Origin of the sequence: Pseudomonas sp. C2B4, assembly GCF_013359695.1 — a bacterium.
GTDB lineage: Bacteria > Pseudomonadota > Gammaproteobacteria > Pseudomonadales > Pseudomonadaceae > Aquipseudomonas.
Genome location: NZ_JABFMU010000022.1, coordinates 1 through 57,354, shown reverse-complemented (window position 1 = coordinate 57,354; position 57,354 = coordinate 1). Strand labels below are relative to the sequence as shown.

Here is a 57,354-nt window from a genome sequence, read left to right as displayed (position 1 = left end):
GGACTTTGACCTGGGCCTGCAATTGCGTGGTGGCGGTCTGTTGCTCGGTGCCTTGCGCGGTACTCTGAGTGGTGACCTGAGCCAGGCGCTTGTCCAGCTCAGCGGTTTGCGCGGTCATCTGCGCCAGGCGCTTGTCCAGCTCCGAGGCCTGACCGGCGACGCCTTGCTGCTGTTTACTCTGGTCCTGCAGCTTGCTTTCCAACTGCCTGATTTGCAGCTTCAAGGCTTCGCTGTCGCTGGTCACGTTGGTCTGGCTGGCAACCACCTTGCCGGAAATGTCCTGAAGGCGCCCCGCCGCTTCCTCACTGATGCGCGCGAAACTTTCCTGGGTGGCCACCAGTTGCTGCTCCATCAGCGAAATCTGCTGGAAGCTCCACCAGGCCAGGCCCGCGAATGCAAAGAACAATGCGCCCACCAGCGCCCACAATGGCCCGGTGCTCGCACTCTTGACCTTGACCACGGGCGCAGTGCGCGAATGCACCGAGGTCCGCGCGGTGGGTACAAAATCATCGTCGTCGAGGCTGTCGGCACGCAGGCTCGGTACTTCGAAGTCGTCGTTGGCATCGTTACGCATGAGTCAACCTTTGTGAAACGGTGATGGCTTGATGCGGCGAGTATAACCCCCACTGCCGCAGCGATTGACCCTCAACCCCGGACTCGGTTCAGTGTGGACCCGTTCAGCGAATATCCTGGGCCTTCCACCAACTGCAGAACTCATCGAGGGCGGTCCATAGACTGACCTTCGGGTCGTAATCCAGATAGTGCCGGGCGCGGCTGATGTCCAGGGTGAAATTTTTGTTCATGACCTGCATGCCCAGTCGCGACAGGGTCGGTTCGGGGCGACCCGGCCACAACTTGCACACGCCTTCGTTGAGCGCGGCGACGCTGTAAGCCAAACCGTAGGAACGGTAGCGCGTTACCTGTGGGACTTCCATTTTGCGCATGACGTAATTGACCACGTCCCACAAGGGAATCGGCGTTCCGTTGCTGATGTTGTAGACCTTGCCCAACGCCGAACCACTGGCCAGCAAACTGCTGAGCAACGCCTCGTTGAGGTTCTGCACGCTGGTGAAATCGGCCTTGTTCAAACCATTGCCGATGATTGCCAGGCGTCCCTTGCGTTGCATATTCAGCAGGCGCGGGAAAATGCTCATGTCACCGGCCCCCGTCACGAAACGCGGACGCAGCGCGATCGTCTCCAGACCGAACTCCTGGGCGCCGAAAACCTTTTGCTCGGCCAGGTATTTGGTCGCGGCGTAGGGATGCTTGAAGCGCTTGGGTACCTGTTCTTCAGTCAAGCCCAAGTGGTCGCGGCCATCGAAGTAGATCGACGGCGAGGACAAATGCACCAGGCGTCGAACCCGCTGCTTCAGGCAGGCTTCCACCACGTTTTCGGTGACCTGGACATTGCCTTGATGAAAGTCCTGATAGCGCCCCCACAGACCGACGGCACCGGCGCAATGCACCACTGCCTCGACGTCGGAGCACAGGTCGCGGGCGAGTTCCGGATCGCTCAAGTCGCCCTGGACGAATTCGGCGCCACGTCGCACCAGATGTTCCACACCCTCGGCCCGGCGACCGTTGACCCGCACGTCCAGGCCCTGCTCCAGGGCGAAACGCGCAAAGCGCCCGCCGATGAAGCCGCTCGCTCCGGTGACCAGAATCTTCATGTAGTGCTCCGAATATTTCGTTTTGCGGTTTTGCGTATTGCGTGAGGTCTTGACGCTGCCCGTCAATCCAACGGCACCAGCCATTGCTTCGACACGCGCACCAATTGATCCGTCAGCAGACCCAGCAACTGGCCGCCATTGCGCCAATGATGCCAGTACAGCGGCACGTCGATCGGCTTATCTGGCAAAAGCTCCAGCAAAGTGCCGCGTTCCAGTTGTTCGCGAACCTGCAGTTCCGGCACCAACCCCCAGCCAAGCCCGGCTTCAGCGAGGCGAATAAAGCCTTCGGACGATGGGCACAAATGGTGCTCGAATCCGCCATCGACACCGAGCGACGCGAGGTAGCGATGCTGCAGGAAGTCATCCGGGCCGAATACCAGTGCCGGGGTGCGAGCCAACTGGTCAGCGCGCACACCCTGGGGAAAATGCCGGGCGATGAAGGCCGGGCTGGCCAAGGCGCGGTAACGCATGGCCCCGAGCAACACGCTGCGCGCGCCGGCCACTGGTCGTTCGCTGGCACACAGGCAAGCCGCCACTTCCCCTGCGCGCATACGTTTGAGGCCAACGGTCTGGTCTTCCACGATCAGATCCAGCAGCAGATGCTGGTCCGCGCAAAAGTCCCCCACGGCCTGTGCCCACCATGTCGCCAGACTGTCCGCGTTCAGCGCAATACGCAGGCGCTCCGGCAGCCCTTCTTCGTCCAGCGCCGGCACCAGGCTTTGTAAATCACGCTCAAGCAGACGCACCTGCTGCACATGGTTGAGCAGACGCCGGCCGATCTCGGTCGGGGACGGCGGCGTACCCCGAACCAGCACCGGTTGGCCCACCCGTGCTTCGAGCAATTTAATACGCTGGGAAATCGCCGATTGCGACAAACCCAGCACCTGCGCAGCCCGTTCGAACCCTGCCTGCTCGACCACCGCGGCCAGGGCAGAAAGCAATTTATAGTCGAACATCAGTTTTCCTAATGAGCGATCAGCACTATTGGTTTTTCTTATACAGCGTCCTGCCGGAAAATGGCCAGCAAGAACTTTTGAACAGGAAACACCGACATGGCTGGCGAAACTTCATTGGCAACGCTGCTGCGCAGCATGAGCCCGCAACTCAACGCCGGCGAATACGTGTTCTGCACCTTGCGCGACGGGCAGTTGCCTGCGGGATTGGAAATCATCGGCAGCTTTCGCGAACAGGAAGGCCTGACGGTCATTCTCGAGCGCTCCCAGGCCGAACGTGCAGGTTTCAGTTTCGACTACGTCGCGGCCTGGATCACCTTGAACGTGCACTCGGCCCTCGAAGCCGTCGGCCTGACAGCCGCATTCGCCACGGCACTGGGCAAGGCCGGCATCAGCTGCAACGTGATCGCCGGCTATTACCACGACCACTTGTTCGTCGGCCAGGCCGACGCCGACCGCGCCATGCAAGTGCTGCGTGATCTGGCAGCCAACGGGGAGTAATGAACATGTGGCAAAGCTATACAAACGGCCTGTTGGTGGCCTTCGGATTGATCATGGCGATCGGCACCCAGAATGCCTTCGTGCTGGCCCAGAGTCTGCGACGTGAACATCATTTGCCGGTAGCGGCACTGTGCGTGGCCTGTGATGCGCTGCTGGTAGCCGCCGGGGTGTTCGGTTTGGCGACGGTGCTGGCGCAGAATCCGACCCTGCTGGCGGTGGCCCGTTGGGGGGGGGCTGTCTTTCTGATCTGGTATGGCAGCCAGGCGCTGCGCCGGGCCTTTTCGAAGCAGAGCCTGCAACAGGGCGAGAACCAGACCGTACGCTCACTGCGGGCCGTCATGCTCAGCGCCTTGGCCGTGACCCTGCTTAACCCGCATGTGTACCTGGACACCGTTTTACTGATCGGTTCTTTGGGCGCCCAACAAACCGAGCCCGGCGCTTACGTGGTCGGCGCGGCCAGTGCCTCCTTATTGTGGTTTTTCACCCTGGCGTTCGGCGCCGCGTGGCTCGCTCCGTGGCTGGCCCGGCCTGGCACCTGGCGAATTCTTGATCTGTTGGTGGCGGTGATGATGTTCGCGGTAGCGTTGCAGCTGATCATGGCGGGATGATTTATTCCAAACTGCTCTGGAACCTCTATTCCACACAGTTGTTGCGTGGTTATGCCGCACCCCCGGTGCTATGATCCGAGACCTGCGCCGCAAAGAGTACAAAACTCACCGGCGCTTGTCTGGCCGCCCGTGATCGGCCTTGCGCTCACCGCACCTGACCTGATTAGGAGATCCACCATGGCTTTCGAATTGCCGCCACTGCCTTACGCACACGATGCACTGCAGCCGCACATTTCCAAGGAAACTCTGGAATACCACCACGACAAGCACCACAACACCTACGTCGTGAACCTGAACAACCTGGTGCCAGGCACCGAGTTCGAAGGCAAGACCCTGGAAGAAATCGTCAAGACTTCCTCGGGCGGTATCTTCAACAACGCCGCTCAGGTCTGGAACCACACTTTCTACTGGAACTGCCTGGCGCCAAACGCTGGCGGTCAACCTACCGGCGCACTGGCTGAAGCCATCAACGCTGCTTTCGGTTCGTTCGACAAGTTCAAGGAAGAGTTCAGCAAGACGTCCATCGGCACCTTCGGTTCCGGCTGGGGCTGGCTGGTGAAAAAGGCTGACGGTTCCCTGGCCCTGGCCAGCACCATCGGCGCCGGCAACCCGCTGACCAACGGCGACACCCCGCTGCTGACCTGCGACGTTTGGGAACACGCTTACTACATCGACTACCGCAACCTGCGTCCGAAGTACGTAGAAGCGTTCTGGAACCTGGTCAACTGGAAATTCGTGGCTGAGCAGTTCGAAGGCAAAACCTTCACCGCTTAAGCTCGACGCCAGTCAAAAAACCCGGCTTTTAGCCGGGTTTTTTTATGGACGGAAGAAGCAAACAGAACGGCGGTGATGGTCCCGCCGCCTTCGCGAGCAGGCTCGCTCCCACAGTTGGACCGAGTTTATCTGGAAGGTGTTGGTCGGCTGTCAGGCCGCCATCGCGGGCAAGCCCGCTTCCACAGGGGACTGCGTACACCCGCCAAACAGGTCGAGTGTCAGCTCGCCTCGGCTGCTTTTGATCCACCCGCCCCTTCGGAACGAAGGAACCCCGAGCCTCAGCGAGGGGCCGGACGCTGGGGCGAGCGCTTTTGGTTACTTTTAAGGCGTTTGTTAAAAGTGACTCGCCGTAAGGGCGAAACCGCCAGTGGCCGTTACCGCAGCAATGGATATGTCCCCGGTCAACAAAAGACAGGTCGGCTGTCAGGCCGCCTTCGCCGGAACGCCACCCGGACCAAACCCGCTCCCACAGGAAGACCGCGCAAATCCGCAAACACGCCAATTTCCCACGATGAAACCAGCCTTCAACCCTTGCCCCGCCGCCACAGCCGTCTAACATCAATCAAACGGAAAATATCTCCACCTCCCCCTCAAGTTGAAGGACTCGACTACCGACACAGTACTAATCGGACAATTACTCGGACAACAGCATATCGGCCAAGCTGCAGGCAAAATTCCCCATGGATGATTGTCCCTTTGACTGCCATCACGGGATTGCCAATACTCATGGCAACTTGATGCTACCCGCACGGAACAAGGAATAACCCTTTGAAGCTGGAACTCAAGAACAGCTTGTCGGTGAAGTTGCTTCGGGTCGTGCTCCTGTCGGCATTGATCGTCGGCGTGGTCTTGAGCTGCGCGCAGATCGTTTTCGATGCCTATAAAACACGCCAGGCCGTCGCCGGCGATGCCGAACGCATCCTCGACATGTTCCGCGACCCTTCGACCCAGGCCGTCTATAGCCTGGACCGGGAAATGGGCATGCAGGTGATCGAAGGCCTGTTCCAGGACGACGCCGTGCGTCAGGCATCCATTGGCCACCCCAACGAAGCCATGCTCGCGCAAAAATCCCGCGACCTGCAGCACTCCAACAGTCGCTGGCTGACCGACCTGATTCTGGGCAAGGAGCGCACGTTCACCACCCAATTGGTGGGCCGTGGCCCTTACAGCGAATATTACGGTGACTTGAGCATCACCCTCGACACGGCGACCTACGGGCAAGGTTTTATCGTCAGTTCGGTGATCATCTTCATATCCGGCGTGCTGCGCGCCCTGGCAATGGGGCTGGTGCTGTATCTGGTCTACCACTGGCTACTGACCAAACCGCTGTCGCGGATCATCGAGCACCTGACCGAAATCAACCCGGATCGTCCCAGCGAGCACAAGATTCCGCTGCTCAAGGGCCACGAGAAAAACGAGCTGGGGATCTGGATCAACACCGCCAACCAATTGCTGGAGTCCATCGAGCGCAACACTCATCTGCGCCACGAAGCGGAAAACAGCCTGTTGCGCATGGCCCAGTACGACTTCCTCACCGGCCTGCCGAATCGCCAGCAATTGCAAACGCAGCTGGACAAGATCCTGGTCGACGCCGGCAGGCTGCAACGACGGGTGGCGGTGTTGTGTGTCGGTCTCGATGACTTCAAGGGCATCAACGAACAGTTCAGCTACCAGACGGGCGATCAGTTGCTGCTGGCCCTCGCTGACCGCCTGCGAGCACACAGCGGACGCCTGGGCGCCCTCGCCCGTCTCGGCGGCGACCAATTCGCCCTGGTGCAGGCCGATATCGAACAACCCTACGAAGCCGCCGAACTGGCCCAAAGCATTCTCGATGACCTGGAAGCGGCGTTTGCCCTCGATCATCAGGAAATCCGCCTGCGCGCCACCATTGGCATCACCCTGTTCCCCGAAGACGGCGACAGCACCGAGAAGCTGCTGCAAAAAGCCGAGCAGACCATGACCCTGGCCAAGACTCGCTCGCGCAACCGCTATCAGTTCTACATTGCCAGCGTCGACACCGAGATGCGTCGCCGCCGCGAGCTGGAAAAAGACCTGCGCGATGCCCTGGCCCGCGAGCAGTTCTACCTCGTCTACCAGCCGCAGATCAGCTACCGCGACCATCGGGTGGTCGGCGTCGAGGCGTTGATTCGCTGGCAGCACCCGGAACACGGGCTGGTTCCGCCGGACCTGTTCATCCCGCTGGCCGAGCAGAACGGCACCATCATTGCCATTGGCGAGTGGGTACTGGATCAGGCCTGCAAGCAATTGCGCGACTGGCATGACCAGGGCTTCAGCGATTTGCGCATGGCGGTGAACCTGTCCACCGTGCAACTGCACCACGCCGAATTGCCAAGGGTGGTCAACAACCTGCTGCAGATGTATCGCCTGCCGCCACGCAGCCTGGAGCTGGAAGTCACCGAGACCGGCCTGATGGAAGACATCAGCACCGCCGCACAACACCTGCTCAGCCTGCGTCGCTCTGGCGCGCTCATCGCGATCGACGACTTCGGTACCGGTTATTCATCCTTGAGCTACCTGAAAAGCCTGCCGCTGGACAAGATCAAGATCGACAAGAGCTTCGTACAGGACCTGCTCAATGACGACGACGATGCGACCATCGTTCGCGCCATTATCCAGCTGGGCAAGAGCCTGGGCATGCAGGTGATCGCCGAGGGCGTGGAAACCGCGGAACAGGAGGCTTACATCATCTCCGAAGGCTGCCATGAAGGTCAGGGTTATCACTACAGCAAACCGCTGCCGGCCAGGGAATTAGGCGCCTACCTGAAACAAGCCCAGCGCAGTAACGCGGCTATTTTGTAAAAGACTGCCGACTCCTTTCACTTTGTGGGAGCGAGCCTGCTCGCGATGAATTTGAAAGCGACGCATTTTTCCAGATAGCCCGCGTCATCGTTCACTTCCATCGCGAGCAGGTTCGCTCCCGCAGAATGAAAGCGCCACCGTCGTTAATAAGAAATATTTCCAAGTACCCTTTACACATAATGCGAAAGATTTGCATTATGTGGCAGTTTTGCGCGCCGGTCGCGCCATACCACCCCCTCTCGAAGCAGGATGTTCGCCATGATTCGTATGCCTCTGGCTACCGCCAGTCTGTTGGCCATCGCTATTTCCCTCGCCGGCTGTGGCGAAGGTAAAGACAAAGAAAAAGCTGCCGCGCCTGCGCCAGCTGCCAGCACTGCTGCTGCCCCGGCTACCCCAGCCGCCGCACCTGCCGCTGCCGGCAAGGTCGATGAAGCTGCCGCCAAAGCCGTTGTCGCGCACTACGCCGACATCGTTTTCGCTGTCTACAGCGATGCCGAATCCACTGCGAAGACCCTGCAAACCGCCGTTGACGCCTTCCTTGCCAAGCCGAACGCCGACACCCTGAAAGCCGCCAAGGCTGCCTGGATCGCTGCCCGCGTTCCTTACCTGCAGAGCGAAGTGTTCCGCTTCGGCAACACCATCATCGACGACTGGGAAGGTCAGGTGAATGCCTGGCCCCTGGACGAAGGCCTGATCGACTACGTCGACAAATCCTACGAGCACGCGCTGGGTAACCCGGGCGCCACCGCCAACATCATCGCCAATACACAAATTCAGGTCGGCGAAGACAAGGTCGACGTGAAAGACATCACCCCGGAAAAACTCGCCAGCCTGAACGAGCTGGGCGGTTCCGAGGCCAACGTCGCCACTGGCTACCACGCCATCGAATTCCTGCTCTGGGGCCAGGATCTGAACGGCACCGGCCCTGGCGCCGGCAACCGCCCGGCTTCCGACTACCTGGAAGGCAAAGGCGCCACCGGCGGCCACAACGATCGTCGCCGTGCTTACCTGAAAGCCGTGACCCAGCTGCTGGTCAACGACCTGGAGGAAATGGTCGGTAACTGGAAGCCGAACGTGGCCGACAACTACCGCGCCACTCTGGAAGCCGAACCGGCTGAAAGCGGCCTGCGCAAAATGCTGTTCGGCATGGGCAGCCTGTCCCTGGGCGAACTGGCGGGCGAGCGCATGAAGGTTTCCCTGGAAGCCAACTCCCCGGAAGACGAACACGACTGCTTCAGCGACAACACCCACAACTCGCAGTTCTACGATGCCAAAGGCGTTCGTAACGTGTACCTGGGCGAATACACCCGCGTCGACGGCACCAAAATGACCGGCGCCAGCCTGTCGTCCCTGGTGGCCAAGATCGATCCGGCTGCCGACACCGCGCTCAAAGCCGACCTGGCCGCGACCGAAGCCAAGATGCAGGTCATCGTCGATCACGCCAACAAGGGTGAGCACTACGACCAGCTGATCGCTGCCGGCAACACCGCGGGCAACCAGATCGTGCGTGACGCCATCGCATCCCTGGTCAAGCAGACCGGTTCGATCGAGGCTGCTGCCGGCAAACTGGGCATCGCCGACCTGAACCCGGACAACGCTGATCACGAGTTCTGATCAACGCTGGCTGAATAGAGAGGCGACCTTCGGGTCGCCTTTTTTATGGGGCTGGACGCGGTCCATTGTGGGAGCGAGCCTGCTCGCGAAGAGGCCATTACAGACAACATCTTCAGTGCGGCTAAATACCGCATTCGCGAGCAGGCTCGCTCCCACAGGGGTTTGTGGCGTGTTCATGGAGTGTGCCCCACATCAAGTAAACGATAATTCCTCTTATTCAAAATCCCCTGCCCTGTTAGACTTTGCGCCCTTGTTTTGCTCGTCTTGCAGGATGTCTGATGCCCCCGCTGCTGGTTCGCTTGTCCGCACTGTTTCTGGCCCTGGGCCTGAGTGCCTGCGATGACGCCCCGCGTTTTACCAAGGCAGAACCCGGTGAAGCCCGCTCCGGGGGCAGTACGACCGTGCGCAAGACCGATCAGAACGCGTTCTCGTTGCCATCGGCCAACCTGCCGCCATCGCGTCGCGTGGACTTCAGTGTCGGCAACAGTTTCTTCCGCAATCCCTGGGTGATCGCCCCGTCGACCACCACCGCCCGTGACGGCCTCGGCCCGTTGTTCAACACCAACGCCTGTCAGGGCTGCCACATCAAGGACGGCCGTGGTCACCCGCCTGCGCCCGATGCGCAGAATGCCGTGTCGATGCTGGTCCGCCTGTCGATTCCCGATGCCCCGATCTACGCCAGGATCATCGAACAGCAGGGCGTCGTGCCGGAGCCGGTCTACGGCGGGCAATTCCAGGACATGGCCGTGCCCGGCGTCGTCCCGGAAGGCAAGGTGCGGGTCGACTACACGCCGGTGACGGTTCGCTTCAAGGACGGTACGGAAGTCGAACTGCGCAAGCCGACCTTGAACATCACACAGCTGGGCTATGGACCGATGCACCCCGATACCCGTTTCTCGGCCCGCGTTGCACCGCCGATGATCGGTCTGGGCCTGCTGGAAGCCATCCCTGAAGAGGCCATCCTGGCGAATGCCGAGGCGCAGGCTAAAGCGAAAAACGGCATTGCCGGACGTCCGAACCGGGTCTGGGATGACACCCAACAGAAAACCGTCCTCGGCCGATTTGGCTGGAAAGCCGGGCAACCGAACCTCAATCAACAAAATGTTCACGCGTTCTCGGGTGACATGGGCCTCACGACCAGCCTGAGACCCTTTGATGACTGCACTGACACGCAAACCGCCTGCAAGCAGGCACCGAATGGCAACGGCCCCGATGGCGAGCCGGAAGTCAGCGACAACATCCTGCGCCTGGTGCTGTTCTATACCCGCAACCTCGCCGTCCCGGCACGCCGCGATGTCGGCGCGCCTGACGTGCTGACTGGCAAGAACCTGTTTTACCAGGCCGGATGCCAATCTTGTCACACACCGAAATACACCACCGCCGCCAACGCCGCCGAGCCTGAACTGGCCAATCAAGAGATTCGCCCGTACAGCGATCTGCTACTGCACGACATGGGCGACGGTCTGGCCGACAACCGCAGAGAATTCCAGGCCGGCGGCCGCGACTGGCGCACGCCGCCGTTGTGGGGCATCGGTTTGACCGAAGCGGTCAGTGGCCACACCCAGTTTTTGCATGACGGCCGTGCCCGCAACCTGCTCGAAGCCGTGCTCTGGCATGGCGGCGAGGCGAAAGCGGCACAGCAGCAGGTTTTGTCTTTCAATGCCGAGCAGCGCGCCGCATTGCTGGCGTTTTTGAATTCCCTTTAATACGTATTCCACTCGCGGGAGCCATACATGTTCCGTCCCAAACTGTTGTTCACCAGCCTGGCCGCGCTAGCTCTAGGCGCCTGTTCACCGCAGGACCCGCAAGCCGTTACTTCGGCGGCCATCGCCAAGTCTGTGATTCTGCCGACGTATACCCGTTGGGTTGAAGCCGACCGCCAACTGGCCGTCAGCGCCCTCGCCTATTGCGAAGGCAAGGAAACCCTCGAAACCGCCCGTGCCGACTTCCTGCATGCACAGAAAGCCTGGGCCGAGCTGCAACCGCTGCTGATCGGACCGCTGGCCGAAGGCAATCGCGCCTGGCAAGTACAGTTCTGGCCGGACAAGAAAAACCTCGTCGGCCGCCAGGTCGAGCAACTGGTCACCGCTCAGCCGCAGATCGACGCCGCTGCACTGGCCAAGTCCAGCGTCGTGGTTCAGGGCCTGTCGGCCTATGAGTACATCCTGTTCGACAGCAAGCCTGATGTGGCCAATGCCGAGCAGAAGGCCAAGTACTGCCCGCTGCTGATTGCCATCGGCGAGCGTCAGAAACAGCTGGCCGAAGAGATTCTGAAGAGCTGGAACAACACCGACGGCATGCTCGCGCAAATGAGCAAATTCCCGAACCAGCGCTATGCCGACTCCCACGAAGCGATCGCCGATCTGCTGCGCGTGCAGGTCACCGCACTCGACAGCTTGAAGAAAAAACTCGGCACGCCGATGGGGCGCCAGACCAAGGGCGTGCCGCAACCGTTCCAGGCCGATGCGTGGCGCAGCCAATCGTCCCTGGCCGGTATGGAAGCCAGCCTCGCCGCTGCCAAAACCGTGTGGGAAGGCGTCGACAACAAAGGGATTCGTGGTTTGTTGCCAAGCGACCAGAAACCATTGGCCGACAAGATCGACGCCGCCTATGCCGCATCGCTCAAACTGTTTGCCAGCAACCAGCGCTCGCTGACCGAAATGCTCAATGACGATGCCGGTCGCCAGCAACTCAACGATATCTATGACAGCCTCAACGTCGTCCACCGCCTGCACGAAGGCGAACTGGCCAAGGCGCTGGGTATCCAACTGGGCTTCAACGCCAACGACGGTGACTGATGAGGGCAACTGCCATGCTGCGACGCCAGGCTCTGACTTTAGGTAGCTTGCTGCTGGGAGCAGTGACACTGGGCGGCTGGACGCTGTTCAAGCGCAAGGATCAAAGTCCGCTGCTGCTCTCGGCGCGGGACGATACCGATGGCAAGCACTATGCCGTCGGCTATCGGCTGGATGGCACCCGGGTGTTTGCCACCCAGGTCGGTCAGCGCTGCCACGACATCATCAACCACCCGACGTTGCCGATCGCACTGTTCGTCGCCCGGCGCCCGGGCACCGAGAGCTACCTGATCGACTTGCGTGACGGTACGCTGCTGCAAACCGTAACGTCCCGGCCGAATCGGCACTTCTACGGCCACGCGGTGATTCACCAGAGCGGCGATTGGCTGTATGCCACCGAAAACGACACCTCCGATCCGGGCCGAGGCCTGCTGGGTGTGTACAAGTTCGAAGGCGAACGCCTGGTGCACAGCGGCGAGATTTCCACCCACGGCATCGGCCCGCATCAGGTGTCGTGGATGCCGGATGGCGAGACCCTGGTGGTGGCCAATGGCGGGATTCGTACCGAGGCGGAAAGCCGCGTCGAGATGAACCTCAACGCCATGGAGCCGAGCCTGGTCCTGATGCAACGCGACGGCACCCTGCTGAGCAAGGAAACCCTCGCCCAGCAGATGAACAGCGTGCGCCACCTGGGCATTGCCAGCGATGGCACCATCGTCGCCGGCCAGCAGTTCATGGGCGCGGCCCACGAACGCTCGGAACTGCTGGCGATCAAGCGTCCCGGTCAACCCTTCGTGGCCTTCCCGGTGCCCGAACACCAGTTGCAGGCGATGGGGCACTACACCGCGAGCGTTGCGGTGCACAGCGACTTGCGCCTGGTGGCGCTGACTGCGCCACGGGGCAATCGCTTCTTCATCTGGGACCTGGACAGCGGCGAAGTGCGCCTGGACGCGCCACTGCCCGATTGCGCCGGGGTTGGCGCAGTGGCCGACGGTTTTGTCGTGACCTCGGGCCAGGGTCGCTGCCGGTACTACGATTGCCGTCAGACAGATCTGGTTGCAAAACCGCTGGAGCTGCCGGCGGGGCTCTGGGACAACCATCTTCACTTGATGGCGTAGTCACCCTCTGTAGGAGCGAGCTTGCTCGCGATGGACGTCAACGATGACGCGGGCTGTCTGAATGCCCGCGTTGCCCTGACGTTTTTCGCGAGCAAGCTCGCTCCTACAGTTTTTGCGTCCTGCGTGCTCACAAGTATCAGGAGCTGCCGAAGGCTGCGATCTTTTCGGACTTTCACCCTCTAATACTTGGCAACCTGTAAAAACTGCCAGTTGGATTCCCTTTGTCAGTCGCGGTAATGTGCCCGACTGTCTCACCTGATTTCTCCAAGGAACTGGAAATATGCTGCGTCGCCGCATGCTGATCATGTTGGGTGTTGTTCTGCTGATCGTGCTGGTGCTGGCCGGGTATAAAGCCTTCTCCATCTACACGATGATCCAAGGCTTCTCCGCGCCGAAACCGCCCATCAGCGTCGCCGTGGCCACGGCAACCGAACGGCCCTGGCAAGCTCGCCTGCCCACCGTTGGCACGCTCAAGGCCCTGCAAGGGGTGGACCTGAGCCTGGAGACTGACGGCACCGTCATCGATGTGCAGTTCGAATCAGGACAGAAGGTCAAGGCCGGTCAACCCATCGTCCGCCTCGACAGCGCCGTGGAAAGCGCCCTGCTCGAAACCGCCCTGGCCGACCTCGGGCTGGCCCAGGTGGATTACACCCGCGGCAGCCAATTAGTGGGTAGCCAGGCCATTTCCAAAGGCGAATTCGACCGACTCTCGGCGGTCTTTAAAAAGAGCAAGGCAACGGTCAATCAACTCAAGGCCGCGCTCGGCAAAAAAAGCATCCTTGCGCCCTTCAGCGGCACCATCGGTATTCGCCAGGTGGACGTTGGCGACTACGTGGCCACCGGCACCATGATTGCTACCCTGCAAGACCTCAGCAGCCTTTACGTCGACTTTTTCGTGCCTGAACAGTCAGTGCCGAAGATTGCCGTCGGCCAACCGGTGCAGATCATTGTGGCTGCTTTTCCGACTGAGGCGTTCCCGGGCACCATCAGTGCGATCAACCCGAAAGTCGAGAACAGCACGCGAAACGTGCAGGTCCGCGCCACCCTGGCCAACCCCGATGGCAAATTGCTTCCGGGCATGTTCGCCAGCCTCCAGGTCCTTTTGCCCGACCCGCAACCGCGCATCGTCGTGCCGGAAAGTGCGATCACCTACACGCTCTATGGCAACTCGGTCTATGTCGCCACCCAAAAGAAAGCCGAAGACGGCAGCGTGGAAAAAGACGACAAGGGCCAACCTGTCCTGATCGCCGAACGGCGATTCGTCGAAACCGGTGAGCGCCGTGACGGGCTGGTGATGATCACCAAAGGCGTGCAGAACGGCGAAACGGTGGTCACCGCCGGCCAGATCAAACTGGACAACGGTGCACACATCGCCATCAGCGACGACAAGACGTTGGCCGAGAAGAACAGCCAGCCGCGCGCTGACTGATCAAGGAACCCCCATGGCTTTTACTGATCCGTTCATCCGCCGCCCGGTGCTCGCCACCGTGGTGAGCCTGCTGATTGTACTGCTGGGTTTCCAGGCCTGGAGCAAGTTGCCGCTGCGCCAGTACCCGCAAATGGAAAACGCCTTGATCACGGTGACCACCGCGTACCCCGGGGCAAACGCCGAGACCATCCAGGGCTATATCACCCAACCAATGCAGCAGAGCCTGGCGAGCGCCGAGGGCATCGACTACATGACTTCGGTCAGTCGACAGAACTTCTCGGTGATCTCGATCTATGCGCGCATCGGCGCCAATAGCGACCGCCTGTTCACCGAGCTTTTGGCCAAAGCCAACGAGGTCAAGAACCAGCTGCCTCAGGACGCCGAAGACCCGGTCTTGAGCAAAGAGGCCGCCGACGCCTCGGCGCTGATGTACATCAGCTTTTTCAGTAAGGAATTGAGCAACCCGCAGATCACCGACTATCTGTCGCGGGTGATCCAGCCGAAACTGGCGACCCTGCCGGGCATGGCCGAAGCCGAGATTCTCGGTAACCAGGTGTTTGCGATGCGCCTGTGGCTGGATCCGGTGAAACTCGCCGGTTTCGGCCTCAGTGCCAGCGACGTGACCAACGCGGTGCGTCAGTACAACTTTCTCTCCGCCGCCGGTGAAGTGAAGGGCGAGTACGTGGTCACCAGCATCAACGCCAGTACCGAACTCAAATCCGCCGAAGCCTTCGCGGCCATTCCACTCAAGGTCGACGGTGACAGTCGCGTGCTGCTGCGTGACGTCGCCCGGGTCGAGATGGGTGCGGAAAACTACGACACCATCAGCTCCTTCGGCGGTACGCCCTCGGTGTACATCGGCATCAAGGCCACACCCGGCGCCAACCCGCTGGACGTGATCAAGGAAGTGCGCAAGATCATGCCGGATCTTGAGGCCCAGCTCCCCCCGAATCTCAAGGGAGAAATCGCCTACGACGCCACACTTTTCATCCAGGCCTCGATCGACGAAGTGGTGAAGACCCTGTTCGAAGCGGTGTTGATCGTGATTGTGGTGGTATTCCTGTTTCTGGGGGCGTTGCGCTCGGTGGTGATCCCGGTGGTCACCATCCCACTGTCGATGATCGGCGTGATGTTCTTCATGCAGATGATGGGCTACTCGATCAACCTGCTGACCCTGCTGGCGATGGTGCTGGCCATCGGCCTGGTAGTGGATGACGCCATTGTGGTGGTTGAAAACATCCACCGCCACATCGAGGAAGGCAAGACGCCGCTGGACGCCGCCATCGAAGGCGCCCGGGAAATCGCCATGCCTGTGGTGTCGATGACCATCACTCTTGCGGCCGTGTATGCGCCGATCGGTTTCCTGACGGGGCTCACCGGGGCTCTGTTCAAGGAGTTCGCCCTGACCCTGGCGGGTGCCGTGGTGATCTCCGGTATCGTTGCCCTGACCTTGTCGCCGATGATGTGCGCCTTCCTGTTGCGTCACGATGAAAACCCGACCGGCCTGGCCCACCGCCTCGACCTGATTTTCGAAAGCCTCAAGCGCCGCTACCAACACCTGCTGCACGGCACCCTGAACACCCGCCCGGTGGTGCTGGTGTTTGCCGTCATCGTGCTGTGCCTGATTCCGGTACTGCTCAAGTTCACCAAGTCGGAACTGGCACCGGATGAAGACCAGGGCGTCATATTCATGATGGCCAACGCCCCGCAACCGACCAACCTCGATTACCTGAACACCTACACCGACGAGTTCGTTTCGATCTTCAAGGCGTTTCCCGAATACTACTCATCGTTCCAGATCAACGGTTTCAACGGCGTGCAATCGGGTATTGGCGGTTTTCTGCTCAAACCGTGGAACGAGCGCAGCCGGACCCAGATGCAAATCCTGCCCGACGTTCAGGCCAAGCTGGAGAGCATTCCGGGACTGCAGATTTTCGGCTTCAACCTGCCTTCGTTGCCGGGAACCGGCGAGGGTCTGCCCTTCCAGTTCGTCATCAATACCGCCAACGATTACGAGTTGCTGCTGCAAGTGGTGGACCGGGTGAAAAAGCGCGCGCTGGAGTCCGGCAAGTTCGCTTTCGTCGATGTCGACCTGGCGTTCGACAAACCCGAAGTCGTGGTGGATATCGATCGCGCCAAGGCTGCACAGATGGGCGTGTCGATGCAGGATCTGGGCGGAACGCTGGCGACCTTGCTAGGCGAAGCGGAAATCAACCGCTTCACCATCGAAGGACGCAGTTACAAGGTAATTGCCCAGGTTGAACGTCCCTTCCGGGATAACCCTGACTGGCTCAATAATTACTACGTCAGGAATAACAAGGGTGAACTGCTGGCCCTGTCGACCCTGATTACAGTGAACGACCGGGCGCGCCCACGGCAATTGAATCAGTTCCAGCAACTCAATTCCGCCATTCTTTCCGGAGTACCGCTGGTCAGCATGGGCGAAGCCATCGACACCGTGCGCCAGATCGCCCGGGAAGAAGCACCGGTGGGGTTTGCCTTCGACTACGCCGGCGCCTCGCGGCAATACGTGCAGGAAGGCAGCGCATTGTGGGTCACCTTTGCCTTGGCCCTGGCAATCATTTTCCTGGTGCTGGCGGCCCAGTTCGAAAGCTTCCGCGATCCGTTGGTGATTCTGGTAACTGTACCGCTATCGATCTGTGGCGCCTTGCTCCCGCTGTTTCTCGGCTGGTCGAGCATGAACATCTACACCCAGGTCGGGCTTGTGACGCTGATCGGCCTGATCAGCAAACACGGCATTCTGATCGTCGAGTTCGCCAACCAGTTGCGCAAGGACAAGGGCCTGACACCCCGCGAGGCCGTTGAAGAAGCAGCGTCCATCCGCCTGCGCCCAGTGCTGATGACGACCGCCGCGATGGTGTTCGGCATGGTGCCGTTGATCATTGCCACGGGTGCGGGCGCGGTTAGCCGGTTCGATATCGGTACGGTGATCGCGACGGGCATGTCGATCGGCACGCTGTTTACGTTGTTTGTCCTGCCGTGCGTGTACACCTTGCTGGCAAAACCCGATAAACCTGAAGAACACTGATTGACCTGTGGGAGCGAGCCTGCTCGCGAAGGCTGTGTGTCATTCAGCATTGATGTTGACCGGTACACCGTTTTCGCGAGCAGGCTCGCTCCCACAGTGTTTATGCAAGATTCGAGTTAGCGCCAACAAAAAAGGCCTCGCATCAGCGAGGCCTTTTATTTGGGCTTCATTCGTTTCAACTTTGCGGCCTCAATCCTTGAGAGAGTCCGAAGATGAACAGCAATAAATCATGATCGGGCTGAGTGGCCACGGATGCCTTGGCGACCCGTGGCAGTGGGCAATGCTCGCCACTCCCTGTACCAAGAACTTGCGTACGCGGCTGCTCCCAGGCAGCCACCGCAAGTGAAGCAACTGCCAAGGCTCCTACCAGAAACAAACCTCGCGCAACTTCGAGTTTCATTGCTATAAACCTTTGATAGCGCTGCCAAACGCCGTCCTATAAAAATAGACGAGTTTTTCCCACTCCGTCGGGCTGAATGACGAGTGGCGACGGAGCTGCTTCATGTCATGGGTTGCCGCTTGCCGGGCGCTCAAACGCTGCCGGCATTTCTCCAGATCAATCAAGGCGATCTCGACTTTTGCGGCCTCGCCCTCGCCGGTGACCCGAACGAACACATGCTTGATATAGAGGCAACTGTGCTGCCAACGACCCTTGTGCATGCGCGCCAGGTTTTCGGCCAACTCCTTCAGTACCCGGTCGTGCACGGCTTCACCGTGACGCTCACGAGCCCCACCGGCATACCAGTGTTCGAGTTCCTCGAAGCCATCCAGTGACTTGGTGACCAGCAATGCGCGCCATTTGTGCACCGGATCCCGTTGAGCACCGCAAAAAACAATGTCCGGGACACCAACACCCAGCAGACCGACACCGATGAGAGCGTCGCGCTCGCGCAACACCGTCGGCCGACCGAACGGGTGCAACAAACTACGGTAAGTGTGCCCGGTCTGGCGTTTGGCATAGAGCAGTTGGCCATCACTGCCCATGACACGCTCCACGCCACTTTCTCCTCCGCGACGGACGTTGGGCGCTTCCACCCATTCGCCACGCTGATTCCAGAAATAGTCGAAGCGGTCCTGGGAAACAACATCCGATCCTGCTGCACACTGCACTGCCATCCTGTTACCTCTTGCGTAATACGTAAACTCGCCACATGGCATAGAGCGGTAAAAAGTCCAGACGTTCCTGAATTCGGAAACCCGCCTCCTCAAATTCCTTTTCCACCGTAGCGGCCGGTAACACAAATCGATTTTGGTAACCGACTTGCCCACGCTTGCTTTCGAGACGCTTGCGTTTCCAGGCCTTGAAATTACCGTCCACCCACAGAGAGAGAATCACACTGTCACGGGAGACACGCTCGAATTCGCGCAAAATGGCCAGTCGATGCTCGGCTTCACCGATGTGATGGAGCAATCGCATGCAGAAAATGCTGTCGACGGCGTTATCAGGCAAGGCGATGTCGAATGCAGAAGTGTGCAAGGGTTGTACCCGTTTTACCACGCCGGTTGGTTGCGCCTGCATGGCAATCTTCAACATCGACTCGGAGTTGTCGGCTCCAATGATCACTCGGTTGGGCTTTTCCGCCAGCAATGGCCAGAAACGTCCTGCGCCACAGGGCAGATCAAGCACCAGGCCCGGCTCGCCGACCAGCGTCAGCGCCTTGCGCGCCAGTTGCTCGTCACGCCAATGGGACAGTTTGCGACTGACGCCGTCCTGATGTTTGAGCAGGTACTGTTGCGCGTGTTGATCGTCGTATTTTTCGGAAAAATCTAGTTTGATCGGGCCGGCCATCGTCAGGGTCTCCTGTACTTCTGATGGCGACCACCTTAGGCATCGCCATGTCAGCGTCAGGTCATGCCTTTGTGAAAAAATTGTCATGTAAAACCCTTAATCGTTTCGAGGTTTTACATGGCAATGCCGCTCATAAGGATAGTCCACTTCCAGCCCGTCAGCTCTCTTGCGGCGTATGCAGCTCCACTTGAAAACGACAGCCATTGGGCTCCATGTTGCTCAAGCTGACGCGCCACCCCTGGTTCTCACAGATTCGTTGCACCAGCGACAACCCCAAGCCCAGCCCTTCCCCGCGTTTCTCGTTACCTCGCACAAAAGGCTCGAACATCGCTTCGCGCTTCTCTTCGGGAATGCCGACACCGCTGTCCTCGACCACGAAGCCGCTGCCTGACAGGCTCAGGCGTATGTAGCCCTGCTCGGTGTAGTGCAGCGCGTTACGCAGCAGGTTACCCATGACCGCGTGCAGAAACGTCGCGTTGAAACGGATGCCATGTGGCTTGCCAGGCTCGAAAATCAGCTTCAGCCCTTTGGCCTCGATCGGTGCGCGCCATAGACCGATCAACCCGTCGGCCACTTCACCCAGGGTTTGCTGTGGCGACATGCCGGCGTCTTCGCGCTGAGCGCGGGCGAGCATCAGGAAGGTTTGCACCAGTTCGCGCATCTCTTCACTGGCACGGGCGATCCGCTCGACCTGAGCGCGACCACGCTGGTCGATCCCGGGGTTTTCCAAGAGCAGCTCGCAGGAGCTGGCAAGCACCATCAACGGTGTGCGCAACTCATGGCTGACGTCACTGGTGAATAACCGCTCCCGAGTCAATGCCTGGCGCAAGCGCCCGAGGGTCGCGTCGAAGGCCACCGCCAGTTCGCCCACCTCATCCGCAGCGTAATCCGGTGCCAGGGGCGGCGCCAAACCCAGTAACTGGTCACGATGACGCACCTGTCGGGCCAACCGTACAACCGGCGCCATGACCTTGCGCGCCAGAACCCATCCGAGGAAAACCGCCAGCGCCAGGCTGAGCACGAAGCCCACCAGCACCACGGCGAACAGTACGCGTTCACGTTCTTCGAAGTCGCTTTGATCCTGCAGCAATACGTAGCGCCGACCGTCGACGATTTCGACCATGGCGTGGTACGACAGCTGCTCGCGGAACACCTCGTGGAAACCCGAATCCAGGTGCCGCAAATCCTTGGGCAACTCGAAATCACCCGGTCCGCCACTGAAATAGAACAACTGGTCAGGTTCAGGGCGATGACTCCAGTCCGAGACGTTATCCATCAGCAACAGACGCTGCAGGTCTCCGCCAAGCCCGGCTGAAATCAGCTTTTCCTCCACCAGGTGCACGGTTGCCACGATGCCCATGGCAAAGGCGCCCGCCACCAGTGCGCTCATCAGTGCAAAGGCGATAATGATCCGTTGAGCAAGGCTCTGTTTAAACTCCATCACGCCCCTCGGCCAGGCGATAACCCACACCGTGCACGGTGTGCAGCAACGGTTTGGCGAACGGTTTGTCGATCACCTGGCGTAACTGATGGACGTGGCTGCGCAGGCTGTCACTGTCCGGGCAGTCATCGCCCCACAGCGCTTCTTCGAGAATTTCACGGCGCAATACGTGAGGACTTTTCTGCATCAGTACCGCCAGCAACTTCAGGCCAACCGGGTTGAGTTTGAGCAAGCGGCCTTCGCGGGTAACTTCCAGGGTGTCAAGGTCATAGTTCAGGTCGCCGACCTGCAGGGTACGGCGCCCACCTCCCTGAGTGCGGCGCATGACCGCTTCGACCCGCGCTGCCAGTTCAGACAGGGCAAAAGGTTTGATCAGGTAGTCGTCGGCACCGGACTTGAAGCCCTGCAGGCGGTCGTCCAGTTGATCGCGAGCGGTCAGCATGATCACCGGCGTATCACGGCGGGCATCTTCGCGCAGGCGTTTGCACAGGGTATAGCCGTCGATGCCGGGCAGCATGATGTCGAGCACGATCAAGTCGTAGTGCTCGGTGGCCGCCAGGTGCAAACCCGACAAACCGTCCTGCGCGCAATCCACGGTATAGCCTTTGAGCCCCAGGTAATCGGCCAGATTGGCCAGGATATCGCGGTTGTCTTCAACCAATAAAATTCGCATGGGCATCTTCTCCGTACACAGAAACGGCCGTCTTGGCCCGCGCAGCTTAAGGCCAAGTTTGGCTCACGGCTAGGAATTGTGTGCAGCTGCCAATCCCGTGAAATACCGGTCGGGGCCTTCACGATTTTTTCACTATCGGTTCACAGGCTGGCGACAGGCGCAGGCTCAAACTCCGCGCGGTTGCGCTCTTCAGTCACTTCACCGACCCAGGAACTGCCATGGTTTCGACCTCCGTCCCCCTCACCTCTCGCCCGCTCAACGTTTGGCTATGCCTGGGTGTTCCCGCCGTTACGGCAATCATTTTGGTCCTGCTCGAACTGACCTCGCTGGACATGGACCTTGCCAAACTGTTCTATGACCCGGCCGCGGGGGGCTTTATCGGGCGGCACAGCTACTTCCTGGAAACCATCCTGCATGACCGTGCCAAGCAAGTGGTCATTGCTTTCTCGGTGTTGGCCATCCTCGGTTTTGTCTGCTCGTTCTTCATCGCCAGGCTCAAGCCATTCAAGCGAGAGTTGGGCTGTCTCGTGCTATCGCTGGGTCTGGCGACTTCCTTTGTCACCCCCATGAAAGCGGTAACGGCGGTGCAGTGTCCGTGGAGCCTCGAACAGTTTGGCGGCCACGAAACCTACAGCGAATTGCTGAGCCCACGCCCGCCCACCGAAAAACCCGGCCGCTGCTGGCCCGGTGGCCATGCCGCGACCGGTTTCACTTTGTTCGCGCTTTTCTTCGTTTTGCGTGACCGTCGTCCACGATTGGCCCGAGCGGCGTTCGTCTTCGCCTTCGCCCTTGGTTCGGTGTTTTCCATCGGGCGGATGATGCAGGGGGCGCACTTTTTCTCCCACAACGTGTGGACGGCGGTGTTCTGCTGGTTGATTTGTCTGGGGGCTTATTACTGGATTTTGTATCGGCCGGCCTCCAAATTCGAAGCCGTGACGAAAGCACATCCGGTTAGCGCCTGAAACACAGATCAAAAATGTGAGAGCGAGCCTGCTCGCGAAGGCGAAGTGACATCCAACATCTTGGTTGAATGTTAAACAGCTTTCGCGAGCAGGCTCGCTCCCACAATGGATTGACTTCATTTCATACGGGCAATAAAAAACCCCGCCTGCTTTCGCAGGGCGGGGTTTTTAGTATCGGGGTAAGGCTGGCTTACATCATGCCGCCCATGCCGCCCATACCGCCCATGTCTGGCATACCGCCGCCAGCTGCACCTTCTTTCTTCGGTGCGTCAGCCACCGCTGCTTCGGTGGTCAGGATCAGACCGCCGATCGAGGCTGCAGCTTGCAGGGCCGAACGGGTTACCTTGGTTGGGTCCAGGATGCCCATTTCGATCATGTCGCCGTACTCGCCAGTTGCAGCGTTGTAGCCGAAGCTGCCTTCGCCGTTCTTGACCTTGTCGACCACAACGCTTGGCTCGTCGCCGGAGTTGGCAACGATCTGGCGCAGTGGCGCTTCTACAGCGCGACGCAGCACAGCGATACCCACGTTCTGATCAGCGTTGTCGCCTTTCAGTTCGGTCAGTGCTTCCAGAGCACGGATCAGGGCCACGCCACCGCCAGGCACCACGCCTTCTTCAACGGCTGCACGGGTAGCGTGCAGGGCGTCTTCAACGCGGGCTTTCTTCTCTTTCATTTCAACTTCGGAACCAGCGCCAACCTTGATCACTGCAACGCCGCCGGACAGCTTGGCCAGACGTTCTTGCAGTTTTTCACGGTCGTAGTCCGAGGAAGTTTCGGCAACCTGGGCGCGGATCTGAGCGATACGGCCTTCGATGTCGCCCTGAACGCCAGCACCGTCAACGATGATGGTGTTTTCCTTGGACAGGGTTACGCGCTTGGCGTTGCCCAGGTGCTCCAGGGTGGTGCTTTCCAGGCTCAGGCCGATCTCTTCGGAGATGACGGTACCGCCGGTCAGAACGGCGATGTCCTGCAGCATGGCCTTGCGACGGTCGCCGAAGCCCGGAGCCTTGACGGCTGCGACTTTGACGATGCCACGCATGTTGTTCACAACCAGAGTCGCCAGGGCTTCGCCTTCAACGTCTTCGGCCACGATCAGCAGCGGACGGCCGGCTTTGGCAACGGCTTCCAGCACTGGCAGCATTTCGCGGATGTTCGAGATCTTTTTGTCGACCAGCAGGATCAGCGGGCCGTCCAGCTCAGCGACCATGGTCTCTGGCTTGTTGACGAAGTACGGGGACAGGTAGCCACGGTCGAACTGCATGCCTTCAACAACCGACAGTTCGTTTTCCAGGCCCGAGCCTTCTTCAACAGTGATCACGCCTTCTTTACCGACTTTTTCCATGGCTTCGGCAATGATGTCGCCGATGGAGTTGTCGGAGTTGGCGGAGATGGTACCTACCTGAGCGATAGCCTTGGTGTCAGCGCATGGCTTGGACAGGGCCTTCAGCTCTTTGACGATAGCGATGGTCGCTTTGTCGATACCGCGCTTGAGGTCCATCGGGTTCATGCCGGCAGCGACGGCTTTCAGGCCTTCGTTGACGATCGATTGAGCCAGAACGGTAGCGGTGGTGGTGCCGTCGCCTGCGTCATCGTTGGCACGGGAGGCAACGTCTTTGACCAGCTGCGCGCCCATGTTCTCGAAACGGTCTTCCAGTTCGATTTCCTTGGCTACGGAAACGCCGTCCTTGGTGATGGTCGGAGCGCCGAAGCTCTTCTCGATGATCACGTTACGGCCTTTCGGGCCCAGGGTCGCTTTTACTGCGTCAGCCAGGACGTTGACACCGGTGAGCATTTTCTTGCGGGCGGAATCGCCGAATTTAACTTCTTTAGCAGCCATGATCGATATTCCTTAAATACTTTGAAGTAGCGGGAAAATGAGCGGGTAATCAGCCTTCGATAACAGCGAGGATTTCGTTCTCGCTCATTACCAGCAGGTCTTCGCCGTCGACTTTCACAGTGTTGCTGCCGGAGTAAGGACCGAACACAACCTTGTCGCCCACTTTTACGGACAGTGCACGCACTTCACCGTTTTCCAGTACGCGGCCGGTGCCGACAGCGAGGATCTCGCCGCTGTTGGCTTTTTCAGCAGCCGAACCTGGCAGGACGATACCGCCAGCGGTTTTCTTTTCTTCTTCGCTGCGACGGATGACGACGCGGTCATGCAGAGGACGAAGCTTCATTGTCGATCTCTCCTAATTGTGGTTTTCATCGGCCGGTGTAGTCCCGGCGGGTTTAACAAAGTCCGGCGGTGCCGGGTGCGGCTCGACAAGCGAGACGCGGAAGTCTGTCTGGCGTGATTGCCAGAAACCTTGCGGTGACCGTTACATAAGGGCGCATAAGCTTATTACAAGGGTGGGTATCGAAAATTTTTCATGTCGATGCCCCGCAAACGATCACGGCACCCGAAGGTGCCGTGTCGTTGTGACGTTACTTGGTATCGCGGTGTTCGAACTCACCTTCGATCACATTGGGTTCGCGGCCCAACGGCTCACGCGGCGAAGGACCGCCACGGGGCTGGAGGTCATCGGCGAACGCACGCTGGCGGATCGCTTGCTCCTCGGCACGCTGGCGCATTTTATTGGCCAACAGGCGACGGCTGACCGGCAGCAGCATGATCAGGCCGATCACATCGCTGATGAAACCCGGAAGGATCAACAGGCCACCAGCCAATGCCAGCATCAGGCCCTCGAGCATGGTCTGGGCGGGCAGTTCGCCGCGGTTCAGGCTTTCACGGGCACGCAATGCCGTCGCCAGGCCGGCGACCCGCAGCACGAACACACCGAACATCGAGCCAAGAATGATCAGCAGCAGGGCCGGGAAAAACCCGATAGCCCCTGCCACCTTGACGAATACGAACAGCTCCAACACCGGGAACAGCAGAAAGAGCAACAAAAAAGGGCGCATCAAATGGTTCCTCAACGCAAGAATGCCTTGCCAGTTCACCTTAGATGACGTCGCCGTTTCGTGAATTCAAGCGTCAGCCGCTTCATTTTTCGGCCATTGCTCGGCGTGGGCCAGATAAACCAAGGTCTCCCGGACTTGTGTCGGCGTATTACAAGGCGCTTGAAACGGCAACCAGTACAGGGTTTGACCCACTCGCAGGTGCATGCCTTCGCTGTCGATGCCGACCATCTGCGCCGGCGAGGTTTTCGGCAAGCCGGCCAGGTCGACGTAATGGGCAATGGCTTTGGCGTGATCGCTGTTCATGTGTTCGACCATGCTCACTTCGGCCTTCCCGGAAAAAGGATTGGCCAGGGTCAGTTCGTTGACCCAGTGAATCGCCCCGAAACCGCCGATGTAACGATGGCGCACCGGTTCAAGCACCCAAAAGTCGAAATCATGAGCCTTGTGATAGTTCTGCGAATCCGGGAAATAGCGGTAGTAACGCTCGGCGGCGGCTTCAATGGCGGCCTCGTCCTCAATCTGGTGCGCCTCAGCCAGGTAGGTCAAGCGACCGACTGCCTGCACGTCTTCGGCTCCACGTTCGCCGACGAACAGCGAACACTTCGGGTCTTTCTGCAAGTTGTGGGTGTGCTGGGCGATGCGGCTGATCAGGATCAGTGGCCGCCCCTGATCGTCCAGGCAGTAAGGAACCACGGAGCCGAACGGGAAACCGGGCATCGATTTGGAGTGCGTCGACAGCACTCCACGGTATTCCTTGAGAAGCAATTCTCGTGCATGCTTAGCCGCTTCAACGCTCAATTTATGACTCCTTATATAGAATCCGTCAGAAAAACGGACGGGCGACTGATGAAAGTCTCAGTACGCCATCGGGGCAGTTCTCATGTGCAGCCAGGCCACATCAGGCGCAGATCGAGAGGCTCTCTAAAAAGGAAACACTCAGATCTGACACCGGGGCATGCGAATGCAACTCACTGACAAAGTAATCATTATCACCGGCGGTTGCCAGGGTTTAGGTCGATCCATGGCCGAGTATTTCGCCGCCAAAGGCGCGAAGCTTGCGCTGGTGGATCTCAATCAGGAAAAGCTCGACGACGCCGTCGCGGCTTGCAAGGCCAAGGGTGTCGAAGCCCGCGCCTACCTGTGCAACGTGGCCAATGAAGAGCAAGTGACCCACATGGTTGCCCAGGTTGCCGAAGACTTCGGCGCGATCCATGGCTTGATCAACAACGCCGGCATCCTGCGCGACGGCTTGTTGCTCAAGGTCAAGGACGGCGAGATGACCAAGATGAGCCTGGCCCAGTGGCAGGCGGTCATCGACGTCAACCTGACCGGCGTGTTCCTGTGCACCCGTGAAGTCGCGGCAAAAATGATCGAGCTGAACAACAGCGGCACCATCATCAATATCTCGTCGATTTCCCGCGCCGGCAACGTCGGCCAGACCAACTACTCCGCCGCCAAGGCCGGTGTCGCCGCCGCGACCGTGACCTGGGCCAAGGAACTGGCGCGCTACGGCATTCGTGTGGCGGGTATTGCCCCGGGGTTCATCGAAACCGAGATGACGTTGGGCATGAAGCCTGAAGCGCTGGAGAAGATGACATCCGGGATTCCGCTCAAGCGCATGGGCAAGCCGGAAGAGATCGCCCATTCGGCGGCGTACATTTTCGAGAACGACTACTACACCGGCCGGATTCTGGAAATGGATGGCGGGTTGCGGATCTAAGCCCGACACAAAACCAATGTGGGAGCGAGCCTGCTCGCGAAGCGGTCGTGTCAGTCACCATCAATGGTGATTGATGCACCGCATTCGCGAGCAGGCTCGCTCCCACAGGGGATCAGCCTTTCAGCTAATCAATCGTCGCTGATGGTGATGTTCGGCATCGCCGGCGTCGCCGCTTCCTGCAACACGATCCGCGCACCGACATGGCGGGCCAGTTCCTGGTAAACCATCGCAATCTGGCTGTCTGGCTCTGCAATCACCGTTGGCTTGCCGCCATCGGCCTGTTCGCGGATGACCATCGACAGCGGCAACGAGGCCAGCAACTCGACGCCATACTGGTTGGCCAGCTTCACGCCACCGCCCTCACCGAACAGATGCTCGGCATGTCCGCAATTGGAGCAGATATGCACGGCCATGTTCTCCACGACGCCCAGCACCGGAATGTTGACCTTGCGGAACATTTCCACGCCCTTGCGCGCGTCCAGCAAGGCCAGGTCCTGCGGGGTGGTCACGATGACTGCACCGGCCACCGGTACTTTCTGCGCCAGGGTCAGCTGAATGTCGCCGGTGCCTGGCGGCATGTCGATGACCAGGTAGTCCAGATCGCCCCACGCAGTCTGGGTCACCAGTTGCAACAAGGCGCCTGAAACCATCGGACCGCGCCAGACCATCGGCGTGTTGTCGTCGGTGAGGAAGGCCATGGACATCACTTCCACGCCATGGGACTTGAGCGGGACGAACCACTTCTGGTCCTTGACCTCGGGACGGGTACGCTCCGGTATACCGAACATGATGCCCTGGCTCGGACCGTAGATGTCCGCATCGAGAATCCCGACCTTGGCGCCTTCGCGGGCCAGGGCCAACGCGAGGTTGGCGGCGGTGGTGGACTTGCCCACGCCACCCTTGCCGGAGGCCACGGCCACCACGTTCTTGACGTTGGCCAGGCCCGGAATCTGCGCCTGGGCCTTGTGTGCGGCAATCACACTGGTGATCTCGACACGGGCATTGGCCACGCCATCCAGCCCCTGGATGGCCATTTCCAGCATCTGCGACCAGCCGCTCTTGAACAGGCCGGCGGCATAGCCAAGTTCAAGCTGGACGCTGACGCGGTCGCCCTGAATGTCGATGCTGCGCACGCACCCGGCGCTGACCGGGTCCTGGTTCAGGTAAGGGTCGGTGTATTGGCGAAGGACGGCTTCCACCGCTGCGCGATTGACGGCGCTCATGGGCAACTCCGAAAACAGGACTTGGAAAAGATGACGAGTATCCTACGCGGGACACTCATTTGTGGCGAGGGAGCTTGCTCCCGCTCGACTGTATAGCAGTCGCTATTTGACCACCCCGGTTTGTCTGGCAGATCAGCATCGCCGGGTTTGGGGCGGCTTCGCCACCCCGCGGGAGCAAGCTCCCTCGCCCCAGGTTACAAAGACGATGCGTCCGGAAACAGGCTCACAGGGTGAAAAATATGCGCCGGCGCTTTATAGTGGCCGACCTCCGTTTCATCAAGTAGCCGAGCCCCATGTCCGAGCCACGCAAGATCCTCGTCACCAGCGCCCTGCCCTATGCCAATGGTTCGATTCACCTCGGCCATATGCTGGAATATATCCAGACCGATATGTGGGTGCGCTTCCAGAAGCACCGCGGTAATCAATGCATTTATGTCTGCGCCGACGACGCCCACGGTTCGGCGATCATGCTGCGCGCGGAAAAAGAAGGCATCACCCCGGAACAACTGATCGCCAACGTCCAGGCTGAACACAGCGCCGACTTTGCCGATTTCCTGGTGGACTTCGATAATTTCCACTCCACTCACGCTGAAGAAAACCGTGAGCTGTCGAGTCAGATCTACCTGAAACTGCGCGACGCCGGGCACATCGCCACGCGCTCGATCACGCAGTATTTCGACCCGGAAAAGAAAATGTTCCTGGCCGACCGCTTCATCAAGGGCACCTGCCCGAAATGCGGCACTGAAGACCAATACGGCGACAACTGCGAAAAATGCGGCGCGACCTACGCACCGACCGACCTGAAAGACCCGAAGTCGGCCATTTCCGGCGCGACACCGGTGCTCAAGGACTCCCAGCACTTCTTCTTCAAGTTGCCGGATTTCCAGGAAATGCTGCAAGCCTGGACCCGTAGCGGCACTCTGCAAGATGCCGTCGCCAACAAAATCGCCGAATGGCTGGATGCCGGCCTGCAACAGTGGGACATCTCCCGCGATGCGCCGTACTTCGGCTTTGAAATTCCCGATGAGCCAGGCAAATATTTCTACGTGTGGCTGGATGCGCCGATCGGCTACATGGCGAGCTTCAAGAATCTGTGCAACCGCACGCCGGAGCTGGACTTCGACGCGTTCTGGGGCAAGGACTCCACCGCCGAGCTGTACCACTTCATCGGCAAGGACATCGTCAACTTCCACGCCCTGTTCTGGCCAGCCATGCTCGAAGGCGCGGGCTACCGCAAGCCGACCGGTATCAACGTGCACGGCTACCTGACCGTCAACGGTCAGAAAATGTCCAAGTCCCGTGGCACCTTCATCAAGGCCCGGACCTATCTGGATCACTTGTCGCCGGAATACCTGCGCTACTACTACGCGGCCAAGCTGAGCCGTGGCGTCGACGACCTGGACCTGAACCTCGAAGACTTCGTACAGAAGGTCAATTCCGACCTGGTCGGCAAAGTCGTCAACATCGCCAGCCGTTGCGCCGGCTTCATCCACAAGGGCAATGCCGGGGTGATGGTCGACACCAACGCCGCGCCAGAGCTGACCGAAGCGTTCCTGGCCGCTGCCCCTGGCATCGCCGACGCCTATGAAGCCCGCGACTTTGCCCGCGCCATGCGCGAGATCATGGCCCTGGCCGACCGCGCCAACGCCTGGATCGCCGACAAGGCACCGTGGTCGCTCAACAAACAGGAAGGCAAGCAGGATGAAGTCCAGGCGATCTGCGCGACGGGCGTCAACCTCTTCCGCCAACTGGTGATCTTCCTCAAGCCTGTGCTGCCGCTGCTGGCCGCCGATGCCGAGGCGTTCCTGAACGTTGCGCCGCTGACCTGGAACGACCACCAAGCCTGGCTCGCCAACCATCAGTTGAACGAGTTCAAGCCGCTGATGACCCGCATCGACCCGGTCAAAGTGCAAGCCATGACCGACGCCTCGAAAGAAGACCTGACCGCCAGCCAGACCGACACCGGTTCAGCTGCACCTGCCGGCAATGGCGAACTGGCCAAGGATCCGCTGTCCCCGGAAATCGAGTTCGACACCTTTGCCGCGGTCGACCTGCGCGTCGCCCTGATCGTCAAGGCCGAACACGTGGAAGGCGCCGACAAGCTGTTGCGCCTGACCCTGGATCTCGGTGACGAGCAACGCAATGTGTTCTCCGGGATCAAGAGCGCTTATCCAGATCCGACCAAACTCAATGGTCGCCTGACCATGATGATCGCCAACCTCAAGCCGCGGAAAATGAAATTCGGCATCTCCGAGGGCATGGTGATGGCGGCCGGTCCTGGCGGTGAAGAAATCTACCTGCTGAGCCCTGACAGCGGCGCCAAGCCTGGTCAGCGGATCAAGTAAACTACGGCGGTAACCCGATCCCACAGTCGTGCCTGGCGCGCCTGTGGGATTTTCATGTCTGGCCCACCCTCGATCCTTGCCGGATAATGCCTAAGCTTTTTTAGACAGTAGCGTTGAAAAGCCCATATTTGTCGGCACGATCATGACCGAAACACTGCTTGCGCTTATCAGCACCGCCCTGATCAACAACGTCGTGTTGCACTGGCCGCTGGGTGTCGATCCGCTGTTGGCCAGCGAACGCCGGCAGGTCCATGCCCTGGGCATCGCGACGACCTGCCTGATGCTGATCGTCGGCGTGCTCGGATACACGCTCTATCATTGGCTGCTGATCCCGCTGGAATTGACGTCGCTGCGACTGTTCGTCTTCCTGCCGCTGAGCGTGCTGCTGATCGGCCCACTGCTGATGGGGCTGTCCCGGGCATTCTCGACGCTGTCGTTTGAAGGGCTCTGGCCGCTGTTGCTGGGTAACGCCAGCGTGCTCGGTGTGGCGCTTCTCAACATCCAGAATGACAAAGGATTGCTGGCTGCCACCGCCGTGAGTCTGGGTGCTGGGCTGGGATTCTGGCTGGTGCTGAGTCTGTTCAACGACCTGCGCCAACGTACACTCGACAATGATGTACCCCTGCCCTTTCGTGGCCTGCCGATCGACCTGATCGGCGCCGGCCTGATCGCAGTGGCCTTTCTCGGATTCAGTGGACTGATCAAAACATGAGTCTGATTCAACGCATCGACGCCCTCTTGCCGCAGACCCAATGCGGCAAGTGCGGTCATCCTGGATGCAAGCCTTACGCTGAAGGCATCGCCAACGGCGAGCCCATCAACAAGTGCCCGCCGGGCGGCAACGAAACCATCAACGCCCTGGCAGAACTGCTGAATGTGCCGGTTCTGGAACTGGATGCCAGCCGTGGTTCGGCTCCGGCGCAGATCGCTTACATCCGCGAAGCAGAATGCATCGGATGCACCAAATGCATTCAGGCCTGCCCGGTCGACGCCATCGTCGGCGCTGCCAAGCTGATGCACACCGTGATCATCGATGAATGCACCGGTTGCGACCTCTGCGTGGCACCTTGCCCTGTGGACTGCATCGAAATGCACCCGCTGCCGATGGACAGGGTGCTGCCGATTGTCGGCGGCCTGGCATTCAGCCTGGACGATCAAAAGGCCCGCGCCGCCAAACGCAATCACGCACGGCGCCGTTTCGAGCAACGCAACGCTCGTTTGCAGCGCGAAGAGCAGCAAAAAGTCGCTGAACGCCAGGCCCGTGCGCTACGCGCTGCCCAGCCCAGCGAAGTGACGCTCGACCCGGTACAGGCCGCTCTTGAACGCGTCCGCGCACAGAAAGCTGCCAATGCCGATGCCGCACTGAAAAAAGCCAAGGTCGACCTGGCGATGAGCCGGGCGCAGCTGACCAAGTCGCTCAAGGCCTTTGGCCATCCACCGACCTTCGAACAGCAGTCGCAGTTGATCGTTCTGCAACAACAGTTTGAAGCCGCCGAGCAGACCTTGGCGCAGATGGAGAGCGTGGCAACCCCAGCCCCGGCGCCCGCCACTGTTCCGGTGAAGAATGCCGACTTGAATCGGGCGAAGATTCAGCTGGCCATGCGCCGCGCCGAACTGAAGAAGGCTCAAACCAGCCAGGCCCCTATTGAACAGATTGAAGCCTTGGAGCGTGCACTCAGCGAAGCCGAGCGCCAGGTGGATGCCTATGCCATCCCCTGAATCGGTTGATGTACGCCTGCAGCAGGCCATGAAACTGGTTCTACTGGCTACGCTGCCAGGGATGTTGGCGCTGTTCTGGTTTTACGGCTGGGGAGTGTTGATCAACGTGTTGTTGGCAGGCACGACAGCGTTGGCCGTTGAAGCGGCGGTGCTGCAATTGCGCAAGCGTCCCCTCAAGCCGACCCTGAGCGACGGTAGCGCCCTTGTCAGTGCCACCCTGCTCGCCCTGGCCCTGCCGCCCTATTGCCCGTGGTGGCTGACAGTCAGTGCTGCCGCGTTTGCCATGTTGTTCGGCAAGCACTTGTATGGCGGTGTCGGCAGCAATCCATTCAATCCGGCGATGCTCGGTTTCGCTCTGGTGATGGTCGCGTTTCCACAACAGATGACCCACTGGCCAGCCTCACACGGCATGGATCTGTCGGGTGGTGTGCAGCAGGTATTCGGTTTCGGTCAGACCCCGGATGCCTGGGTCCGGGCCACGGCACTGGACAGCCTGCGGATCAATAAAAGCCTGACCATGGACGAACTGTTCTCGAGCAATCAAGCGTTCGGTCGCTTTGGCGGTCACGGCGTGGAATGGGTGAACCTGGCCTTTCTCGCGGGCGGCGCGTTTCTGCTGCAGCGGCGAGTATTCAGCTGGCATGCACCGGTCGGGATGCTCGCCAGCCTGTTCATCATCAGCCTGTTGTGCTGGAACGGTTCGGGCTCGGACTCCCATGGTTCACCGCTGTTTCATCTGCTCACTGGCGCCAGCATGCTGGGCGCATTTTTCATCGTGACAGAACCGGTGTCCGGCGCCAGAAGCCCTGGCGCACGGCTGCTGTTCGGCATCGGCGTCGGGCTGCTGACGTATCTGATTCGGACGTGGGGCGGTTATCCGGATGGCGTGGCCTTTGCCGTGCTGTTGATGAACCTCTGTGTGCCGGCGCTCGAACGGCTTGTCACCGCCAGGCAAGCGCGAGTTGCACCATGAGCCGGGTGTCGAGCATGGCTATCCTGGCGTTACTGGCCACCCTCGGGATCGGCCTGACCTGGCTCGTGCAGCACAGCAGTGCACCACGGATTGCGGCTGAGCAGCGCCTGATCGACAGTCGCAACTTGCTGGATTTGCTACCGCCTGACAGCTACGACAATCAACCGCTGGAACAACCGCTCACGCTCGAAAGCACGGCGCTGGCTAATAGCACGCTGCTGGCGGGTTACCGGGCGACCAAGTCCGGGCAGGCTTATGCCGTGCTGCTGCGCAGCCAGACCCTGGGCTATGCGAGCACCATCGACTTGCTGATCGCCATTGACCTCAACGGCAGGCTGATTGGCGTCAAGACCCTCAAACAAGCGGAAACTCCGGGACTGGGTGCCCGAATAGCCGACTGGCCCAATGACTGGCTGCGAATGTTTGCCGGAAAATCCCGAACCGATCCGCTCGACCAGGGCTGGGCCTTGAAAAAGGACCAGGGACAATTCGACCAGATTGCGGGCGCGACCATCACGTCAAGAGCGGTGATCAACGCCACCCACGACGCATTGCGCTACTTCGATGAACACCGGCAACCACTGCTCGGGAACCCCTCCCATGAGTAAATCAACGCTGCTGCAAAACTCATTGATGCTCCCGCCACTGATAGGCGCCACCGACTCACTGGTCAGCGCCCTGGGCCTGTGGTTGATGTTTGTCGTGGTGACCTGTGTTTTTGGCCTGAGCCTGAATGCATTGCGCTCGCGCTTGCTTCCCGCAACGCATTTGCTGGCAAGCGTGCTGCTCGCCGCGACGCTGACCAGCTGTGCGGAGCTCGGCATGCAAGTCTGGTCGCTGCAATGGCATCAACACATGGGGATTTATGCCGCGTTGATCGCCTTGCAATGCGTCGTACTGGACCAGACAAGGTTCTTCCAGAGCGCATGGCGGGATCGTCTGCACCTTTGCGGCCTTTTCGGCGCATTGATGGTGGGCCTGGGCCTGCTGCGCGAACTCATGGGCAACGGGACAATCGGAAGTCATCTACCGTGGCTGGCTGCTGCGACGCACGCGGATTGGCAAGGCTGGGTGCTGACCGCCGACGGAGGTTTGCGTCTGGCCACGCTGGGCCCCGGCGGATTCATTCTGCTGGGATTGCTGATCGCCGCCTGGCAAGCCTGGCACCGCCCAACATCTTCACACTGACAGTTTTCGAGGAAATGCACTGCCTATGAATGCCGCAAAACGTCTGGAAATTTTCCGCAGGCTGCACGAAGACAACCCGGAACCCAAGACCGAACTGGCCTATTCCTCGCCGTTTGAATTGCTGATTGCAGTCATTCTTTCGGCGCAATCGACCGATGTCGGCGTCAACAAGGCCACAGCGAAACTGTTCCCGGTAGCCAATACCCCAGCGGCGATTTATGCCTTGGGCGTCGAGGGGTTGTCGGAATACATCAAGACCATCGGCCTGTTCAACAGCAAAGCAAAAAACGTGATCGAGACCTGCCGCTTGCTGGTGGAGCGTCATGCAGGCGAAGTGCCGCAGACCCGCGAGGAATTAGAAGCTCTGCCCGGCGTGGGTCGTAAAACCGCCAACGTGGTCCTCAACACTGCATTCCGTCAGCTGACAATGGCCGTGGACACCCATATTTTTCGGGTCAGCAATCGCACCGGCATTGCACCAGGCAAGAATGTGGTCGAGGTTGAGAAAAAGCTGATGAAATTCGTGCCCAAGGAGTATCTGCTCGATTCCCACCACTGGTTGATCCTTCATGGACGCTATGTTTGCCTGGCCCGCAAGCCCCGCTGCGGCAGTTGCCGAATAGAAGACTTGTGCGAATACAAGCACAAGACCTCGGACGATTGAGCCACTATTGGATTTATTGATTTATCGATTGAAAAAATCTTTTTTACCCGCCGGGAGATTGTCGATATAAGGGGCCCCAAAGGCAGTCTTAGCCTGGAGTAACTAAATGAGCACTGGCAAAGAGCAACTGGATGTAGAAGACGACTTCACCCCCATTGAGGCTGATGATGCCGAACCTGTGGTTGAAGTAGCGAAGACCAACCTGAGCAAACGCCGTACCATCGACAATCTGCTGGAGGAGCGCCGACTGCAAAAGCAATTGGCTGATTACGACTTTGACTTATGACATCTGAAAGCCTCCCGAAACGGAGGCTTTTTACTTTGTGCCGAACCGCGATAGATGCCCGTTCATCGCGTATCGCCAGCCTATGGACAATCACACTAACCCGTTGCGCTGAGCCAGTTCGATCAGGTCGACCAGGGAGCGCGCATTCAGTTTCAGCAACAAACGCGTCTTGTAAGTACTGACGGTCTTGTTGCTGAGAAACATTCCATCGGCAATTTCCTTGTTGGTCTTGCCTCTGGCCAATTGCTGCAAGACCATCATTTCCCGCCCCGACAGACGATCCACCATATCGGCTTCACTGGCGTTCCCCAGGCTGGCACGCACAGTATGCAAGGCTTGATTGGGAAAATAGCTATAACCGGACAAAACCGCCTTGATTGCACTGAGCAACTCGGTGAGATCCTGTTGCTTACAGACATACCCGGCAGCCCCCGACTGCATGCAACGCATGGAGAAATGCCCGGGCGCCTGGGAAGTCAATATCAGTACTTTCATGGGCATTGCGGCCGATGCAAGTCGCGCAATAACTTCCAGCCCGTCCAGTTTCGGAATCCCGATATCCAGAATGACAATATCCGGCATATGTTCGCGGGCAAGTTGCAATGCATCCACGCCATTATCTGTCTCCGCAACAACTTCGTAGCCATGACGCTCCATTAGCATACGTACCGCGAGACGAATGACGGGGTGATCATCCACGATCAGCACTTTATTCATGGGCAAGTCCAATTTTCGCTGTTCGAATTTTTAGAGCCAGCACAATAGCCTAGTCGTTTCGCCCATGGCATGCCGCCCCCCCCAGCGACCTGCAGCGAGAGACATTCCCTACGAGAATCGCGGATTAATCCTACAAAACACCCTCGAACAGAACGCTATGAAAACGGTATCCAGAGGTGTGCATTTCGGTTTTCGCCATTATTTTGTATCCCGCCGAAACTAAAAACAAAAGCTAACACCTTGAAAAAATCAACTTCGTGAAACATCCACCTTAAATATTACCAACACTTACTATAAAACATTAATACCAGAAACATCACACACCGAGCACCCACTTACTCCTACAGCAAAAAGCCATACACGAACAATCATTAACAACAAGAAACCTGAAAAACCAAATAACGAACAACTCAAACAAAAAAACAAACTCATCCGCACCAAACAATACACGCACTCAAACTGCATGAATGACGTAACATAAACCTCAACAACAGTCACCTTCAATCAAACGAGCAAAGATAAAACACAATGAGTAATAAACATGATGAAACTCAAAAAAAGAATCACCAACCCCATGACAATCATTGCGATATTCGCAACACTATCTGAAACATCGGCAGCGGTCTCACTTCCCTTTCTGGACAACCGGGATCGAGAAATTTATGTCTGGTTCCTGATCAGCTTTCCGTTTTACTTACTGTTTTTGTTCTTCGCCACACTCAATTTCAATTACCGATCGCTTTACTCGCCTTCGGACTTTGAAAAGGATGAACACTTCCTGAAAGCCATGGACAATATTGACCCACAGGAGAACAACGCTTCAGTGGACGACTCGCGGCCCGCATCCTCCCCCGGAAATGCCCAGGCTCCACCAGACAAAAACGATTCACGACACCTGCACTCGGATCAGCATCACATTCACTTACCCGAACTGATGAAGGATCTGCACATCGTCGATGCACGCCGGATGAAAAATAAAACGGAGTTCAGCACTTTGCTGGAGAAAATACCCATGACACAGGAGCAACAGGTGATTCTGTTCCTCACGGGGGAGAAATCGGACAACCAACTGAAAGGACGGGTACTCAAGTACTCCAAACAGACAAGAAAACGCGGTAGCGCCAACTTCTGTGTGGCTTACAACTTGAGTTCACATGGGGTGACGGTCATGAATCAGGGCGACCCACTGACAGACATTCGGCAGTGAGGCAGGTCCTATCCGTGATACGCAGACGGGAAACTATCAAGCAGGTGAGACGTAAATCGCAGTATCGGCAAAAAAACCCTTTTCAGATATGTGGCCCCGTCAAAGACGAGGCCACATATCCATTACAGGCTCAAAGCGATCAGAACAGCTTGCGGCCTTTGTTGGCGGCAATGCGCATGCGCAAAGCATTGAGTTTGATGAAGCCCGCCGCATCGGCCTGGTTGTAGGCGCCGCCATCTTCCTCGAAGGTCGCGATATTGGCGTCGAACAGCGAATCATCGGACTTGCGACCAGTGACGATTACGTTGCCCTTGTACAGTTTCAGGCGTACGACGCCGTTCACGTTGACCTGGGAAGCATCGATCATCTGTTGCAGCATCAGACGCTCAGGACTCCACCAGTAGCCGGTATAGATCAGGCTGGCGTACTTCGGCATCAACTCGTCTTTGAGGTGAGCCACTTCGCGGTCCAGGGTGATCGATTCGATGGCGCGGTGAGCGCGCAGCATGATGGTGCCGCCCGGGGTTTCGTAGCAGCCACGGGACTTCATGCCCACATAACGGTTCTCGACGATGTCCAGACGACCGATACCGTGTTCGCCACCGATACGGTTCAGGGTCGCGAGCACGGTAGCCGGGGTCATTTCAACGCCGTCCAGCGCCACGATGTCGCCGTTGCGATAGGTCAGTTCCAGGTACTGCGGCTTGTCGGGAGCGTTCTCCGGGGAGACGGTCCAGCGCCACATGTCTTCTTCGTGCTCGGTCCAGGTGTCTTCCAGCACGCCGCCTTCATAGGAGATGTGCAGCAGGTTGGCATCCATCGAGTACGGGGATTTTTTCTTGCCGTGACGCTCGATCGGGATCGCGTGCTTTTCAGCGTAATCCATCAGTTTTTCACGGGACAACAGGTCCCATTCGCGCCACGGGGCAATCACTTTCACGCCTGGCTTCAAGGCGTAGGCGCCCAGTTCGAAACGAACCTGGTCGTTACCCTTGCCAGTGGCGCCGTGGGAAATGGCGTCAGCGCCGGTTTCGTTGGCGATTTCGATCAGGCGTTTGGCGATCAATGGACGAGCGATGGAAGTACCCAGCAGGTACTCGCCTTCGTAAACGGTATTGGCGCGGAACATCGGGAACACGAAATCGCGCACGAATTCTTCGCGCAAGTCGTCGATGTAGATTTCTTTCACGCCCATGGCCTGAGCCTTGGCGCGCGCAGGTTCGACCTCTTCGCCCTGACCCAGGTCAGCGGTGAAGGTCACCACTTCACAGTTATAAGTATCCTGCAGCCACTTGAGGATCACCGAAGTGTCCAGGCCGCCGGAATACGCCAGAACGACCTTGTTTACGTCCGCCATGCCATCACTCCACGGGGTTCTACGGAAAGCCGTGAAGTCTACCGCTCATACAGAATAATTTACAGTGGCGCGACAGCTTATGACGACGAAGCGACAGATTATGTCGAGAGCGCGACGATGACCAATCGGTCAGGACGTTGCCGAAGCGGCCGGTTTCGTGGCTTGAGGGGCCACTTGTTCCGGTGGTGCTCCCCGCTCCAGGCGTACGGCGACCCGACGATTTTTCGAACGGTTGGCATTGTTGGTATTGGGGGCCAGCGGGTAGCGCTCACCATGAAAGCGCATCGTGATCTGCGATTCCTGCACACCGTTGGCCTTGAAGAATTCCATGACCGCCAGCGCCCGGCGGCGTGACAGGTCACGGTTGGTCAAGCGATTGCCGCTGTTGTCGGAATGGCCGTCCAGTTCGATGTGATTGACCGTCGGATCGGCCTTCATGTATTCCAGCATCACCTGCAGCCTGGCTTTCGCGGCCGCATCCAGATCGATACCGCCACCCGGGAAACCCACCTCGGATTGCTTCACCTGGTCGAAGTTCTGCGGCAACAGTTTGGCTACGCAACCCTGATAGTCGGCAAACGCCTTGTTGAATCTGACTGGCAACAAGCGCACTTCCGATACTCGGCCATCACCCGAGGAATGGCGGACGACCGGACTGCGTCCATCCATCAGGCCACTGATCAAACGCCCGGCCTGAGCCTGTGAACTGTTGAACAATACATTGCCGCTGCCGATTCTCACCGTGCCCAGATTGATGTCGCCTCGCCCCGGCTGCCAGGGTGCGGCGGCGGCCAGCAAGGTGGCCGAACCGCCGCCCATCATGGCGTTGTATGCATTCAGACGAAACGTCGCCTGCTCGCCAGCACGGCGCACGAACTGCCCCGAGCCGAAATCGGTGATTGGCTGAGTCAGGCGGCACTCGAACTTGTCGCCTTCTACCGTCCACTCGATGCTCTCCAGACGGGTCTGGAAAGTGAGCGCCATCGCGGGAAGGCTGGCAAACACACTGAGCAAGGCTAAATAACGCTGGCGCACGGGAGGCTCCACTGGCTTCTACAACAAAAAGACCGACACACAGATGTTTACGGCATACCTGTTGGATATCGGAAGCTTGCCGCAAAACTTGATAGCGAGTGCCTGCAAGAGTCTTTTCCGGTAGCATTCCCTTGAGTTTGACCCGCCTGGAATCCCCTCATGTCCGACCGCCTGACCCTGCTGCGTCCCGACGACTGGCACATTCATCTTCGCGATGGTGCCGTGTTGACCAATACCGTCGCGGATGTCGCGCGCACCTTTGGTCGCGCCATCATCATGCCCAACCTGGTACCTCCGGTCCGCAATGCGACCGAGGCCGACGGCTATCGCCAGCGGATTCTCGCTGCCCGCCCGGCCGGCAGCCAGTTCGAACCACTGATGGTTCTGTACCTGACCGACCGCACCCAACCTGAAGAAATTCGCGAGGCCAAGGCCACCGGTTTCATTCACGCCGCCAAGTTGTACCCGGCCGGTGCGACCACCAACTCGGATTCTGGCGTCACCAGCATCGACAAGATCTTCCCTGCACTCGAGGCCATGGCCGAAGTGGGAATGCCCTTGCTGATCCACGGTGAAGTCACCCGTGGCGATGTCGACGTGTTCGACCGCGAAAAAATCTTCATCGATGAACACATGCGCCGTGTGGTCGAGCGTTTCCCGACCCTCAAAGTGGTGTTCGAACACATCACCACCGCTGACGCCGTGCAGTTCGTCAATTCGGCCTCGGCCAACGTGGGCGCGACCATCACCGCGCATCACCTGCTGTACAACCGCAACCACATGCTGGTAGGCGGGATTCGTCCGCACTTCTATTGCCTGCCGATTCTCAAGCGCAACACCCATCAGGAAGCCCTGCTCGACGCCGCCACCAGCGGCAGCGAAAAGTTCTTCCTGGGCACCGATTCGGCGCCTCACGCCCAGCACGCCAAGGAAGCCGCCTGCGGTTGCGCTGGCTGCTACACCGCCTATGCAGCCATCGAGATGTATGCCGAAGCCTTCGAACAGCGCAATGCGCTGGACAAACTCGAAGCCTTCGCCAGCCTCAACGGCCCGCGCTTCTATGGCCTGCCGGCGAACACCGATCGCATCACCCTGGTTCGCGAAGAGTGGACCGCCCCAAGCAGCCTGCCGTTTGGCGAGCTGACCGTTATCCCGCTGCGCGCCGGTGAAAAACTGCGCTGGCGCCTGCTGGAGGAACACGCGTGAGTGAAGACCATTTCGACGACGAACAGGAAGGTCAAGGCGGTGGAGGCGGTCCCCGTCATCCAATGGCCGCCCGGTTCCGTGGTTACCTGCCCGTTGTCGTCGACGTAGAAACCGGTGGCTTCAACTCGGCCACCGACGCGCTGCTGGAAATCGCCGCGACCACCATTGCCATGGATGAAAAGGGTTTTGTTTACCCGGATCACACCTACTTCTTCCGCGTCGAGCCTTTCGAAGGTGCGAATGTCGAAGCGGCGGCCCTGGAGTTCACCGGCATCAAGCTCGATCACCCACTGCGCATGGCGGTGAGTGAAGAAACGGCGCTAAACGATATCTTCCGCGGTGTGCGCAAGGCGCTCAAAGCCAACGGTTGCAAACGGGCAATCCTGGTGGGGCACAACAGCAGCTTCGACCTGGGTTTCCTCAACGCCGCGGTCGCGCGCCTGGACATGAAGCGCAACCCGTTTCATCCGTTCTCCAGTTTCGACACCGCCACCCTCGCTGGCCTGGCCTATGGCCAAACGGTACTGGCCAAGGCCTGTCAGGCAGCCGATATCGACTTCGACGGTCGCGAGGCCCATTCGGCTCGTTATGACACCGAGAAGACCGCCGAGCTGTTCTGCGGCATCGTCAATCGCTGGAAACAAATGGGCGGCTGGGAAGATTTCGACGATTGATCCGTCGCAGGAATCCCGCCCATAAAAAAACCGGCCTCGAGGGCCGGTTTTTTTGTACCTGCTTTTTGTAGCAGAAGCGTGTGCCTTACAGCGCAGCAGCGTGCTCGGTCAGGTATGCCGCGACGCCTTCTGGCGAAGCGTTCATGCCCTTGTCGCCTTTTTTCCAGTTGGCAGGGCAGACTTCGCCGTGCTCTTCGTGGAATTGCAGAGCGTCGACCAGACGCAGCAGCTCTTCCATGTTACGGCCCAGTGGCAGGTCGTTGACGATCTGCGAACGGACAACGCCTTTGTCGTCGATCAGGAACGCGCCACGGAAAGCCACGCCATCAGCGGACTGTACGTCGTAGGCCTTCATGATGTCCTGCTTGATGTCGGCAGCCATGGTGTAACGAACTTCGCCGATACCGCCATTGTTGACCGGGGTGTTGCGCCACGCGTTGTGGGTGAAGTGCGAGTCGATCGACACGGCGATCACTTCAACGTTGCGTGCCTTGAACTCGGACATGCGGTTGTCCAGAGCGATCAGCTCCGACGGGCAAACGAAGGTGAAGTCCAGTGGGTAGAAGAACACCAGGCCGTATTTGCCTTTGATGGCCGAGGACAGGGTGAAGCTGTCTACGATTTCGCCATTGCCGAGTACGGCCGGTACGGTGAAGTCAGGGGCTTGTTTGCCTACGAGTACGCTCATTGGATATCTCCTGGTGTAGAAACGTGTAAAACCGGGTTTGCGCCAGCCTGCCACCCTCAGGCGACAGCCCTGTGACACCCACCCGCTTCGAAAAGACCGGCCATCATACACTGCGTGTTTGGCCTGTCTTTAACGGTTTTTCCCGCAGGCGTAAAAAACGCAGGGCGAATGTTGCGCCCTGCATCCCTTCAAGACACCGTTCGTCAGACCTCGAAAAAGCCCCCCGAAAGCACTTTGACAATCATTCTCGTTAACATTAAGATCCATCGCATTCGAGACATAAACGAGCGACGGTCTTCACTTATGTATGTTTGCCTCTGCACCGGCGTCACCGACGGCCAAATCCGCGATGCGATCTATGAAGGATGCTGCAGCTACAAGGAAGTCCGCCAGGCCACCGGCGTTGCCAGTCAATGCGGTAAATGTGCCTGCCTCGCCAAGGAAGTGGTTCGCGAAACCCTGACATCGCTGCAGACGGCCCAGGCCGCAATTCCTTTTCCTGCAGAATTTACAGCAGCATAAAAAGCCCCTTATTCAAAGAACCGGACTGATGTCCGGTTTTTTTATGCCTGAAAATCAACTGCTTAGACTCTAGACGCGGAACACAAACATTCTTATTCCGATTAATTTTCATTTATTATTCAATAACTTAAGTTTGACACCCTTAGTTGTGCGGCTCAAACTCTGCCTTATAGACGGCTAACAAAGGGCAGGACCCCATCATGAAAGGCGACGTTAAAGTCATCCAGCATCTCAACAAGATCCTTGCCAATGAGCTGGTCGCAATCAATCAATACTTCCTGCACGCACGCATGTATGAAGATTGGGGCCTGAACAAGCTCGGCAAGCACGAATACCACGAATCCATCGACGAGATGAAGCACGCGGACAAGCTGATCAAGCGCATCCTGTTCCTGGAAGGCCTGCCGAACGTCCAGGACCTGGGCAAGCTGCACATCGGCGAGCACACCAAGGAAATGCTTGAGTGTGACCTGCGTATCGAGAAGACCGGCCACAAAGATCTTAAAGAGGCCATCGCCTTTTGCGAAACGGCTGGCGACTTCGGTAGCCGCGACCTGCTTGAAGATATCCTTGAGTCCGAAGAAGAACATATCGACTGGCTGGAAACCCAACTTGGCCTGATCGACAAGATCGGTATCGAGAACTATCTGCAATCGCAGATGGGCGACGACGAATAAGTTCTACGTCGTTAAACTTGATGCAATAAAAAGCCCCGCTCTCTATTGAAGAGGCGGGGCTTTTTATTGCCTGCTCTTGTAGGAGCGAGCTTGCTCGCGATGGTCGTTAACGATAACGCGGGGAGTCTGTTTCCCCGCGGTTTTCTTGAGTCCATCGCGAGCAAGCTCGCTCCTACAGGAGGGGGATCAGGCTTCGGTTTTGGCTGCTGCGGCTTTAGCGGCAGCGTCTTTGATCAGCGCCTGCAACGAACCATCAGCCGACATCTCGGTCATGATGTCGCTACCGCCGACCAGTTCACCCGCGACCCACAGCTGCGGGAAGGTTGGCCAGTTGGCGTATTTTGGCAGGTTGGCGCGGATTTCCGGGTTCTGCAGGATGTCCACGTACGCAAACTTTTCACCGCAAGCCATCACGGCCTGGGCGGCTTTCGCAGAGAAGCCACACTGCGGGGCATTCGGCGAGCCTTTCATGTAAAGCAGAATGGTGTTGTTGGCAATCTGCTCTTTAATCGTTTCGATGATATCCATGGAGCACCTCGGCTGAACTTTCCGACTCATGGGTCGGCACGGTGGCGCATTGTAACGGAAAGCCGAGGGCCATGCTCGGTCTCTCCGTCAGATACGATCAAGCCGCCGCCACGGTCACCGGAACACCGTTCAATGCCGCATTTCCCGACAATTCATCGAGCTGACATTCATCTGTCAGGTCATTGGCACTGGACCCCGGCTGGCCACTGGCAATGGTCATCTGCACACCCGGCCGTGCATGGCCCCAACCGTGCGGAAGGCTGACCACACCCTTCATCATATCCAGACTGCCCAGCACTTCCACTTCGATCACCCCGACCCGGGAACTGACCCGCACTCGCTGCCCGTCACTCAACCCGCGACTGGCCAGGTCTTCCGGGTGCATCAGCAACTGATGGCGGGGCTTGCCCTTCACCAGGCGGTGATAGTTGTGCATCCACGAGTTGTTGCTGCGTACATGTCGACGGCCGATCATCAACAACTCATCGGCGGCCGGTGCCTGCAACGCGGTAAAGCGTGCGAGGTCGGCAAGGATCACGTCAGGCGCTGCCTGTACTCGCTGATTGGCGGTTTTCAGGCGTGGCGCCAGGTTGGGCTTGAGCGCACCCAGATCGACGCCATGGGGATGATCGAACAGCGTCGTCAACGACAGCTGATGCTCCGAAGCATCGCCATACATTCCCATGCGCAAACCGCGATCAATCATCTGGGCTGGGGCAATGGTCGGTTTCAGTTCCTTGCCGGTCTTTGCTGCAAATGCCTTCGCGAGCCCGACGAAAATCTCCCAGTCGTGCAGCGCCCCCTGGGGTTTAGCGAGGATGGCGCGGTTGAACCGACTGACGTTGCGCACCGCAAACATGTTGAAGGTGGTGTCGTAGTGATCGTTTTCCAGCGCCGAAGTAGAGGGCAGGATCAGGTCGGCATACCGGGTGGTTTCATTGATGTACAAATCGACACTGACCATGAACTCGAGCCCGTCCAGCGCCTGCTCCAGCTGACGGCCATTCGGGGTGGACAACACCGGATTGCCCGCCACGGTAATCAGCGCGCGAACCTGCCCTTCTCCTTCGGTCAGCATCTCCTCGGCCAGGGCCGACACCGGTAGCTCGCCGGCGTATTCCGGGCGTCCGGAAACCCGACTCTGCCACACATTGAAATGCCCACCCGACGTGGAGGCCACCAGGTCCACCGCCGGCTCGGTGCACAACGCCCCGCCCACGCGGTCGAGGTTGCAGGTGACCAGGTTGATCAACTGCACCAGCCAGTGGCACAACGTGCCGAATGCCTGGGTCGAGACGCCCATGCGACCGTAACAAACGGCGCTCGGCGCTGCGGCGAAGTCCCGTGCCAACTGGCGGATCTGTTCGGCCGGCACCGCACACAGCGGGCTCATGGCCTCGGCGGTGAATCCGGCGATGGCCTCGCGCACCTGGTCCAGACCATCAACCGGCAAATGGCTGCCGCGGGTCAGGCCTTCGGCGAACAAGGTGTTGAGCAGGCCAAACAACAATGCCGCGTCGCCACCCGGGCGCACAAACAGATGCTGATCGGCAATGGCCGCCGTTTCGCTGCGACGCGGATCGACGACCACGACTTTCCCGCCCCGGGCTTGAATCGCTTTCAAGCGCTTTTCCACATCCGGCACGGTCATGATGCTGCCGTTGGAGGCGAGCGGATTACCACCAAGGATCAGCATGAAGTCGGTGTGATCGATATCCGGAATCGGCAGCAACAAACCGTGTCCGTACATCAAATGACTGGTCAGGTGATGGGGCAATTGATCAACCGAGGTGGCAGAAAAGCGGTTGCGGGTTTTCAACAAGCCGAGGAAGTAATTGCTGTGAGTCATCAGCCCGTAGTTATGCACGCTGGGATTGCCTTGATAGACCGCCACCGCGTTGTTCCCATGGCGCTCCTGAATCGCCGCCAGGCGCTCGGCCACAAGGGTGAACGCGTCATCCCACTCGATGGGCTGCCATTCGCTGCCCACCCGGCGCATGGGTTGATGCAGGCGATCGGGATCGTTCTGAATATCCTGCAGGGCAACAGCCTTGGGACAGATGTGCCCACGACTGAACGTATCCAGGGGATCACCCTTGATCGAGGTGATTTGTACGTTGCCGGCTTCGACCTCGGTGGTTTCGATGGTCAGGCCGCAGATGGCTTCACACAGGTGGCAGGCACGGTGATGGAGAGTCTTGGTCATGGCCAGTCTCTGTCTTGTTCTGGGCGGACGATAACGGCCGCGGGAACAAAACTATGGCGCCTGCCCCACCACTGCGCCAGCGACGTTCGTCTTGTGAATTGGCGGCCATCAGGGCAACCGATGGCGGCTGCCGGTCAACCCGACGGCAGCCTCGGCGGCGCATGCAACTGGATGTCCTGGATGGTTTCGATTTGCTCGTGGGCGACATGCACACCGGTCAATTCGCCGATCAGCCGCCAGTGATCGTCAAGCCCGGTACTGATAGTGGCCATGCGGTCGATCATGCGCCGTCCGGCGTCACGGGTGACCGGATCGTTGCTGCGCAGAAGTTCAAACGACATCGACGTCATGGAGGCGGTCAGATGAGTCAGGGAGCGTGCCGTGAGGCCGAGCAATTCCATGAGCTGCTGTTCTTTCGATTCCATCGCGGAGGCTTCCTGCGTCGCTGGTGATTTATTTATAACCCAGCACGTTGCATTAGCAAGTGGTTCAGACGGGACGTGCTGTTCAGGAACGGTGCGAACAACAGGTCGGAAACCGACCACAAGTACCCCACCACCGCCCCTCTTGATTGCCAAGCTGCGCAGGCGCGGTGTACAAATGCTTGGCTGCAGTCAGGAAACAGGCTTCAAAAGCGCTACTGCGGTTATCCCGTAGCCCCTCTGAAATCCCCTAAAAACCGTAGCCCTATTGGTAAGACGCGACATTTAATTATAAGATCGCGCCTTCCCCTATTTCGTCGCCCCGTGCGGCTTACGCCGCAGGTCTCGCCCGTTGTTCCGTTAAACAAGGCTTTGAGCATCTGCGGTTTGTAGCAAAAAGGTAGTCAATGATGAGCGCAAGGCACTTTCTCTCCCTGATGGATTGCACGCCCGAAGAGCTGGTCAGCGTGATCCGTCGAGGCGTTGAGCTCAAGGACCTGCGTAACCGCGGCGTACTGTTCGAGCCCCTGAAAAACCGCGTGCTCGGGATGATTTTCGAGAAGTCCTCGACCCGCACCCGCATTTCCTTCGAAGCCGGGATGATCCAGCTCGGTGGCCAGGCAATCTTCCTGTCCCCGCGCGATACCCAGCTGGGTCGTGGCGAGCCGATCAGCGACGCCGCCATCGTCATGTCGAGCATGCTCGATGCGGTGATGATCCGGACCTTTGCCCACAGCACCCTGACCGAATTCGCCGCCAACTCGCGCGTCCCGCTGATCAATGGCCTGTCCGACGACCTGCATCCGTGCCAGCTGCTGGCCGACATGCAGACCTTCCTCGAACACCGCGGCTCCATCCAGGGCAAGACCGTGGCCTGGATCGGTGACGGCAACAACATGTGCAACAGCTATATAGAAGCGGCGATCCAGTTCGACTTCCAGTTGCGCATCGCCTGCCCGGAGGGCTACGAGCCGAATCCGAAATTCTTGGCCCTGGCCGGCGATCGGGTGACCATCGTGCGCGATCCGAAAGATGCCGTGCGCGGCGCTCACCTGGTGAGCACCGATGTCTGGACCTCCATGGGCCAGGAAGAAGAAACCGCCAAGCGCCTCGAGCTGTTTGCCCCGTACCAGGTCAACCGCGCCCTGCTCGACCTGGCTGCCCCGGACGTGCTGTTCATGCATTGCCTGCCGGCCCACCGTGGCGAAGAAATCAGCGTGGACCTGCTCGACGACCCGCGCTCGGTAGCCTGGGATCAAGCTGAAAACCGTCTTCACGCACAAAAGGCCCTGCTCGAGTTTCTGGTCGAGCCGGCGTACCACCACGCATGAGCCAGCCATTACTACTTAACCTGCGCAACCTCGCCTGCGGCTATCAAGACCAGCGCGTGGTGCAGAACCTCAACCTGCATTTGAATGCCGGTGATATCGGTTGTCTGCTGGGCTCTTCCGGTTGCGGCAAGACCACCACGCTGCGCGCCATTGCCGGCTTCGAACCGGTGCACGAAGGTGACATCCAGCTGGCCGGCGAGACGATTTCCAGCGCCGGGTTCACGCTCGCGCCGGAGAAACGCCGCATCGGCATGGTGTTCCAGGACTACGCGCTGTTTCCGCATTTGAGCGTGGCCGACAACATCGCCTTCGGTATTCGCAAGCATCCGCAAAAGGATCGCGTCACCGAAGAGCTGCTGGAACTGGTCAACCTGAAAAACCTCGGCAAACGCTATCCCCATGAGCTTTCCGGTGGCCAACAGCAACGTGTCGCCCTGGCCCGCGCCCTGGCACCGGAACCGCAACTGTTGCTGCTCGACGAACCATTCTCCAACCTCGATGGTGAATTGCGCCGCAAGCTCAGCCACGAGGTACGTGACATTCTCAAGGCCCGTGGCACCAGCGCGATTCTGGTCACCCACGACCAGGAAGAAGCTTTCGCGGTCAGCGATCACGTCGGCGTGTTCAAGGAAGGCCGGCTGGAACAGTGGGACACGCCCTACAACCTGTATCACGAACCGCTGACACCCTACGTGGCCAGCTTCATCGGCCAGGGTTACTTCATCCGCGGTCAGTTGAGCAGCCCGGAGTCGGTACAGACCGAACTGGGTGAACTGCGCGGCAACCGTGCCTACACTTGGCCGGTCGGTGGTGCGGTGGATGTACTGCTGCGTCCGGACGATATCGTTTATGCGCCGGACAGCGCCTTGAAGGCGCGGATCACTGGCAAGTCTTTCCAGGGTGCATCGACGCTGTATCGCCTGCAAATGCCGACTGGCGCGCAACTGGAATCGATCTTCCCGAGCCATGTCGATCATCAGGTCGGCGCGGAGGTAGGTATTCGAGTCGCGGCGGAACACTTGGTGTTGTTCCAGGCGAGTGGCAGCATGGCAGCGCAGATTCCAATCGTGGAATCCGGCGTGCGGCGCTACAGCACCGCCAGCTGATAAGCACAGACCCAAAGTGGGAGCGGGCTTGCTCGCGAAAGCGTCCGGTCAGTCAAATCATCGCTGACTGACACAGCGCCTTCGCGAGCAGGCTCGCTCCCACATTGGAGACGGTTTCTAACCCAGAAAAAAAGTTCCGCTGGCCACCAGCGTCGCATTCCCGCCGATTTTCACCCGATCCCCTTCCAGCCGGCAAAACAACTCCCCGCCTCGCGCCGAACACTGGTAAGCCGTCAGGCTCGATTTGCCCAGGCGCTTGGCCCAATACGGAATCAGGCTGCAATGAGTCGATCCCGTCACCGGGTCTTCATTGATGCCAATGGCCGGGGCGAAATAGCGCGACACGAAATCCTGTTTGCTCCCCCGGGCAGTCACGATGGCGCCCAGCCAGGGCAGCTTCGCCAGGGCAACCATGTCTGGCTTGCAGTCCAGCACGGCCTGCTCGGACTCCAGCACCACAAACAGCTCATTGGAACCCAGCACATCGACAGCTTCCACGCCGAGTGCGCGCTCGACATCCAGGGTCACGCCCACTTCCGACGGCACGATCGCCGGAAAGTCCAGCCACAGGCGCCCACCTTCACGGCTCACGCTCAGCGGGCCGGACTTGCAGGTGAAATCCAGGCGCTCGACCGGCTCCTTATGGATTTCAAACAAAACATAAGCACTGGCCAAGGTCGCATGACCGCACAAGGGCACTTCGGTGGTCGGGGTAAACCAGCGAATGTGCCAGCCCTGCCCTTCGCGCACGACAAAAGCGGTCTCGGCCAGATTGTGCTCGGCGGCGATTTTTTGCATCAACTCGTCAGCGAGCCAGGCGTCCAGTCGATAGACCATTGCCGGGTTACCGCTGAAGGGGCGATCGCTGAACGCATCGACCTGATGAAACTCAAGTTGCATAACATTCTCCCTTTGTCAGGCCACCGAGCATGAAGTCGTCGAATAAAACACACCAGTGACAGACCGGCGTTATTTCCACCATACAGCGGCGCGAAATCTGTCAGGCACGACCGATATCGGCGAATTTGGCCTGGGTGTGTTCGGCCAATACAGCCGGTGCCAGCTCGACCTCCAGGCCGCGTCGGCCGGCGCTGACAAAAATGCTGGAGAAAGGCTGGGCCGAATTATCGATAAAGGTGCGCAAACGCTTCTTCTGCCCTAATGGGCTGATACCGCCCAACAGGTATCCGGTCGAACGCTGTGCAGCAGCCGGGTCGGCCATTTCGACTTTTTTCACGCCAGCCGCGTGGGCCAGGGCCTTCAAATCCAGGCTTCCACCTACCGGCACCACCGCCACCAGCAACTCACCTTTTTCACTGGCCGCCAGCAGGGTCTTGAACACTTGCGCCGGGTCCAACCCGAGCTTCTCGGCGGCTTCCAACCCGTAGGACGCGGCCTTCGGGTCATGTTCATAACTGTGCACTCGGTGTTCGGCCCGAACCTTTTTCAACAAATCCAATGCGGGTGTCATGACAGCTCCAGACTTGGCGCAGTAAAAAATGCTGCGCCGGATTCTAGGACATTGGTCCACAAAAGGCTCTATCGCAGCGTCGTTACAAAACGTCAGTCACATCCTTATGAGTCGATTTCGACCGCCCAGCGACGCAATCATTCATGGAACGAATAGTTTCTTTGTGACCGACGGTTCACTTTCGACCTTTGACAGCAGTGTTTCTTGTCTATATTTTTTCGTTTCTGAAACTGTACGAAAAGTCTTACCGCAGTGCCCAGCTGTAAACCGGGAACAGGATGGGGATCCTGCCTCGGTGAAAAACGCGCTTTGCCCCAATGGGAATGCAGGCGCCAGACAAGAAAAAAATGAGGTTTCAATGACAACTGCTTTACAACAACCGTCACTCTCGAGCCAATGCATGGCCGAGTTTCTGGGTACTGCGCTGTTGATCTTCTTTGGTACGGGGTGTGTTGCCGCGCTCAAGGTCGCGGGTGCCAGCTTTGGCTTGTGGGAAATCAGCATTATCTGGGGCGTCGGCGTCAGCATGGCGATCTACCTGACAGCCGGGGTGTCCGGCGCTCATCTCAATCCGGCCGTCAGCATCGCGCTGTGCATTTTCGCCGACTTCGAAAAGCGCAAACTGCCGTTCTATATGCTCGCCCAGGTCGCTGGCGCCTTTTGCGGTGCCTTGCTGGTGTACACGCTGTACAGCACTCTTTTCTTCGATTTCGAACAAACGCACCACATGGTTCGCGGCACCGAAGCCAGCCTCGAGTTGGCCTCGGTGTTTTCCACCTTCCCCAATCCCAGCTTGTCCACGTCCCAGGCCTTTCTGGTCGAAGTCATCATCACCGCCATCCTGATGGGCGTGATCATGTCACTGACCGACGATAACAATGGCCTGCCCAAGGGGCCGCTGGCTCCCCTGCTGATCGGCCTGTTGATTGCGGTGATTGGCAGCTCGATGGGGCCGTTGACCGGCTTCGCGATGAATCCCGCCCGTGACTTCGGCCCTAAACTGATGACTTTTTTCGCTGGCTGGGGTGACATTTCCTTCACTGGCGGACGCGATATCCCCTACTTCCTGATTCCGGTATTTGCACCGATTGTCGGCGCCTGCCTCGGTGCCGCGGCTTATCGCGGGGTCATCGCTCGCCACCTGCCAAGTGCGATACCCGCGACACAGAACTCAACACCGGCCATTGACGGCAAACCACGAATTTCTTGATACCGTTGGCGCATGATCCTGCCAAACAGATCGCGCGCCAGACTTCAGCCCCCTTATTTCGTCCAAGGCAATCGACATGACCGACACTCAGAATAAGAACTACATCATTGCCCTCGATCAGGGTACGACCAGCTCCCGCGCGATCATTTTCGACCGCGACGCGAACGTGGTCTGCACCGCTCAGCGCGAGTTCGCGCAGCATTACCCGCAAGCCGGCTGGGTCGAACATGACCCGATGGAAATTTTCGCCACTCAGAGCGCCGTGATGGTCGAGGCCCTGGCGCAAGCCGGCCTGCATCACGATCAGGTCGCGGCCATCGGCATCACCAACCAGCGTGAAACCACCGTGGTCTGGGACAAGAACACCGGGCGTCCGATATACAACGCGATCGTCTGGCAGTGCCGACGCAGTACCGAGATCTGCCAGCAACTCAAGCGCGATGGCCATGAGCAGTACATCAGCGAGACCACTGGCCTGGTCACCGATCCTTATTTCTCCGGCACCAAGCTCAAGTGGATCCTCGACAACGTCGAAGGCAGTCGTGAACGCGCACGCAATGGCGAGTTGCTGTTCGGCACCGTCGACAGCTGGCTGATCTGGAAATTTACCGGCGGCAAGGTACACGTCACCGACTACACCAACGCCTCGCGCACCATGCTCTTCAACATCCATACCCTGGAGTGGGACGCGAAGATGCTGGAGGTGCTGGATATTCCGCGTGAAATGCTGCCAGAGGTGAAATCGTCCTCGGAAATCTACGGCCGCACCAAAAGCGGCATCGCCATCGGCGGTATTGCTGGCGACCAACAGGCGGCGCTGTTCGGCCAGATGTGCGTGGAGGCCGGCCAGGCGAAAAACACCTACGGCACCGGTTGCTTCCTGCTGATGAACACCGGTAACAAAGCCGTGAAATCCAACCACGGCATGCTCACCACCATCGCCTGCGGCCCCCGTGGCGAAGTGGCTTATGCGCTGGAAGGCGCGGTGTTCAATGGCGGCTCCACCGTGCAGTGGTTGCGCGACGAATTGAAGATCATCAACGACGCCCACGATACCGAGTACTTCGCCAACAAGGTCAAGGACAGCAATGGCGTTTACCTGGTCCCGGCCTTCACCGGCCTCGGCGCACCGTACTGGGACCCCTATGCCCGTGGCGCGCTGTTCGGCCTGACCCGCGGCGTACGCGTGGACCACATCATTCGTGCAGCGCTGGAGTCGATTGCCTACCAGACCCGCGACGTGCTCGACGCCATGCAACAGGACGCCGGCGAACGCCTCAAAGCCCTGCGCGTGGATGGCGGTGCGGTGGCGAACAATTTCCTCATGCAGTTCCAGGCCGACATCCTCGGCACCCAGGTCGAGCGCCCGCAAATGCGCGAAACCACGGCACTGGGCGCCGCTTATCTGGCGGGCCTGGCCTGCGGTTTCTGGGGCAGCCTGGAAGAGTTGCGTGGCAAGGCCGTGATCGAGCGCCAATTCGAACCGACGCTGGACGAAACGACGAAGGAAAAACTCTACGCCGGCTGGAAAAAAGCGGTCAGTCGCACCCGTGATTGGGAGCCACAGGAAGGGGCTGAATAAGCCACAACGCAGACGGGTATCTGCATGTAACTGGCAGGGAGCGAATTCGTGCGGCATCATGGGCAAATTTTGCACGGCAGCCCAAAGGACGCCCCATGAATCTGCCTCCCCGTCAGCAGCAAATCCTCGAACTGGTCCGCGAGCGCGGCTATGTCAGCATCGAGGAAATGGCCACGTTATTCGTTGTTACCCCGCAGACCATTCGCCGCGATATCAATCAACTGGCGGAAGCCAACCTGCTGCGTCGCTACCATGGCGGCGCGGCTTACGACTCCAGCGTGGAAAACACCGCCTACGCCATGCGTGCCGATCAGATGCGCGATGAGAAGCAGCGTATCGGCGAAGCGATTGCGGCGCAGATCCCCGATCACGCCTCGCTGTTCATCAACATCGGCACCACCACCGAATCCATCGCCCGCGCGCTGCTCAATCACAGCCACCTGAAGATCATCACCAACAACCTGCACGTAGCCTCGATGCTCAGCGCCAAGGACGATTTCGATGTGCTGTTGACCGGCGGCAACGTGCGGCGCGACGGTGGTGTAGTCGGTCAGGCCAGCGTCGATTTCATCAATCAGTTCAAGGTCGACTTCGCCCTGGTCGGCATCAGTGGCATCGATGAAGATGGCAGCCTGCTGGACTTCGACTATCAGGAAGTGCGGGTATCCCAGGCGATCATCGCCAACGCGCGCAAAGTGATCCTCGCCGCCGACTCCAGCAAGTTCGGGCGCAACGCCATGATTCGACTGGGGCCGATCAGCCTCATCGATTGCCTGGTAACCGATCAGCAGCCTGTGCCGGCGCTGACGCAGCTGTTGAATCAGCACAAGATTCGATTGGAAGTCGTTTAACGCTCCACCCCTTCGTCGTTTGTCCCGACGCCTTCGCGAGCAGGCTCGCTCCCACAAGGGTTGCACTGAACCTGTGGGAGCGAGCCTGCTCGCGAAGGCGATCTGAAAAACTCCCTCCCTTTGTGCCTCTGCGCACACCAAATGTTCGAATATTTTCCTTTAACCGCCCTTCGATGAGTTTTTTCAATCGAAGCCGACTGGCTGTGCGCGTCTTTATGGGCTAATATTTTCGCAAATGAACATAAATGTTCGAATTCAAATACAGAAAATCAAAGAATTCCGAGGCCTTAGCCGATGCCCACTCCTACCTTGCCTACGCCCCCTCTCGCCGAGGTCTACGATATCGCCGTCATCGGTGGCGGGATCAATGGCGTGGGGATCGCAGCAGATGCCGCCGGCCGTGGCCTCTCGGTGTTCCTTTGCGAAAAGGACGATCTGGCCAGCCACACGTCCTCGGCCAGCAGCAAGTTGATCCACGGTGGCCTGCGCTACCTCGAACATTACGAATTCCGCCTGGTGCGCGAGGCGCTGGCCGAGCGCGAAGTGCTGCTGGCCAAGGCGCCGCATATCGTCAAGCAGATGCGTTTTGTGCTGCCGCATCGCCCGCACTTGCGTCCGGCATGGATGATTCGTGCCGGCCTGTTTCTGTATGACAACCTCGGTAAACGCGAACAACTCAAAGGCTCCAAAAGCCTGAAGTTCGGGCCGGACAGTGCCCTGAAAAGCGAAATCACCAAAGGCTTCGAATACTCCGACTGCTGGGTCGACGATGCGCGCCTGGTGGTGTTGAATGCCATGGCGGCCCGGGAAAAAGGCGCGCATATCCACACCCAGACCCGCTGTGTCAGCGCGCGTCGCAGCAAAGGCCTATGGCACCTGCACCTGGAACGTGCCGACGGCAGCCTGTTTTCGATCACCGCCAAGGCACTGGTAAACGCAGCCGGTCCCTGGGTGGCGAAGTTCATTCGTGACGACCTGAAAATGGAATCGCCTTACGGCATCCGTCTGATCCAGGGCAGCCACCTGATCGTACCAAAGCTGTACGAAGGCGAACACGCGCACATCCTGCAAAACGAAGATCAGCGCATCGTGTTCACCATTCCGTACCTGAACCACTTCACCCTGATCGGCACCACCGACCGCGAGTACACCGGCGATCCGGCAAAAGTGGCGATCACCGAAGGCGAAACCGATTACCTGCTGAAAGTGGTCAACGCCCACTTCAAAAAGCAGATCAGCCGCGACGATATCCTGCACAGCTATTCCGGTGTGCGTCCGTTGTGCAATGACGAGTCCGACAACCCATCGGCCGTCACCCGCGACTACACCCTGGCGCTTTCGGGCAGTGGCGAAGAAGCGCCACTGCTGTCGGTATTCGGCGGCAAGCTGACCACCTACCGCAAACTGGCCGAGTCGGCACTGGCGCAGCTGTCGCCGTACTTCAAGGACATCAAGCCGAGCTGGACGGCCAATGAAACCCTGCCGGGCGGCGAAGGCATGACCACCCCGCAAGCGCTCAGCTCGCAGATCCGCGACAAGTACGACTGGATTCCGACCGAAATCTCGCGCCGCTGGGCCACCACCTATGGCAGCCGGACCTGGCGCATGCTCGAAGGCGTACAAAACCTGAGTGATCTGGGCGAACACATCGGTGGCGGCCTCTACACCCGCGAAGTCGATTACCTGTGCAGCGAAGAGTGGGCCACCACTGCCCATGACATCCTCTGGCGTCGCAGCAAGCTCGGCTTGTTCACCACCGCTGCGGAACAGGACAAGCTCAAGGATTACCTGGGCAAGGTCGAACAGAACCGCAGCAAGATCGAAGCGGCCTGATCAAATACCTGAATACTGTAGGAGCGAGCTCTGCTCGCGATGGTCGTAAACGATAACGCGGGGAATCTGATTCCCCGCGGTGTTCTGTCGTCCATCGCGAGCAGGGCTCGCTCCTACAGGGGTGGTATCGCTGCGCTCAGTCGCGCAGATCCGACTCATGAATGGGCTGATCGCGATGGGTCGCCCGTTGGTATTGCGCCGGCCAGATGGCCTTGCGACCACCCAGGTCGTCGTCCGCATGCAGCGGCCAATAAGGGTCGCGCAACAGCTCGCGGGCCAGGAAGATGATGTCCGCCTGGCAGGTGCGCAGAATATGCTCAGCCTGCGCAGGCTCGGTAATCATGCCTACGGTGCCGGTAGCGATTTCGGCCTCCTTGCGCACACGCTCGGCAAAGCGCGTCTGATAGCCAGGCCCCGTAGGGATTTCCGCGTTGACTGCCGTACCACCCGACGAGACATCGATCAGGTCCACGCCAAGGGCTTTGAGGCGCCGCGCCAGTTCGACGGTTTCATCAGGGTTCCAGCCATCCTCCACCCAATCGGTGGCCGATACCCGGACAAACAGCGGCAATTCTTCAGGCCATACCCCCCGCACCGCTTCGCTGACCTGCAACACCAATCGGATGCGATTTTCGAATGAGCCGCCGTACTGGTCACGCCGCTGATTACTCAGGGGCGAAAGAAACTGATGCAGCAGATAGCCATGGGCCGCGTGCACTTCCACCACTTTGAAACCGGCGGTCAATGCACGTTTGGCTGCTTCGACGAACGCCTGAATGACATCGGCGATTTCGCTCTCTTCGAGCTGCTTGGGCTTTGTGTGTTCGGGGTCGAAAGCAATCGGTGATGGACCAACCGGCACCCAGCCGCCGTCTTCGGGCCTGACGCTGCCATGCTTACCGATCCACGGCCGATAGGTGCTGGCCTTGCGTCCCGCGTGAGCGAGCTGGATGCCGGCAACGCCGCCCTGAGCGGCAATGAAGCGAGTGATGCGTTGCAGGGGCTCGATCTGCTCATCGTTCCACAGACCAAGGTCTTGCGCGGTGATGCGCCCGTCGGCGGTGATCGCCGTGGCTTCGGTAAATACCAGCCCTGCCCCGCCGATGGCGCGGCTGCCGAGGTGGACCAGGTGCCAGTCATTGGCCAGGCCATCGACACTGGAATACTGGCACATCGGCGATACCGCGATGCGATTGAGCAGGGTCAGTTGGCGAAGGGTGTAGGGTTCAAGCAGCAGACTCATGGGGCACCTCTCGAATCAGTGGTCAGGCTCCAGGGTTCTGTTTGAAAGTCGACGAGTGACAGGAAAAAGGTACGGCACCCGCCCCCGCGGGCAAAAAAATGGACAAGACGTCACAAGGAAAATCAAGCAGTGATTAGAGCCTAGTCGACAACGGGGGACAGCGGAGGGTTCCAACGGATTCGGCGCACGGGAAATTGCTTTCGCGAGCAGGCTCGCTCCCACAGGGTCAGCGTATCCCCTGTGGGAGCGAGCCAGCGCGCGGGGGGGTCA

At 59.1% G+C, this 57,354-nt stretch carries 54 protein-coding genes (1 of these 54 only partly in view); 31 read left to right on the top strand and 23 right to left on the bottom strand.

What is annotated here, in order from left to right:
- The 3 genes from HNQ83_RS15985 to HNQ83_RS15975 all read right to left on the bottom strand — a co-directional run.
- Nucleotides 1–574, bottom strand: partial view of an ATPase gene (locus HNQ83_RS15985; RefSeq protein WP_175389856.1) — the 5' portion only. 305 nt of this gene lie to the left of the window's left edge; the window shows 574 of its 879 coding nt (coding positions 1–574); the start codon lies at nt 572–574; the stop codon falls past the left edge of the window.
- A 103-nt stretch (nt 575–677) separates the two neighbouring features.
- The gene (locus HNQ83_RS15980) at nt 678–1,670 is read right to left on the bottom strand and encodes an NAD(P)-dependent oxidoreductase (protein ID WP_175389855.1); all 993 of its coding nucleotides are present in this window, start codon (nt 1,668–1,670) and stop codon (nt 678–680) included.
- Between the two features lie 62 nt (nt 1,671–1,732).
- Nucleotides 1,733–2,626 (bottom strand): LysR family transcriptional regulator ArgP, encoded by an 894-nt coding sequence (locus tag HNQ83_RS15975; RefSeq protein WP_175389854.1) that lies wholly within the window; start codon nt 2,624–2,626, stop codon nt 1,733–1,735.
- A 96-nt stretch (nt 2,627–2,722) separates the two neighbouring features.
- On the opposite strand from HNQ83_RS15975, the gene HNQ83_RS15970 reads away from it, so the two are divergent.
- The 10 genes from HNQ83_RS15970 (at nt 2,723) to HNQ83_RS15925 (ending at nt 17,331) form a co-directional block, all read left to right on the top strand.
- Nucleotides 2,723–3,124 carry an ACT domain-containing protein gene (locus HNQ83_RS15970; protein WP_175389853.1) on the top strand — a complete coding sequence of 134 codons (402 nt, stop codon included), beginning with the start codon at nt 2,723–2,725 and terminating at the stop codon, nt 3,122–3,124.
- Nucleotides 3,125–3,129: 5 nt separating this feature from the next.
- A complete protein-coding gene (locus tag HNQ83_RS15965) occupies nt 3,130–3,732 on the top strand; it encodes a LysE/ArgO family amino acid transporter (protein ID WP_175389852.1) in 603 nt (200 codons plus the stop codon).
- A gap of 177 nt (nt 3,733–3,909) precedes the next feature.
- Complete coding sequence (locus HNQ83_RS15960) at nt 3,910–4,506, top strand: superoxide dismutase (protein ID WP_007986065.1); 597 nt, start codon at nt 3,910–3,912, stop codon at nt 4,504–4,506.
- A gap of 768 nt (nt 4,507–5,274) precedes the next feature.
- The gene (locus HNQ83_RS15955; protein WP_175389851.1) at nt 5,275–7,326 is read left to right on the top strand and encodes a bifunctional diguanylate cyclase/phosphodiesterase; all 2,052 of its coding nucleotides are present in this window, start codon (nt 5,275–5,277) and stop codon (nt 7,324–7,326) included.
- Nucleotides 7,327–7,584: 258 nt separating this feature from the next.
- Nucleotides 7,585–8,940 (top strand): imelysin family protein, encoded by a 1,356-nt coding sequence (locus HNQ83_RS15950; RefSeq protein WP_175389850.1) that lies wholly within the window; start codon nt 7,585–7,587, stop codon nt 8,938–8,940.
- Between the two features lie 278 nt (nt 8,941–9,218).
- The gene (locus HNQ83_RS15945) at nt 9,219–10,646 is read left to right on the top strand and encodes a di-heme oxidoredictase family protein (protein ID WP_175389849.1); all 1,428 of its coding nucleotides are present in this window, start codon (nt 9,219–9,221) and stop codon (nt 10,644–10,646) included.
- Nucleotides 10,647–10,673: 27 nt separating this feature from the next.
- Nucleotides 10,674–11,738, top strand: a complete 1,065-nt coding sequence (locus HNQ83_RS15940; RefSeq protein ID WP_175389848.1) for an imelysin family protein — start codon at nt 10,674–10,676, stop codon at nt 11,736–11,738.
- A 14-nt stretch (nt 11,739–11,752) separates the two neighbouring features.
- The gene (locus HNQ83_RS15935; protein WP_175389847.1) at nt 11,753–12,853 is read left to right on the top strand and encodes a DUF1513 domain-containing protein; all 1,101 of its coding nucleotides are present in this window, start codon (nt 11,753–11,755) and stop codon (nt 12,851–12,853) included.
- A gap of 280 nt (nt 12,854–13,133) precedes the next feature.
- A complete protein-coding gene (locus tag HNQ83_RS15930; RefSeq protein WP_175389846.1) occupies nt 13,134–14,282 on the top strand; it encodes an efflux RND transporter periplasmic adaptor subunit in 1,149 nt (382 codons plus the stop codon).
- A 13-nt stretch (nt 14,283–14,295) separates the two neighbouring features.
- Nucleotides 14,296–17,331, top strand: coding sequence for a multidrug efflux RND transporter permease subunit (locus HNQ83_RS15925; RefSeq protein ID WP_175389845.1), 3,036 nt, complete (start codon nt 14,296–14,298; stop codon nt 17,329–17,331).
- Between the two features lie 175 nt (nt 17,332–17,506).
- On the opposite strand, the gene HNQ83_RS15920 is transcribed toward HNQ83_RS15925, so the two are convergent.
- From HNQ83_RS15920 to colR, 5 genes are all read right to left on the bottom strand, one after another.
- Complete coding sequence (locus HNQ83_RS15920; RefSeq protein ID WP_175389844.1) at nt 17,507–17,731, bottom strand: hypothetical protein; 225 nt, start codon at nt 17,729–17,731, stop codon at nt 17,507–17,509.
- Nucleotides 17,732–17,733: 2 nt separating this feature from the next.
- Nucleotides 17,734–18,447 carry a lipopolysaccharide kinase InaA family protein gene (locus HNQ83_RS15915; RefSeq protein WP_175389843.1) on the bottom strand — a complete coding sequence of 238 codons (714 nt, stop codon included), beginning with the start codon at nt 18,445–18,447 and terminating at the stop codon, nt 17,734–17,736.
- A 4-nt stretch (nt 18,448–18,451) separates the two neighbouring features.
- Nucleotides 18,452–19,120, bottom strand: a complete 669-nt coding sequence (locus HNQ83_RS15910; RefSeq protein ID WP_175389842.1) for a class I SAM-dependent methyltransferase — start codon at nt 19,118–19,120, stop codon at nt 18,452–18,454.
- A 157-nt stretch (nt 19,121–19,277) separates the two neighbouring features.
- Complete coding sequence (locus HNQ83_RS15905) at nt 19,278–20,561, bottom strand: HAMP domain-containing sensor histidine kinase (RefSeq protein ID WP_175389841.1); 1,284 nt, start codon at nt 20,559–20,561, stop codon at nt 19,278–19,280.
- A complete protein-coding gene (gene colR, locus HNQ83_RS15900) occupies nt 20,551–21,234 on the bottom strand; it encodes a two-component system response regulator ColR (protein WP_175389840.1) in 684 nt (227 codons plus the stop codon). The genes HNQ83_RS15905 and colR overlap by 11 nt, the downstream gene beginning before the upstream one ends.
- Nucleotides 21,235–21,452: 218 nt before the next feature.
- Between colR and HNQ83_RS15895 the strand changes: the two genes are divergently transcribed.
- The gene (locus HNQ83_RS15895; RefSeq protein WP_175389839.1) at nt 21,453–22,196 is read left to right on the top strand and encodes a phosphatase PAP2 family protein; all 744 of its coding nucleotides are present in this window, start codon (nt 21,453–21,455) and stop codon (nt 22,194–22,196) included.
- A gap of 190 nt (nt 22,197–22,386) precedes the next feature.
- On the opposite strand, the gene groL is transcribed toward HNQ83_RS15895, so the two are convergent.
- From groL to HNQ83_RS15875, 4 genes are all read right to left on the bottom strand, one after another.
- Nucleotides 22,387–24,033, bottom strand: coding sequence for a chaperonin GroEL (groL, locus tag HNQ83_RS15890; RefSeq protein ID WP_175389838.1), 1,647 nt, complete (start codon nt 24,031–24,033; stop codon nt 22,387–22,389).
- A 49-nt stretch (nt 24,034–24,082) separates the two neighbouring features.
- Entirely contained in the window at nt 24,083–24,376 is a 294-nt protein-coding gene (locus HNQ83_RS15885) for a co-chaperone GroES (RefSeq protein WP_007985847.1), read from the bottom strand.
- A gap of 247 nt (nt 24,377–24,623) precedes the next feature.
- Entirely contained in the window at nt 24,624–25,100 is a 477-nt protein-coding gene (locus HNQ83_RS15880) for an FxsA family protein (RefSeq protein ID WP_175389837.1), read from the bottom strand.
- Nucleotides 25,101–25,166: 66 nt separating this feature from the next.
- The gene (locus tag HNQ83_RS15875; protein WP_175389836.1) at nt 25,167–25,898 is read right to left on the bottom strand and encodes a HugZ family protein; all 732 of its coding nucleotides are present in this window, start codon (nt 25,896–25,898) and stop codon (nt 25,167–25,169) included.
- 163 nt (nt 25,899–26,061) lie between these two features.
- Between HNQ83_RS15875 and HNQ83_RS15870 the strand changes: the two genes are divergently transcribed.
- Nucleotides 26,062–26,820 carry an SDR family oxidoreductase gene (locus HNQ83_RS15870; RefSeq protein WP_175389835.1) on the top strand — a complete coding sequence of 253 codons (759 nt, stop codon included), beginning with the start codon at nt 26,062–26,064 and terminating at the stop codon, nt 26,818–26,820.
- A 128-nt stretch (nt 26,821–26,948) separates the two neighbouring features.
- Here HNQ83_RS15870 and apbC read toward each other — a convergent pair whose 3' ends face one another.
- Nucleotides 26,949–28,043, bottom strand: a complete 1,095-nt coding sequence (gene apbC, locus HNQ83_RS15865) for an iron-sulfur cluster carrier protein ApbC (protein WP_175389834.1) — start codon at nt 28,041–28,043, stop codon at nt 26,949–26,951.
- A 293-nt stretch (nt 28,044–28,336) separates the two neighbouring features.
- Between apbC and metG the strand changes: the two genes are divergently transcribed.
- The 8 genes from metG (at nt 28,337) to HNQ83_RS15825 (ending at nt 35,218) form a co-directional block, all read left to right on the top strand.
- Nucleotides 28,337–30,388, top strand: coding sequence for a methionine--tRNA ligase (metG, locus tag HNQ83_RS15860; protein WP_175389833.1), 2,052 nt, complete (start codon nt 28,337–28,339; stop codon nt 30,386–30,388).
- A gap of 142 nt (nt 30,389–30,530) precedes the next feature.
- Nucleotides 30,531–31,100: an electron transport complex protein RnfA gene (locus HNQ83_RS15855; protein WP_175389832.1), complete on the top strand. Its 570-nt coding sequence runs from the start codon at nt 30,531–30,533 to the stop codon at nt 31,098–31,100.
- Nucleotides 31,097–32,107, top strand: coding sequence for an electron transport complex subunit RsxB (gene rsxB / locus HNQ83_RS15850; protein WP_175389831.1), 1,011 nt, complete (start codon nt 31,097–31,099; stop codon nt 32,105–32,107). Before HNQ83_RS15855 ends, rsxB begins: the two co-directional genes overlap by 4 nt.
- Nucleotides 32,094–33,080, top strand: coding sequence for an RnfABCDGE type electron transport complex subunit D (locus tag HNQ83_RS15845; RefSeq protein WP_175389830.1), 987 nt, complete (start codon nt 32,094–32,096; stop codon nt 33,078–33,080). The genes rsxB and HNQ83_RS15845 overlap by 14 nt, the downstream gene beginning before the upstream one ends.
- Nucleotides 33,077–33,688 carry an RnfABCDGE type electron transport complex subunit G gene (locus tag HNQ83_RS15840; RefSeq protein ID WP_175389829.1) on the top strand — a complete coding sequence of 204 codons (612 nt, stop codon included), beginning with the start codon at nt 33,077–33,079 and terminating at the stop codon, nt 33,686–33,688. Before HNQ83_RS15845 ends, HNQ83_RS15840 begins: the two co-directional genes overlap by 4 nt.
- Nucleotides 33,681–34,268 (top strand): Rnf-Nqr domain containing protein, encoded by a 588-nt coding sequence (locus HNQ83_RS15835; protein WP_175389828.1) that lies wholly within the window; start codon nt 33,681–33,683, stop codon nt 34,266–34,268. The genes HNQ83_RS15840 and HNQ83_RS15835 overlap by 8 nt, the downstream gene beginning before the upstream one ends.
- Nucleotides 34,269–34,293: 25 nt before the next feature.
- On the top strand, nt 34,294–34,932 hold the full coding sequence (nth, locus tag HNQ83_RS15830; RefSeq protein ID WP_175389827.1) for an endonuclease III: 639 nt from the start codon (nt 34,294–34,296) through the stop codon (nt 34,930–34,932).
- A gap of 106 nt (nt 34,933–35,038) precedes the next feature.
- A complete protein-coding gene (locus tag HNQ83_RS15825; protein WP_047532681.1) occupies nt 35,039–35,218 on the top strand; it encodes a PA3496 family putative envelope integrity protein in 180 nt (59 codons plus the stop codon).
- A 90-nt stretch (nt 35,219–35,308) separates the two neighbouring features.
- On the opposite strand, the gene HNQ83_RS15820 is transcribed toward HNQ83_RS15825, so the two are convergent.
- A complete protein-coding gene (locus tag HNQ83_RS15820) occupies nt 35,309–35,935 on the bottom strand; it encodes a response regulator transcription factor (RefSeq protein WP_095193082.1) in 627 nt (208 codons plus the stop codon).
- 541 nt (nt 35,936–36,476) lie between these two features.
- Between HNQ83_RS15820 and HNQ83_RS15815 the strand changes: the two genes are divergently transcribed.
- The gene (locus HNQ83_RS15815) at nt 36,477–37,142 is read left to right on the top strand and encodes a hypothetical protein (protein ID WP_175389826.1); all 666 of its coding nucleotides are present in this window, start codon (nt 36,477–36,479) and stop codon (nt 37,140–37,142) included.
- A gap of 139 nt (nt 37,143–37,281) precedes the next feature.
- Here the strand turns inward: HNQ83_RS15815 and HNQ83_RS15810 are convergent, their stop codons facing one another.
- Both HNQ83_RS15810 and HNQ83_RS15805 read right to left on the bottom strand, forming a co-directional pair.
- A complete protein-coding gene (locus HNQ83_RS15810) occupies nt 37,282–38,499 on the bottom strand; it encodes an argininosuccinate synthase (protein WP_093226480.1) in 1,218 nt (405 codons plus the stop codon).
- A 129-nt stretch (nt 38,500–38,628) separates the two neighbouring features.
- Nucleotides 38,629–39,534, bottom strand: a complete 906-nt coding sequence (locus HNQ83_RS15805; protein ID WP_175389825.1) for an OmpA family protein — start codon at nt 39,532–39,534, stop codon at nt 38,629–38,631.
- A 159-nt stretch (nt 39,535–39,693) separates the two neighbouring features.
- Between HNQ83_RS15805 and pyrC the strand changes: the two genes are divergently transcribed.
- Entirely contained in the window at nt 39,694–40,740 is a 1,047-nt protein-coding gene (pyrC, locus tag HNQ83_RS15800; RefSeq protein ID WP_175389824.1) for a dihydroorotase, read from the top strand.
- Nucleotides 40,737–41,414, top strand: a complete 678-nt coding sequence (rnt, locus tag HNQ83_RS15795) for a ribonuclease T (RefSeq protein WP_175389823.1) — start codon at nt 40,737–40,739, stop codon at nt 41,412–41,414. Before pyrC ends, rnt begins: the two co-directional genes overlap by 4 nt.
- 85 nt (nt 41,415–41,499) lie before the next feature.
- Here the strand turns inward: rnt and HNQ83_RS15790 are convergent, their stop codons facing one another.
- Nucleotides 41,500–42,102 carry a peroxiredoxin gene (locus HNQ83_RS15790; protein ID WP_137803873.1) on the bottom strand — a complete coding sequence of 201 codons (603 nt, stop codon included), beginning with the start codon at nt 42,100–42,102 and terminating at the stop codon, nt 41,500–41,502.
- Between the two features lie 303 nt (nt 42,103–42,405).
- Between HNQ83_RS15790 and HNQ83_RS15785 the strand changes: the two genes are divergently transcribed.
- Nucleotides 42,406–42,624 (top strand): bacterioferritin-associated ferredoxin, encoded by a 219-nt coding sequence (locus HNQ83_RS15785; protein WP_096509240.1) that lies wholly within the window; start codon nt 42,406–42,408, stop codon nt 42,622–42,624.
- A 200-nt stretch (nt 42,625–42,824) separates the two neighbouring features.
- Nucleotides 42,825–43,301, top strand: coding sequence for a bacterioferritin (gene bfr, locus HNQ83_RS15780; RefSeq protein WP_175389822.1), 477 nt, complete (start codon nt 42,825–42,827; stop codon nt 43,299–43,301).
- A 186-nt stretch (nt 43,302–43,487) separates the two neighbouring features.
- On the opposite strand, the gene grxD is transcribed toward bfr, so the two are convergent.
- The 3 genes from grxD to HNQ83_RS15765 form a co-directional block, all read right to left on the bottom strand.
- The gene (grxD, locus tag HNQ83_RS15775; protein WP_007938922.1) at nt 43,488–43,829 is read right to left on the bottom strand and encodes a Grx4 family monothiol glutaredoxin; all 342 of its coding nucleotides are present in this window, start codon (nt 43,827–43,829) and stop codon (nt 43,488–43,490) included.
- A gap of 97 nt (nt 43,830–43,926) precedes the next feature.
- On the bottom strand, nt 43,927–46,035 hold the full coding sequence (locus tag HNQ83_RS15770; RefSeq protein ID WP_175389821.1) for a molybdopterin oxidoreductase family protein: 2,109 nt from the start codon (nt 46,033–46,035) through the stop codon (nt 43,927–43,929).
- A 134-nt stretch (nt 46,036–46,169) separates the two neighbouring features.
- Nucleotides 46,170–46,460, bottom strand: a complete 291-nt coding sequence (locus HNQ83_RS15765) for a hypothetical protein (RefSeq protein WP_175389820.1) — start codon at nt 46,458–46,460, stop codon at nt 46,170–46,172.
- A gap of 407 nt (nt 46,461–46,867) precedes the next feature.
- Here HNQ83_RS15765 and argF point away from each other — a divergent pair, with 407 nt between their 5' ends.
- A complete protein-coding gene (gene argF, locus HNQ83_RS15760; RefSeq protein ID WP_175389877.1) occupies nt 46,868–47,788 on the top strand; it encodes an ornithine carbamoyltransferase in 921 nt (306 codons plus the stop codon).
- On the top strand, nt 47,785–48,894 hold the full coding sequence (locus tag HNQ83_RS15755) for an ABC transporter ATP-binding protein (RefSeq protein ID WP_175389819.1): 1,110 nt from the start codon (nt 47,785–47,787) through the stop codon (nt 48,892–48,894). Before argF ends, HNQ83_RS15755 begins: the two co-directional genes overlap by 4 nt.
- Nucleotides 48,895–49,011: 117 nt before the next feature.
- Here the strand turns inward: HNQ83_RS15755 and HNQ83_RS15750 are convergent, their stop codons facing one another.
- Together HNQ83_RS15750 and ybaK are read right to left on the bottom strand one after the other, a co-directional pair.
- Nucleotides 49,012–49,794, bottom strand: a complete 783-nt coding sequence (locus HNQ83_RS15750; RefSeq protein ID WP_175389818.1) for a PhzF family phenazine biosynthesis protein — start codon at nt 49,792–49,794, stop codon at nt 49,012–49,014.
- Between the two features lie 100 nt (nt 49,795–49,894).
- Nucleotides 49,895–50,365 carry a Cys-tRNA(Pro) deacylase gene (ybaK, locus tag HNQ83_RS15745; RefSeq protein ID WP_175389817.1) on the bottom strand — a complete coding sequence of 157 codons (471 nt, stop codon included), beginning with the start codon at nt 50,363–50,365 and terminating at the stop codon, nt 49,895–49,897.
- Nucleotides 50,366–50,723: 358 nt separating this feature from the next.
- Between ybaK and HNQ83_RS15740 the strand changes: the two genes are divergently transcribed.
- The 4 genes from HNQ83_RS15740 (at nt 50,724) to glpD (ending at nt 55,841) form a co-directional block, all read left to right on the top strand.
- The gene (locus HNQ83_RS15740; protein ID WP_175389816.1) at nt 50,724–51,575 is read left to right on the top strand and encodes an MIP/aquaporin family protein; all 852 of its coding nucleotides are present in this window, start codon (nt 50,724–50,726) and stop codon (nt 51,573–51,575) included.
- Nucleotides 51,576–51,651: 76 nt separating this feature from the next.
- A complete protein-coding gene (gene glpK, locus HNQ83_RS15735; protein ID WP_175389815.1) occupies nt 51,652–53,157 on the top strand; it encodes a glycerol kinase GlpK in 1,506 nt (501 codons plus the stop codon).
- A 95-nt stretch (nt 53,158–53,252) separates the two neighbouring features.
- Complete coding sequence (locus HNQ83_RS15730) at nt 53,253–54,008, top strand: DeoR/GlpR family transcriptional regulator (protein WP_095193067.1); 756 nt, start codon at nt 53,253–53,255, stop codon at nt 54,006–54,008.
- A gap of 294 nt (nt 54,009–54,302) precedes the next feature.
- Nucleotides 54,303–55,841, top strand: coding sequence for a glycerol-3-phosphate dehydrogenase (gene glpD, locus HNQ83_RS15725; RefSeq protein WP_175389814.1), 1,539 nt, complete (start codon nt 54,303–54,305; stop codon nt 55,839–55,841).
- A 136-nt stretch (nt 55,842–55,977) separates the two neighbouring features.
- Here glpD and HNQ83_RS15720 read toward each other — a convergent pair whose 3' ends face one another.
- Nucleotides 55,978–57,084, bottom strand: a complete 1,107-nt coding sequence (locus HNQ83_RS15720; protein ID WP_175389813.1) for an NADH:flavin oxidoreductase/NADH oxidase — start codon at nt 57,082–57,084, stop codon at nt 55,978–55,980.
- Between the last annotated feature and the right edge of the window lie 270 nt (nt 57,085–57,354).

Coding starts and splice junctions, on each gene's coding strand:
- bfr (WP_175389822.1), top strand. CDS start 42,825: ATGAAAGGCGACGTTAAAGTCATCCAGCATCTCAACAAGATCCTTGCC.
- HNQ83_RS15790 (WP_137803873.1), bottom strand. CDS start 42,102: ATGAGCGTACTCGTAGGCAAACAAGCCCCTGACTTCACCGTACCGGCC.
- HNQ83_RS15880 (WP_175389837.1), bottom strand. CDS start 25,100: ATGCGCCCTTTTTTGTTGCTCTTTCTGCTGTTCCCGGTGTTGGAGCTG.
- apbC (WP_175389834.1), bottom strand. CDS start 28,043: ATGAGCGCCGTCAATCGCGCAGCGGTGGAAGCCGTCCTTCGCCAATAC.
- HNQ83_RS15855 (WP_175389832.1), top strand. CDS start 30,531: ATGACCGAAACACTGCTTGCGCTTATCAGCACCGCCCTGATCAACAAC.
- HNQ83_RS15905 (WP_175389841.1), bottom strand. CDS start 20,561: ATGGAGTTTAAACAGAGCCTTGCTCAACGGATCATTATCGCCTTTGCA.
- HNQ83_RS15840 (WP_175389829.1), top strand. CDS start 33,077: ATGAGCCGGGTGTCGAGCATGGCTATCCTGGCGTTACTGGCCACCCTC.
- HNQ83_RS15885 (WP_007985847.1), bottom strand. CDS start 24,376: ATGAAGCTTCGTCCTCTGCATGACCGCGTCGTCATCCGTCGCAGCGAA.
- metG (WP_175389833.1), top strand. CDS start 28,337: ATGTCCGAGCCACGCAAGATCCTCGTCACCAGCGCCCTGCCCTATGCC.
- HNQ83_RS15945 (WP_175389849.1), top strand. CDS start 9,219: ATGCCCCCGCTGCTGGTTCGCTTGTCCGCACTGTTTCTGGCCCTGGGC.
- colR (WP_175389840.1), bottom strand. CDS start 21,234: ATGCGAATTTTATTGGTTGAAGACAACCGCGATATCCTGGCCAATCTG.
- HNQ83_RS15935 (WP_175389847.1), top strand. CDS start 11,753: ATGCTGCGACGCCAGGCTCTGACTTTAGGTAGCTTGCTGCTGGGAGCA.
- HNQ83_RS15970 (WP_175389853.1), top strand. CDS start 2,723: ATGGCTGGCGAAACTTCATTGGCAACGCTGCTGCGCAGCATGAGCCCG.
- groL (WP_175389838.1), bottom strand. CDS start 24,033: ATGGCTGCTAAAGAAGTTAAATTCGGCGATTCCGCCCGCAAGAAAATG.
- nth (WP_175389827.1), top strand. CDS start 34,294: ATGAATGCCGCAAAACGTCTGGAAATTTTCCGCAGGCTGCACGAAGAC.
- HNQ83_RS15810 (WP_093226480.1), bottom strand. CDS start 38,499: ATGGCGGACGTAAACAAGGTCGTTCTGGCGTATTCCGGCGGCCTGGAC.
- HNQ83_RS15825 (WP_047532681.1), top strand. CDS start 35,039: ATGAGCACTGGCAAAGAGCAACTGGATGTAGAAGACGACTTCACCCCC.
- HNQ83_RS15930 (WP_175389846.1), top strand. CDS start 13,134: ATGCTGCGTCGCCGCATGCTGATCATGTTGGGTGTTGTTCTGCTGATC.
- HNQ83_RS15750 (WP_175389818.1), bottom strand. CDS start 49,794: ATGCAACTTGAGTTTCATCAGGTCGATGCGTTCAGCGATCGCCCCTTC.
- HNQ83_RS15730 (WP_095193067.1), top strand. CDS start 53,253: ATGAATCTGCCTCCCCGTCAGCAGCAAATCCTCGAACTGGTCCGCGAG.
- HNQ83_RS15915 (WP_175389843.1), bottom strand. CDS start 18,447: ATGGCAGTGCAGTGTGCAGCAGGATCGGATGTTGTTTCCCAGGACCGC.
- HNQ83_RS15940 (WP_175389848.1), top strand. CDS start 10,674: ATGTTCCGTCCCAAACTGTTGTTCACCAGCCTGGCCGCGCTAGCTCTA.
- HNQ83_RS15870 (WP_175389835.1), top strand. CDS start 26,062: ATGCAACTCACTGACAAAGTAATCATTATCACCGGCGGTTGCCAGGGT.
- HNQ83_RS15770 (WP_175389821.1), bottom strand. CDS start 46,035: ATGACCAAGACTCTCCATCACCGTGCCTGCCACCTGTGTGAAGCCATC.
- HNQ83_RS15815 (WP_175389826.1), top strand. CDS start 36,477: ATGATGAAACTCAAAAAAAGAATCACCAACCCCATGACAATCATTGCG.
- HNQ83_RS15895 (WP_175389839.1), top strand. CDS start 21,453: ATGGTTTCGACCTCCGTCCCCCTCACCTCTCGCCCGCTCAACGTTTGG.
- ybaK (WP_175389817.1), bottom strand. CDS start 50,365: ATGACACCCGCATTGGATTTGTTGAAAAAGGTTCGGGCCGAACACCGA.
- HNQ83_RS15785 (WP_096509240.1), top strand. CDS start 42,406: ATGTATGTTTGCCTCTGCACCGGCGTCACCGACGGCCAAATCCGCGAT.
- HNQ83_RS15965 (WP_175389852.1), top strand. CDS start 3,130: ATGTGGCAAAGCTATACAAACGGCCTGTTGGTGGCCTTCGGATTGATC.
- HNQ83_RS15975 (WP_175389854.1), bottom strand. CDS start 2,626: ATGTTCGACTATAAATTGCTTTCTGCCCTGGCCGCGGTGGTCGAGCAG.
- HNQ83_RS15980 (WP_175389855.1), bottom strand. CDS start 1,670: ATGAAGATTCTGGTCACCGGAGCGAGCGGCTTCATCGGCGGGCGCTTT.
- HNQ83_RS15820 (WP_095193082.1), bottom strand. CDS start 35,935: ATGAATAAAGTGCTGATCGTGGATGATCACCCCGTCATTCGTCTCGCG.
- HNQ83_RS15835 (WP_175389828.1), top strand. CDS start 33,681: ATGAGTAAATCAACGCTGCTGCAAAACTCATTGATGCTCCCGCCACTG.
- HNQ83_RS15765 (WP_175389820.1), bottom strand. CDS start 46,460: ATGGAATCGAAAGAACAGCAGCTCATGGAATTGCTCGGCCTCACGGCA.
- HNQ83_RS15740 (WP_175389816.1), top strand. CDS start 50,724: ATGACAACTGCTTTACAACAACCGTCACTCTCGAGCCAATGCATGGCC.
- pyrC (WP_175389824.1), top strand. CDS start 39,694: ATGTCCGACCGCCTGACCCTGCTGCGTCCCGACGACTGGCACATTCAT.
- grxD (WP_007938922.1), bottom strand. CDS start 43,829: ATGGATATCATCGAAACGATTAAAGAGCAGATTGCCAACAACACCATT.
- glpD (WP_175389814.1), top strand. CDS start 54,303: ATGCCCACTCCTACCTTGCCTACGCCCCCTCTCGCCGAGGTCTACGAT.
- glpK (WP_175389815.1), top strand. CDS start 51,652: ATGACCGACACTCAGAATAAGAACTACATCATTGCCCTCGATCAGGGT.
- HNQ83_RS15920 (WP_175389844.1), bottom strand. CDS start 17,731: ATGAAACTCGAAGTTGCGCGAGGTTTGTTTCTGGTAGGAGCCTTGGCA.
- HNQ83_RS15950 (WP_175389850.1), top strand. CDS start 7,585: ATGATTCGTATGCCTCTGGCTACCGCCAGTCTGTTGGCCATCGCTATT.
- HNQ83_RS15925 (WP_175389845.1), top strand. CDS start 14,296: ATGGCTTTTACTGATCCGTTCATCCGCCGCCCGGTGCTCGCCACCGTG.
- HNQ83_RS15960 (WP_007986065.1), top strand. CDS start 3,910: ATGGCTTTCGAATTGCCGCCACTGCCTTACGCACACGATGCACTGCAG.
- argF (WP_175389877.1), top strand. CDS start 46,868: ATGAGCGCAAGGCACTTTCTCTCCCTGATGGATTGCACGCCCGAAGAG.
- HNQ83_RS15720 (WP_175389813.1), bottom strand. CDS start 57,084: ATGAGTCTGCTGCTTGAACCCTACACCCTTCGCCAACTGACCCTGCTC.
- rsxB (WP_175389831.1), top strand. CDS start 31,097: ATGAGTCTGATTCAACGCATCGACGCCCTCTTGCCGCAGACCCAATGC.
- HNQ83_RS15910 (WP_175389842.1), bottom strand. CDS start 19,120: ATGGCCGGCCCGATCAAACTAGATTTTTCCGAAAAATACGACGATCAA.
- HNQ83_RS15755 (WP_175389819.1), top strand. CDS start 47,785: ATGAGCCAGCCATTACTACTTAACCTGCGCAACCTCGCCTGCGGCTAT.
- HNQ83_RS15845 (WP_175389830.1), top strand. CDS start 32,094: ATGCCATCCCCTGAATCGGTTGATGTACGCCTGCAGCAGGCCATGAAA.